A 45,597-nucleotide genomic window follows, 5' to 3' on the forward strand; every position below is an offset into this window, starting at 1 on the left:
CGGCGGTCCGATTCGCGCCCATGGCACGCGAAGTCACGCACGAAGAGCGGGGGCCGACGATACTGGACGACGACGACAAGGGGGACGACGGCCTAATCTACGTCTGTCGGTGCGGGCTCTCCGACTCGCAACCGCTCTGTGACGGCTCGCATAGGGCCACGGCCGACGAGGAAGACGGCGTCGTGTACAAGTACGAGGACGACGACGCCGACGGCGAGCGCCGCGAGGTCGACGGGATCGCGTTCGAAGATGCGTAGCGGCGGGCCGCCGAGCGCGACGGCGCCGGCGGTCAGATCACGCCCATCTCCCCGAGCCGCTCGGGGAGGTAGGTGTCGGTGACGAAGTCGAGCCCGCGGCTCGCGAGGGACTGCTGTTCGGACTTCTTGCCGATGTCGAGCTGGAGCTCGATCTGCTCTTCCCAGTAGTCCGTCTGGAACCGCGGGTCCTCCAGCTCGGATTCGAGGGCGTTGATGTCCGAGTCGGATAGCGGGTCGGAGGGGAGGTCGTACTCGACGATGTCCTCGGGCTGGATCCCGATGAACCGCGCCTCGGGCGTCGCGAGGTACTTCGAGAGATGTGCGGACTTGATCGAGCCGTACGCGACGGAGCCGTAGATCCGGTAGGACCACGGGTCGCCGTCGGTAAACACCACGACCGGGAGGTCCAGCTCGTCGCGGAAGCGCTTCGTGAGCCGGCGGGTGGCGCGGGCGGGCTGGCCGCCGAGGTGGACCACGAGGGCGTCGTGGGCCTCGTCGAACCCGTTCTCGACCAACCGGTCACGCATCCCGCCGGTCTCGACGCAGAGGACGAACTCGGCGTCGTTGTCGAGGAACTCGATGGTGTCCGGGTTGTTCGGGATCTGGTAGCCGCCCTGCCCCACGTCGAGCTGACAGTGGATCTCGCGTTCACCGCGGTTGGTCTGCTCGCGGAGGAGCAGCGGCCCCATCACCTTCGCGCCAGACTCCTCCGGGCGCATGTGGAAGTCCTCGCGGGTGACGCCCGTGACGATCTCTAAGTCCTCCACGAGGTCGTTCGACTCGTCCTGGGAGTTGAACTGCGCCTCGTCGTTGTCCCACGACTCCGACAGGTAGTACAGCTCACGCAGCGTCGACGAGCGATCGTCGTCGAGCTGGTTCGCGAGGAACTCGATCGTGTAGGCGGCTTTCAGCAGCTTGCGCGCGCCCCGCACCGAGTTCGCGCTTCGCGTCGAGGTGCGGTCGCCGTAGGTCCAGACGCCGCTCTCCTCGTCGTACTCGATGTTGCTCTTCGTCCGCGTGGGGAGCGTCATCTCCGGAATCGACCCCGCCGCGAACTGGTCGTAGAAGTCGGCGGCCAGGTCGATCAGCTCGTCTCGTGCGTCGCTTTCGGTCGTCATTAGTCGTTCACCGTGAGTTTCTCGGTCTCCACGCCGCCGACGCTGACCTCGAACTCGGGGTCGCCGTCGACCGCGTACGTCAGTTCTCGCTCGTCGCCCGAGGGGACCTCGGGCTTCCACTGGACGAACCACTCGCCGTCCATATCCACCACCGTTCCGTCGGAGAGGTCGGTCGGCTCCGCCGAGACGATGTCGGTGATCTCCAGCTCCTCGTTCACGTCCGAGTGGTTCTCAACGGTGAGCGTCACCGCCTCGCCGTTCACCTCGCGCTCGACGCTGACGTTGTTCATGATCCGCGCCAGGGCCCCGTCGATGTCGGGGCGCGGCCGGCCGGTGACCTCCGAGACCTTGTCGGCCATCTCCGGGAGGATGCGACCGAGCACGTCCTGTTTCTCCCGGCGCTGCTGCATCGAGCGCCGCTTACTGAGGAACGACTTCAGTTCGCGGGCGGCCTCCCGGACCGCGAGCTCGATCTCGTCTTCGATCTCGGGGACGTTCGCGAGCGCGTCCTTTGACTCACTCGTGAACGGGACGTTCGTGGAGGCGACGTGGATGCTGATGACGGCCGGCCCGTTCGGCATCCCCGACCCCCCGGGCTGGTCTAACCCGTAGTTGCGCCACCCGATCTGTTTTATCACGTCCGTCGTCGCGCAGGCGCCCCGCTGGTAGACGAGCGGGACGCGGTTGGCGAACCGGAGCAGCTCGACCGACCCCTCGGCGGGGATCTCGCCGCCGTACGCGATCCCGGCCTCGACGATGAACGGGTCGCCGCCGTGGACCTCGGCGTCGCGGGTCGCCGCCGCGTAGAAGTCGGCGTCGTACTCCTTCCGTAGCCCGGCCTCGACCAGCTCCGCCGTGATCGGTGCGAGACACCCGGTCGGCGGCGCGAGGATGTCCGTCGTCCGCATCGCCTCTAGGAGGTCGGCCGCGGCGTCGCGGTCGCCCGCGATCGACTTCACCTTCGGCGGGTCGTCTGGCACGGTCCGCGCCCGCGACCAGAACGCCTCGACGACGTTCTCGCGCGCGGTCTCGCCGAAGGTCGCGTCGTGCTGCTCGGCGACGAACGACGCCGCGTCCGCGACGAGGCGTTCGAGGTCGTCGCGGGTGGTCCGGAACGCGTCGCCGTCGAGGTTCTCGAACCGGCGCGCGAGCGCCTCGGCCATCGCCTGAACCGCGGCGTCGTCCTTCCGCGTCGACGTGGCCTCGTCGACCAGCGCGTACACGTCGGGGACGAGCGGGGACTCCTCGGGGTCGTCGGCCCCGCCGTCGCCGCTCGACGCCGCGGCCTCCTCGTCCGCGCCGCCGCGGCCGGTGACCGCCCGCCACCCGGCGTCGACCGCGTTCTCGCGGACGGTCCCGCCGAACGTCTTTCCGGTGTCGTCCTCGACCGTCTCCGCGACGTTGTCGACGATGTCGGCGAGCTCGGACCGGGTGATCCGGTCGTTGTTCCCGACCGTCTCGGCGACGCCCGCTGCGAAGGCGGTCGTCGCTTCCGCGCCCTTGTTGGCGACGGCCTCGGAGACCGCGCTCGCGATATCGCGGTCGTCGTGCGCTCGGGGCGGCGACCACGACAGCTCGCGGCCGTAGTACACGTCCCGGAAGTTGTCGATCACGCTGTCGGCGGTCTTCTTGCCGACCCGTGTGAACTCCTCTTGGAGGAACCCGGAGACCGAGTACGACTCGGTCGCCTCCAGCATCTTGATCAGCGTGCCGAGCTCGACGCCGTGGGGGTGCGGACGGATCTCCTCCGTCTCCGCCGGCAGCTCGTCGGTGGCGCGCTCGAACTTCATCGGCTCGTCGAGCCCCGGCTCGCGCAGTTCGAGCCGTGCGTGGGGGTTGACGACCGCGGTGTGTTTCACGTAGTCGTGGAGCTGCTGGCGGGCGCGCATGTTCGCCTCCATCTCCAGCTCGATCCGGGTCCCGTGGGGGCGGTCCCACGTCGTCTCCTCGTCGGCCTGGATCTCCGGCTCGTTCGTGTCCGTATCGATGATGAGCTCGAAGTACTGCGCCCGCGATTGGCCCTTCGGCCGCGAAGTGATCTTCGCCGGCTGGCCCGAGGTCAGCTGCGAGTACAGGACGGCCGCCGAGATCCCGATCCCCTGCTGCCCGCGGGACTGCTCGCGGGCGTGGAACCGGCTGCCGTACAGGAGCTTTCCGAACACCTTCGGAAGCTGTTCTTTCGTGATCCCAGGCCCGTTGTCCTCGATGACGAGCCGGTAGTAGTCGCCCACCTCCTCGATCTCGATGTAGATGTCGGGGAGGACGCCGGCCTCCTCGGTCGCGTCGAGGGCGTTGTCGACCGCCTCCTTGACAGCGGTGACGAGCCCCCGGGCGCCCGAGTCGAACCCGAGCATGTGTTTGTTCTTCTCGAAGAACTCGGCGATGGAGATCTCGCGCTGGCCCTCGGCCAGCTCCTCCGCGATCCCCTCCTCGTCGCCGATCGTCGACTGGAAGGACGTCATTCGGTACTCACTCCTTTCCCCGAGGCACCTAAAAACGCACCGGCGGCGCGGTGAAAGTGTATCCCCGCGGAAGAAGCCGTCTCCGACGGATGCGTGTGCCGCTCTCACGTGACAGTTCTCGGGACGCGTCTGAACTCGCTATCCCGTCATACCGTCGGCCGCCCGGTCATTACATTGAAATAATTTAAATTTATTGATCAATGCGGCACGGTGATGTGTCACAGACCAGCATTCGTGCCGGGAGGGAGCACTGAAATGACAGACGACGCGAGTGGCGAGGCGAACCGAGCGCGAACCACGACCCGACCGCCGGAGCCGGACCGACGGGCGGTACTCCGAGGCGCGGCCGCGACCGGCGCCGCCCTCGTCTGGGGCACGTCGACCGCCGTCGGCGAACCGAGAAGTGGGAACGGCGCCGGCGTCCGCGCTGCGGGCGGGTTCCCACCGAAGGGGATCACGACCTACGGCCGGAGCGTCGACCTCGGAAACGGCTCGGTCAGGACGTTCACCACCGAGACCCCGTCGGGCGAGCCGAAGTACCACGGCGTGGAGTTCGACCGGACGGCGCTGGAGGGCCTCCCGAACGCCGGCGAGCTCGAAGCGGCCAACCACCGGGCCGAGACCGACAAGTACCGCGCGGGCGGGCAGGCGACGCAGGTCCACTTCAAGCAGTCGCTCCAGTTCTTCGTCCCGTTCCCAGCCGCGGAGCGGACGCCGTTCACGTTCCTCGGGCTCAACTGGAATCCGGGCGGCCACTTCGGCGGGGCGGGCGCGTGGCTCAAGCCGCACTTCGATATTCACTTCCACATGCTCGATCCGGCGACCGTCGACGCCGTCGACGGACCTCGACTCCCGCCGTACGACACCGGGAACGGGGAGTACGCGCCCGGCAGTCCGCAGCCGGATCCCGACGGCGAGGTGACGGAGACGCGGTTCGATTACGACCAGCTCCCCGAGGGGTACGCGCGGTCGCCCGAGCCGGTCGCCGACCAGCGGTACATCACCGACATGGGCGAACACACGGCTCCCGCGGACGCGCCGGAACTCCCGGACGGCCCGGGCGAGCCGGGGGACCCGGACGCGTTCGCGAATACGCTCATCCAGGGGTTCATCGCACCCGACGAGAGCGAGCCGCCGCGGTTAGCGTTCGTCGAACCGATGATCACGCGGGACTTCTTCAGGGGCTTCGAGGGGCGGGAGACGTACGCGGTCCCGCAGCCGGACACGTACCCGCACGCCCGACGGCACCCGACCGAGTACGCCGTCCGCGACGTTCCGTCCGCGGACGCGGTGGCCGTCGTGTTGCGCGGGTTCGAGGAGACCTGATTTCGGAGCGTCGCCGCCCCGTCCCGGGGACGCTCTCGGGCGACGGTTCGGCCGCCGACAGGTTTCTCCCCGTGACGCCCCTTCCTCCGTCCATGTCAGGATGGACGGCCGACGAGATGCCGCGGTTGGACGGGAAGACGGTGGTCGTCACCGGGGCGAACAGCGGGCTCGGGTTCGAGGGGACCCGGGAGTTCGCCGCGAGGGGCGCGACCGTCGTGATGGCGTGTCGGAGCGTCGAGCGCGCCGAGGCGGCGGCCGACGAGGCCCGGGCGGACGCCAGGGGCGGCCTCGACGGCGACCTCGACGTCCGCGAGTGCGACCTCGCGTCGCTCGACTCGGTGGAGGCGTTCGTCGAGGGCCTGCGAGACGACTACGACGCCGTCGACGTGCTCTGTAACAACGCCGGCGTGATGGCGATCCCGCGTAGCGAGACCGAGGACGGCTTCGAGACGCAGTTCGGCGTCAACCACCTCGGCCACTTCGCGCTCACCGGACGGCTGTTCGACCTCCTCGACGCCGCCGAGGGGATCGGCGGTGACGCCCGCGTCGTCACGCAGTCCTCGGGGGCCCACGAGCAGGGCGAGATGGACTTCTCGGATCTCAACTGGGAACGGTCGTACGGGAAGTGGCAGGCGTACGGACGCAGCAAGCTCTCGAACCTGCTGTTCGCCTACGAGCTCCAGCGCCGGCTCGACGCCGCGAGCGACGAGGACGGCGACCCGGGGATCCGCAGCGTCGCCTGCCACCCCGGCTACACCGACACGAACCTCCAGATGCGGACCGCCGAGGAGAGCGGGAACCCGCTGATGAAGGTCGGCATGAAGGCCGCGAACGCGGTCCTCGGGCAGGACGCCGATATCGGCGTCGAGCCGATGCTGTACGCGGCCACCGCCGACGTCGACGGCGGGGCGTACGTCGAGCCGGGCGGCCTGATGAACATGCGCGGGCACCCGACCGTCGGGCGGTCGAACGACGCCTCCTACGACCGGGACGACGCCCGGAAGCTCTGGGAGTACTCGACCGAGGCGACCGGCGTCGAGTACCCGGTGTAGGCGGTTTTCGCGCGCCGCTCGCGCGGCCGCGGCTCGCTCGGTCCGTCCCTCAGTGAAGCGTCCCGTCTCGGACGTGGGCGTCGTGCGCGAACAGCGCGTAGCCCACGTCGACCGGCCGGTAGCCCGTCTCGTCGGCGATCGCGCGGATCGGCTCGATCATCGTCACGTAGTCGGCGGCGTCGAACGACTCCTTGCGCCCGTCGAGGTAACCCAGCCGCTCCAGAGACGCCCAGACCCGCGTGTCGACGACGGCGTGCCGATCGCCGTCGAGCGCGGCCACCACGCACGACGCGGTCGCCGCTTTGAACCCGGCGAGGCCGGTGATGAGGTGGATCGACGAGAAGTCGCCGTCGACGGCGCGCGCGTTGCGCGTCACCTCGCGGCAGCGCGCCTCGGGATTCTTCTCGACGTGGTACGCGCTCCGCGTGGACGACTCGTAGGCGATCTCGTACAGCTGGTCCCGCGTCAGGTGCCCCTGCGAGCGGTACCGCTCGCCGAACTCGTCGAGCCGCTCCGGGAGGACGCCCTGCGTCTCGGCGTAGCGGTCGAGGTTCTCGGCGACGAACGCGTCGAGGTCGTCGAGGTGGCTGTTAGGGTCGTCGGCCTCCATGTAGAAAGCTCGTCGCTCGGCGAGTAAAACGGCGACGCCGCCGGCGGGAGGGAGAGACGGCGAGGGCGTCGGCCGACGGACGAACGACGGCGCCGTCGCTCGCGGTGCGTAATATACACGGAACGCGTTTCGAGAGCTGTCCGAGTTCGCCGGTAGCGGATGCCGCCGGACGAGTTACAGCCGAGTGAGGTTCGTCGCGCGCGGACCCTTGTCCGCCTCCTCGATCTCGAACTCTACCTCCTGTCCCTCCTCGAGGTCCGGGCCGCCGACGTCTTCCATGTGGAAGAACACGTCCTCGTCAGCGTCGTCAGTCTCGATGAATCCGTAGCCGCCGGTGTCGTTGAAGAAGTCGACCTTGCCTGTCGCCATCGCGGATCAACTGTCGCCCGACGAGGTGATAAGTGTTGTGTGCCGCGTTCGTGGGGAGGAAATAGGGTCGAGTTCGGGCGAAACCCTCCGGTAGCTTCGGATTCTAAATTTTCTCTCTTGTCAGGCTTTGGTTTCGAATGGGAAAACGCACTAAGGGAGTATCCCGTAGTAGTACCCAAGATGAGTGCCAGAACGACCCACCTCGACATCACGGGGATGAGCTGCGCCAACTGCTCGGCGGCGGTCGGCGACGCCGTCGAGTCGCTGGACGGCGTCTCGCGGGCGGACGCGAACTACGCGACCGACGAGGCGAGCGTCGAGTACGACCCGGAGGCGACGTCGCTCGCGGCGATCTACGACGCGATCGAGGACGCGGGCTACGGGGCGGTCTCGGAGACGGCGACCGTCGCCATCACCGACATGTCGTGCGCGAACTGCGCGGACGCCAACCGCGACGCCCTCGAGTCCGTGCCCGGCGTCGTCGACGCCGACGTGAACTACGCGACGGACGAGGCGCAGGTCCGATACAACCCCGCCGAGACCTCGCGGGCGGCGCTGTACGACGCCGTCGAGGACGCGGGCTACTCGCCGGTCCGCGAGGACGAGGACTCGAACGGCGAGGGGGAGGACGGCGACTCTGGCGAGAGCGCGCGCGACGCGGCTCGGAACGCGGAGATCAGAAAGCAGCTCCGGCTGACGCTGTTCGGCGCCGCGCTGGCCGCGCCGCTGCTGTTCTTCATGGCCGACAAGCTCCTCCTCGGGGGCGCCGTCGTCCCGGAGCGGGTCCTCGGCGTCGAGATCGGCTGGGTCCAGTTCGCGCTCGCGACGCCGGTCCAGCTGGTGCTCGGGCGGCCGTTCTACAGGAACTCGTACAAGGCGCTCGTCACGAACGGCCGCGCCAACATGGACGTGCTGATCGCGCTGGGGTCGTCGACGGCGTACGTTTACTCCGTCGCCGTCCTCCTCGATCTGGTCGCCGGGAGCGTCTACTTCGACACGGCGGCGCTGATCCTCGTCTTCATCACGCTCGGCAACTACCTCGAAGCCCGCTCGAAGGGACAGGCCGGCGACGCGCTGCGGAAGCTCCTGGAGATGGAGGCCGACACCGCGACCCTCGTCGACGAGGACGGGACCGAGCGCGAGGTCCCGATCGACGAGGTCGCGGTCGGCGACCGGATGAAGGTCCGCCCCGGCGAGCAGATCCCGACCGACGGCGTCGTCGTCGAGGGACAGTCCGCGGTCGACGAGTCGATGGTGACCGGGGAGTCCGTCCCGGTCGAGAAGGGCGAGGGCGACGAGGTCGTCGGCTCGACGATAAACGAGAACGGCCTCCTCGTCGTCGAGGCGACGAAGGTCGGCGCGGACACCGCGCTCCAGCAGATCGTTCAGACGGTGAAGGAGGCGCAGTCCCGCCAGCCCGACATCCAGAACCTCGCGGACCGGATCTCCGCGTACTTCGTGCCCGCGGTCATCGCGAACGCGCTGTTCTGGGGCGTCGTCTGGTTCCTCTTCCCCGAGGCGCTCGCGGGCTTCGTCGACTCGCTCCCGCTGTGGGGGCAGGTCGCGGGCGGACCCGGTTCGACCGGCGGGACCATCTCGGTGTTCGAGTTCGCCGTCGTCGTGTTCGCCTCGTCGGTGCTCATCGCGTGTCCCTGCGCGCTCGGGCTCGCGACCCCGGCCGCGACGATGGTCGGGACCACCATCGGGGCGCGGAACGGCGTCCTGTTCAAGGGCGGCGACGTCCTCGAACGCGCGAAAGACGTCGACACGGTCGTGTTCGACAAGACGGGAACGCTCACGGCGGGCGAGATGGAGCTCACCGACGTGGTCGCGACCGGTGAGGTCCCCGACGGCGGCGCGGTCGCCGAGCGCGGCGACGCGGCGGCGACGGACGACGCGACGGCGACGGCCGAAGACGAGATCCTCCGGCTCGCCGCTAGCGCCGAACGCGGCAGCGAACACCCCCTCGCCCGGGCGATCGTCGACGGTGCCGAGGCGCGCGGCCTCGACCTCGGCGAGCCCGAGTCGTTCGAGAACGTCCCGGGGCACGGAGTCAGAGCCACCGTCGACGGCGACGAGGTACTCGTCGGCAACCGGAAGCTGCTGCGCGACGCCGGGATCGACCCCTCGCCCGCGGCGGACGCGATGGAGCGGCTCGAACGCGAGGGGAAGACGGCGATGCTCGTCGCGCGGGTCCCCGCCGGCGCGGACGACGGGGAGCTCCTCGGCGTCGTCGCCGACGCGGACACGGTGAAACCGAGCGCAAAGGACGCGGTGAGCCAGCTCCGCGAGCGCGGGGTCGACGTGATGATGATCACGGGCGACAACGAGCGCACGGCCCGCGCGGTCGCAGAGCAGGTCGACATCGACCCCGAGAACGTCCGCGCCGGCGTCCTCCCCGAGGACAAGTCCGACGCGGTCGAGGCGATCCAGAGCGACGGCCGTCGGGCGATGATGGTCGGCGACGGCGTCAACGACGCCCCCGCGCTGGCGGTCGCGTACGTCGGCACCGCGATCGGCTCCGGGACCGACGTGGCGATCGAGGCCGCCGACGTGACGCTGATGCGCGACGACCCGCTCGACGTGGTGAAGGCGATCCGCGTCTCCGACGCGACGCTCCGGAAGATCAAACAGAACCTCGTGTGGGCGCTCGGCTACAACACCGCGATGATCCCGCTCGCGTCGCTCGGGCTGCTCCAGCCCGCCCTCGCGGCCGGGGCGATGGCGTTCTCGTCGGTGTCGGTGCTGACGAACAGCCTCGCCTTCCGCCGGTACGATCCCGACGGAGACTACGCGCTCCTCGGGTTCCTGCGGCGCTGAACGCCACCGACAGTCCCTCGTCGGTCTCTCTCGGCTCGCCGTCCCGAAGTCCCAAGACGGCGCGGAGCGTACGCCGGCGCATGTCCACCCTCCTCGTCGTCGGCGGCAGCGGGTTCATCGGACGCGGCGTCTGTCGGTTCGCGGTCCGCGACGGCCACGAGGTCCGCAGCGTCTCGCGGGGCGGCCGCCCGGACCTCGCCGCCGACTGGGTCGACGACGTCTCGTGGACGAGCGCCGACCTCTTCCGGCCGAACGCGTGGCGCGATCGCCTCGACGGCGTCGACGCCGTGGTTCACGCCGTCGGGACCCTCACCGAGGCGCCGACCGACGGCGTGACCTTCGAGCGCGTCAACGGCGACGCGGCCCTCCTCGCGGCGCTGGAGGCGGAGCGGGCCGGCGTCGACGCGTTCGTCTTCCTCTCCGCGGCCGGGAAGCCGCCCGGCGTCCGGAACGCCTTCCTGACGGCCAAGCGACGCGCCGAGACCGGGATCGCCGACCTCGACCTCGACGCCGTCACCCTCCGACCGGGACCGGTGTACGGGGAGGGACAGCCGCACGTTCCCGGCGTGGTCGACCGCCTCCTCCGGTTCGTCGCGAGCGCGCGGCCGATCGCGTCCCGGCTCGGCGAGTCGCGGCCGCTCTCCGTGGACACGGTCGCGCGGGCGACGTACCGCGCCGCGCTGGATCCGGACGAGCGGTTACTCGACGTCGGTGATATTCGCGAACTCGCCGGGTGAACGGCGAGAGTAATCGGGCGCGTTAGCGCGCGCTCTGCTCTTTGGCGATCTCCAGCGAGATGAAGAAGCCGAAGTAGGCGGGGATCCCCGCGAGCATGAACATGTACAGCACCCACTGCGGGGCCGCCGAGAAGGCGACGTTGTACAGCGACGACGCGAGCCCGACCCACACGAGCGCGAACAGCAGGTCCTGTAACATTCCGGTGCCGTTCTCGCTGAGTACGTGCCGGGCGCGGTCGGCGACGCTCGGGTCGGTCAGCTCGTCGTCCGGCGTCTCCGCGGCGTCCGAGTCGGGCATATGGTGAGTGGCTGAGGGGGATACGTCGGTGTTGCGGAATCGCGCGGCGTCGACCGCGCGGCGAGTCGATCCGTCCGTCGGCGAGGAACCGAACCTCGGGGTTCAGTCCTCGTCGAGGTAGTCGACGACGAGGACGGGGACGTGCGTCGAGCGCAGGGTACGCTCCGTGACGCTGCCGAGCAGGGCGCGGCGGACGCCCGCGCGGCCGTGGCTCCCCATCACGATGATGTCGATATCGTGATTCTCGGCGTAGTCGGCGATCACCTTGTGGGGTCGCCCGCCCGCGACGTGTTCGATGATGTCGACATCGCGCTCGGCGCCACGGTCGGCGACGACGCCGGTCGCCGCTTCGGCCTGTTCTTTCAGCTCGTCCATCTCGTCGAACCGACCCTGCTTGATTCGGTCCACCTGTTCGGTCCCGAGGCTGATGTTCACGGAGTCGATGTCGACGACGTACAGCGCGTGGACCTCGGCGTCGTACTTCTCCGCGAGGTCGAGGGCGTGGTCGACCGCTGCCTCCGCGACGTCGCTGCCGTCGGTGGGAACGAGGATGCGGTCGTACATTATCGCTCCTCCTCCGTCGTCTCGTCGTCAACTGCGCGACCACCGTCCGTCGCGACGTCTTCACCGCCGTCGGCGACCACGTCCTCGGCGGTCTGCTGTTGCCCCATCGGTTCGGGGCTGTGACACTGGCGCACCATCCGCTTGGTCTCCAATGGCGGTTCCGGCGTCGCCATCGAGACGACAATCGTGACGAGGAACACGAGCGGCGTTCCGATTAAAGCAGCGCCGATCGGCGGGACGTACTGGGCGTAGATCGGGACGATCGCCTGTCCGGAGCCACCGGCGATGTCGGCGAGGAAGCCCAGGTAGGCGGGCAGGACGCTGTTGATGATCGAAGTGATCCACAGCAGGAGACCGACGGACATCCCGGCCAAGGCCCCCTGGCGGTTGGTGTTCTCCCACCAGAGCCCGAGGAAGAACATCGGGAACAGCACGGTGCCGGCGAGCGAGAACGCGTAGGCGACGAGTTCACCGATGAGCGCCGGCGGGTTGAACGCGGTGACGGTGACCAGGGCGCCGATGCCGATGATGGTCGCCCGCCCGATGAGCACCTGCTGGCGCTGGGTCGCGTCGGGGTTGATGAGCTCCGAGTAAATGTCGTGTGCGACGGCCGAAGAGGCCGTGATGAACAGTCCGGCGGTCGTCGCGATGGCCGCGGCCATCCCGCCGGCGGCGACGAGGCCGACAAACCAGCGCGGCAGGCTCGCGAACTGGGCGGCCAGCACGACGATAACGTCCCCTTCCGCGCCGGACATCGCCTGTTGGCCGCTGTAGACGGCGTCCGGGGAGAGGTTGTTGACCGCGGCGAACAGGTCGACGCCGAAGGCGGCCATCGCCGGCGCGGCCCAGTACAGGAGCATGATGAAGAACAGCCCCGAGACCGTCGACCACCGGGCCGTGCGCTCGTTTTTGACCGTGTAGAACCGGACCAAGACGTGCGGGAGTCCGCAGGTCCCGACGATGAGCGAGAACGCCGTCGCGACCCAGAGGTAGTAGCTGTTCCCGCCGATGAACGGTTCGGAGAACTGCCGGCTGAGTTCGCTGAACAGGGTGCCGTACTCGATCTGCGGAAGCACGGTGGAGTAGCCCTGCGAGAAGCCGACGACGTAGACGCCCGCGAGGAACGCGATGATGAGGATAACGTACTGGACGGCCATGTTCTTCGTCGCGCCCAGCATTCCGGAGAGCGCGAGGTACCCGACCGTTATGGTCATCATCACGACGATCATCGGGACGATGTCGAGCCCGAAGACGTACTGGCCGACGAGCCCCATCCCGCGGGCCTGGCCCACGGAGTAGACGTACGCGATGAGCAGCGTGGTGAACGCGGCCAGCGCGCGTGCCATCGGGGAGTTGAACCGGTCCGCGACGAAGTCCGGCGCAGTGTACTTCCCGAACCGGCGCATTTGCGCCGCGAGGAAGATGAGCAGGACGAAGTACCCGGTGGTCCAGCCGACGATGAACGCCAGCCCGTAGAATCCGGACAGCGCGACTAGCCCCGCGAGGCCGAGATACGAGGCGGCCGACATCCAGTTGGCGCCGATCGCCATCCCGTTCTCGATGTTGCCGATACCCCGGCCGGCGACCCACATGCCCTCGGCGTCCGCCACCTTGAACACGAACCCGATGACGAGGAACGAGGCCATCATCAGGAAGACGATGATCGCCGGGAGGAGCTTGAACGAGATGTCGAGCGCCTCGGCTTGAAGCGGGGCCATCATCCCTGCTGCCCCCCGTCGTCGACGCTCCCGGAGTCCGCGGGCTCCGCGGCGGTGTGTTCGATGCCGTACTTATCGTCCAACTTGTCGCGCTGACGGGCGTAGACGGCCGCCAAGACGAGGGCGCTCGTCGGCGCTCCGAAGGCGACGAGGAAGTAGTGGAGGGGGAACCCGAGCACCGGTACCGTCGTCGTCGTCATCGGCCCCGGAGCGAGCATCGTCAGTGTCACCGGGCCGAAGACGGCGAGCGCCCAGACGATGAATCCGGTCCAGACGATCCTGAGATGGTCCCGCATGTACGCGGTGCTCGGTTTCAGCAGGTTCACCTCTTCGCTGAGGTAGTCGGTGTCCCTGTGCGTCTGTGCGGCTCCGGCAGAGGCGACGCCCCCGTCGGTGGCCGCGTCGTCGGATGCGCGCCCCCCGTCGGTGACCGCGTCGTCCCGTTCGCGTGAGGTATTATCTGTCATGTTTTGGCCTGAGTCGTGAGTTTGTTTATCTGAGTTTTTCGTGATAGTTGCCGTCGCGTCGTCCGTCGTGGTCGTGGCTGAGACGGATCGAAAACGGTGCGCCGAGCGCTACTCGGCGTCGGCCTTCTGTTGGATCTCCTCGACGATCTCGGGGTTCCGAAGCGTGCTCGTGTTCCCGAGCTCCTTGCCGTCGGCGATGTTCTCCAGCAGGCGGCGCATGATCTTCCCGGATCGGGTCTTCGGCAGGTCGGGCGTGAACACGACCTGCTCGGGCCGGGCGATCGGGCCGATGGCGTCTTCGACGCCCGCGACGATCGCGTCGCGGAGCTCGTCGTCGCCCTCGTAGCCGTCCTCGGTCGTCACGTAGGCGTACACCGCCTCGCCCTTGATGTCGTGATTGCCGCCGACGACGGCCGCCTCCGCCACCCCTTCGACCCCGACGATGGCGGACTCGATCTCCATCGTCCCCAGCCGGTGGCCGGAGACGTTGAGCACGTCGTCCACGCGGCCGAGGACGGTAATGTAGCCGTCCTCGTCGATCTTCGCCCCGTCCTCCGGGAAGTACACCCAGTCGTCGGGGTCGTCGCTGTCGGTGTCGGAGTACTCCGCCCAGTACTCCTCGATGTAGCGCTCGTCGTTGTTGTACAGCGTCCGGAGCATGCCGGGCCACGGCTTCTGTACCGTGAGGTACCCCGCCTTCCCGGGCTCGACCTCCTCGCCGAGCGTGTCGAGTATCTGAACGTCGAGCCCCGGCAGCGGCGGTCCCGCGGCGCCGGGTTTCATGTCCTTGACGCCGGGCAGCGTGGTCACCATCATCCCGCCGGTCTCGGTCTGCCACCACGTGTCCACGATCGGGCACTCCTCGTCCCCGATGTGCTGGTAGTACCACTTCCACGCGCGCGGGTTGATCGGCTCGCCGACCGTGCCGAGCAGGCGCAGCGAGGAGAGGTCGTGACGGTCGGGGTACTCCGCGCCCCACTTCATGAACGCGCGGATCGCCGTGGGCGCCGTGTACAGCTGGGTCGCCTCGTACTCCTCGACGATCTCCCAGAGCCGGTCCTGCTCGGGGTGATCGGGCGTCCCCTCGTACATCATCGTCGTCGTGCCGAGCGAGAGCGGCCCGTAGACGATGTAGGAGTGACCGGTGATCCACCCGATGTCGGCAGAGCAGAAGTACGTGTCATCCGGCTTGATGTCGAGGACGGACTGCGAGGTCCACGACACCCACGAGAGGTACCCACCGGTCGTGTGTTTCACGCCCTTCGGCTTCCCGGTGGTTCCCGAGGTGTACATCAGGAACAGCATGTCCTCGGCGTCCCGGGTGACGGGCTCGACCTCGGCGCCCTCGTGGGCCGCGACGAGGTCGCCGTAGTCGAGCTGGTCGCCGCCGAGGTCGTGACCGAAGTCGTCGCCGTTCGGCCCGAGCCGGTCGACGACGACGGTCGTGGTGTCGTGGTCGACGCCCGCGAGCCCCTCGTTCGCCTTGTCGAGGTGGTCGAGCGGGTCGCCGCGGCGGTAGTAGCCGTCGCAGGTGACGAGGTACTCCGACTCCGCGGCGTTCATCCGCGTCGCGAGCGCGTCGGCCGAGAACCCGGCGAACACGACGCTGTGGGGCGCGCCGATGCGAGCGCACGCCAGCATCGCGATCGGCAGCTCCGGGATCATCGGCATGTACATCGTGACCACGTCGTCCTCCTCGACGCCCTGCTCCCGAAGGGCGGCGGCGAACTCGTTCACCTCGCGGTGGAGCTCCTCGTAGGTGTACGAGCGGTCGTCCTCGTCGACGGGCTCGCCGACCCACTCGATGGCGACCTCGTCGCCGCGGTCGTCGAGGTGTCGGTCGAGGCAGTTCGCCGACGCGTTCAGCTCGCCCCCGGTGAACCACTCGTAGAACGGCGGGTCGTCGTCGTCGAGCACCCGGTCGTAGTCGGTTTCCCACTCCAGCAGGTCGGCGGCCGTCTCCCAACACTCCGGCCAGTTCTCCTCGAACTCCTCGTATATCTCCGGGTCGGAGACGTTCGCCTGCTCGACGAACGACTCCGACGGCTCGAACACCTCTTGCTCCGCTAATCTCGCTTCCAGTTGGCCGTCTCCCTCTGTCATGGTACGGTCGTATCCAACCAATATCACCATATAAACGCTGACGCTAAATACGAAAAATCGTGATGGATACCCCGGCGAGGCGCCCTGCTCGACGGCCCCTACTCGTCGGCGCCGACGATCCTCCCGTCCTCGCGGGAGGCCCGATCTCCGTCCTCCTCGAAGACGCCGTCGAGCAGGGCGCGCTGGGCCTTTCGGAGGTGGTTGTGGAACGTCGGGGAGGAGACGTCCATCGCGTCGGCGACCTCCTCGGCCGTGCTGCCGCGCGGCCAGTCGAAGTACCCGCCGTGGTACGCCGCCGACAGCGCGGCCCACTGGCGGTCGGTGAACCGGTCGGCGATCCCGTCCCGCAGCGCCGACTCCGTGCGCGGCGAGCGCGCGACCGACTCCTTGCTCGCCAGCCTGACGCCCGCGAACCGGTCGCGGAGCCCGTCGGCGACGGGCCTGACGTTCGTTCCCTCCGGGAAGTCGGCGACGACGCGGACCCGCCCGTCTGCGGCCGACGCGTCGCGCACCGTCGCCCCGTGGTCGATGAGCGCCCTGACGAGCGACCCGCCCGCGAGGCGCACCGACGCCGAACACCCGTCCTCCCGGGTCTCGATCACGCGGAAGTCGGAGACGCCCCTGACTTCCTCGACGACGGTCGCGAACTCCTGCGGACCGGCCCCGTCGACGGAGAGGTACGCCCGGGAGACCTCGTCGTCGACGTCGACGGTCGAGGCCAGTTCGATCCGGCAGTCCAGCCGCTCGCTCGCCCGGGCGAGGAACGCGCCGTCGTCGGTCGCGCGGAACTCGACCTCGGTGACCGCGTCGGAGTGGAGCAGCTCCCGCCACCGGTCCGCGGTGATCAGCCGACCGAGGCAGCGTCCGAGGACCGCGAGCGAACGCGTCTCCGCGCCGTCGACCGGGTCTGCGGCGGCGACGACGCAGAGCGCGCCGTGGACCGCGCCCTCGTAGGCCGCCGGCACCGCGACCGCGGGCCGGCCGCCGGTCTCCTGTCGGCCGTCGGTCGAGACCGGCGCCTCGTCGGCTATCGCGTCCTGCCACGGGCCCCGCGCGGACACGTCGCGCTCCGCGAGCGTCGCCCGGTCGACGCCCGCGGTCGCGGCGATCTCGACCCGCTCGCCCCCGACCGCCCGACGGGCGAACCACGCCTCTGTCCAGCGGTCCGCCTCGGTCAGCCCGGCGGCGACGGCGGCGACGGGGTCTGACGGCCCGGACTCGGTGAGCGCCTCGAACCCCGGGAGGACGGTCGTCCCGGTCCGCCCGACGGTGGCGTCGGCGTCGGCGCCGGCGTCGACGGCGAGGGCGGCCGCCAGCGCCTCCCCGTCGAGCGGGTCGAGGTACGGGTCGAGCGTGCCGAGCGACTCCCAGCCGCCGGCGTCGCGGACGGCGCGCGGGTCGACATCTCGGTCGACGAGGTGCCGTCTGGCGAACGTCTTCCGGAGGGCGCTCGGCGTGACCCGCTCCTCGGGGGCGGCGTCGGTGCGATTCGCCGCTCGCGCCGCCGTCTCGCGCACGATCATCTGGACCCGGCGGGGCGAGACGTCGACGTACGGGTCGTCCGCGCCGAGCCCCTCGCTCGTCGCGTACCGGTCGAGGTCGGCGGCCAACGAGGCCGGAACGACGGTCTCGCGGTCGATCCGCTCGTCGATGTCGGCCGGCGGCGCCCCGTCTCCGTCCTCACGCTCGCCGTCCTCGGCCGCCGGTACCGCGAGGAGCCGCGCGCCGGCGCCCGACTCCGCCTCGTGGAGGTGTCGCGGGGCGACGCGGGTTACCTCCTCCGTCCGGAGGCCGGCCTCGCCCGCCAGCCTGACGACGAGCGCCGCTCGATACGTCTCCGCGGCGGTGACGAGCGCGTCGTAGGCGTCCGCGTCGAGTCCGTCGACCATTCGTTTCGGGAACCAACAAGAAGCCGAAACAAAACTGTTCCGGAAACGCGGATCTCGGTCCCCTGAGCTACCGCGCCGTGGCGAGATTCCTCCGTTCGGAAACGATGTTCCGGAGAAGTACTTCGCATCTGCTCGCATTCCCGAAATACTTCCGCCCGCACCCTCGCCAACGCGATCCCGCCCCGACATCCCGACACGCCGACGCGGCAAAAGGGGCTGTACGGTCGGTGGCAGCAGACGGAAGCCGACCGGTGCGGAACGTTCGCCGGCGTCGCGGGCGGGTGGCGGCGACCGAAGCTACGGCCGGCTGTTCTCGTCTCTGACGGTCGACTCGATCTCGCCCACGACCTCCGGGTTCCGGAGCGCGCTCACGTCGCCGAACTCCTCGCCGCGGGCGATGTCCTCCAGCAACCGTCGCATGATCTTCCCGGAGCGCGTCTTCGGAAGTTCCGGGGTGAACACGATCCGGTCCGGGCGGGCCACGTCGCCGACCGCCCCCGCCAGCCGGTCGGCGACGGCGTCGCGGAGCCCCTCGTCGGGCTCGACGCCGCTCTTCGTCGTCACGTACGCCACGATGCGGCCGTCGCCGTCGCCGACGACGGCGGCCTCGGTCACGCCGTCGGCGTCGACGATGGCCGCCTCCAGCTCCCCGGTGTTGAACCGCTGGGCGCGGACGTTGATCACGTCGTCGACGCGACCGAGGATCGTGACGTAGCCGTCCTCGTCGACGGTCGCGCCGTCGCCGGTCCGGTAGCGCCAGCCGTCCTCGCCCCTGAGCCAGTACTCCCGGAGGTAGCGCTCGTCGCCCTCCCGGAGCCCGCGCAACATTCCGGGCCACGGCGACGCGAGCGCGAGGTACCCGGACTCGCCGGGATCGACCGGCTCGCCGTCCTCGTCGACGACGCGGGCGTCGATCCCGGGCAGCGGCGGGCCGACCTTCCCCGGTTTCATGGGGGTTATTCCGGGGAGGGTGGCAAGCGCGATGGCCCCGGTCTCAGTCTGCCACCACGTGTCGACGACCGGCGCGTCGCCGCCGCCGACGTGCTCGCGGTACCAGCGCCACGCCTTCGGCGTGATCGACTCGCCGACCGTCCCGAGCAGGCGGATCGACGAGAGGTCGTGCGACTCGGGGTACTCCGCGCCCCACTTCATGAACGACCGGATCGCGGTCGGTGAGGTGTAGAAGACGCTCACCGCGTTGCGCTCGATCAGGTCCCAGACGCGGTCGCGGTCGGGGTAGTCGGGCGATCCCTCGTACAGCACCGTGGTCGTCCCGGTCGCGAGGGGGCCGTACACCCCGTAGGAGTGCCCGGTGATCCAGCCGATGTCGGCGGCGCACCAGTAGGTGTCGTCCGGGCGCACGTCCAAGACCTTCCGCGTCGTCCACGCGACGTGCGCGAGGTAGCCGCCCGTCGCGTGCTCGACCCCCTTCGGCCGGCCGGTCGTGCCCGAGGTGTACATCACGAACAGCAGATCCGTCGCGTCCCGGGCGACCGGCTCGACGGTCTCGCCGTCGTGCGCGTCGACGAGCGCGCCGTATTCGTGTTCGTCGTCGCCGAGCGAGACGGCCAGCTCGTCGCCGAGGCGATCGACGACGACGGCGGCCGACAGCTCGCTCTCGGCGCGGATCCGGGCGTTGTCCGCCTTCGATTTCTGGTTGAACGCGTCCTCGCGGCGGTAGTAGCCGTCGCAGGTGATCAGGTACTCGGAGTCGGCCGCGTCGATCCGGGTCGCGAGCGCCTCCGCGGACAGCCCCGCGAAGACGACGTTGTGCGGCGCGCCGATGCGAGCGCACGCCAGCATCGCGATCGGTAGCTCCGGGACCATCGGCAGGTACAGCGTGACCACGTCGTCCTCCTCGACGCCGAGGTCGCGGAGCCCGGCCGCGACCGCGTTCACCTCGCGGTGGAGGTCGAGGTAGGTGTACGACCGGCGCTCGCCGCGCTTGCCGAACCACCGGATCGCGAGCTGGTTCCGGCGGTCGTCGAGGTGGCGGTCGACGCAGTTCGCCGCGGCGTTGAGCCGCCCGTCCGGGAACCACTCGTAGAACGGCGGCTCGGAGTCGTCGAGGACCGTCTCGTACTCGCGGTCCCACGTCAGGAGGTCGGCCGCCGCGCGCCACGCGTCAGGCCCCTCCCGCTCGAACCGCTCGTACACACCCGGGTCATCGGCGGCGGCTCGCTCCAAGAAGTCGGCCGGCGGCGGGACGACGTCCTCGTCGCCGTCTGTCAGCCGCCCCCCGCCACCGGAGTCGTCCATACCACGTGATGGCCCGCGGAGGAACGTATACTTTGTCCGACCGCTCGCCGGGCGAAACGGTCCGGGCAGGACGGTCCGGCCGGAGCGGTCTGCGCGGGGCCGGGCGGCGGTCGGACGGTCTTCGGCGAGCGCCCGACCCGCGGCGGTCAGGCCGACTCTTCGGCGGGCGCCGCCGCCATCTCGGCAGCCTTCGCCCGGGCGCGGGCGACTATCGAGGGCTTCGCCTCGAAGTCGACGGTCACCTGGTCGCCCGCGTACGTCTCCTCGGCGACGTACCCGTGGTCGTGGACCCACGAGACGAGGCTCATCGCCTCGTCGGAGACCGGGAGGACGAGCCGCTCGCGCTCCCAGTCGGGAAGTTCGTCCTCGACCCGGTCGCGGAGTTCGGCGACCCCGGCGCCCGTCTTCGCCGAGACGGCGATCGGGTCGGGCGCGACGCCGGAGAGCGCGGCGCGCTTGTCGGCGAGCGCTCCCGGCTCCAGCCGGTCGATCTTGTTGAACACGGTGACGACCGGGGCCTCGTTGCGCTCGTAGAGGGTGTCGTGGCTCGTGACGAGCTTCTCGCGCATGGCCTCGACCGGCTCGCTCGCGTCGACGACGAGGAGGACGAGGTCGGCGCGGTACACCGAGTCGAGCGTCGACTCGAACGACTCCACGAGCCAGTGGGGGAGGTCCGCGATGAACCCCACCGTGTCCGTCAGCAGCACGTCGCGCTTCTCCATCTCGGCCCGGCGCGTCGTGGTCCCGAGCGTCGTGAACAGCATGTCCTGCGACTCCGCGGTGGTGTCGAGGTCGCGGTGACGCTCGGCGTTCTCGTCGACCGCCAGCTCGTCCGCGAGCCGGCGCATCAGCGTCGACTTCCCGGCGTTGGTGTACCCCGCGAGCGCGACGAGGTCGAAGCCGGAGTCGCGGCGCTGCTCGCGGCGCGCCTCCTCCTTCTCCGCGATCGACGCCAGCTCGTCGCGGATCTCGGATATCTGTCGTTTGATGTCGCGCTCGACGCTCTCGTCGTACTCGCCGAGCCCCATGAACCCGGGGCGCTCGTCGCGCTTCGCGAGGCTCGCCTTCGCCTCCGCCCGGGGGAGCTCGTAGCGAAGCTCCGCGAGCTCGACCTGGAGCTGCGCCTTCCGCGTGTTCGCGCGCTGGCCGAATATCTCGAGGATGAGCGTGAATCGGTCGACCACCTCGACGCCTTCGGGGAGCTTCCCGCCGACGTTGAACGTCTGGTACGGCCCCACGTCGTTGTCGATGATCACCGCGTCAGCGTCGGCGCGCCGGACGAGGTCTCGCAGCTCCGCAACCTTCCCCTCGCCGAACATGAACGCGGCGTCCTCGGTCCGGGTCTGGGTGAGTTCGCCGACCACGTCGTAGCCCGCCGCCGCCGCTAACTGACGGATCTCGGAGAGGTCGGCCGCACCGGAGTCGACGCGTTTGGCGACGACCGCTCGGCGTCCGTCGGTTCCTGAGTCGGCGTCGGCCGCCCCCGCTCCGGCGCCGTCGCTCATCGGAGGAGGTCCCGGACCGCGTACGCGGCGTGGTGTGCTGCCTGCACTGTCTCGCGCTCGCCTATGCTCTCGACGTATTTAAACTCGGGCTGGAAGCTGAGTCCGACGCGGTCGGCCGGCTCCTCGTAGAACTCGCCGCCCTCGGCGACGATCGGACCGTCGGGCGGCGCGGGGAGGTCGCCCACCGCGTCGGCGGCGAGCGCGACGGTCGCCTCCAGCGTCGGCCCCTCGCGCGCGGCGGCGAACCCCATCCCTTCCACGGAGCGGATCCGGGAGGAGTCGATCCGCGCGTGGACCGCGGCCGCGACCATCAGGTACTCGCCGTCCTCCTCGTGACGGCCGCTGATGTCCACGCCGACGACCTCAGGGGCGGGAACCGTCCACCACCGTTCGACCGGCGCGCGCGTTCGCGTCGACTGCTCGTGCGTCCATGCGAGGCCGTACGTGGGCCGTCGAATTGAACGTTTTCGTGGGTCGCCGCGCAGAGCGGCCCGGCGGCCCGAACGGCACGGTCAGTTCCGGAGGCTGTCGACGACGTCCGCGACGCGGTCGACCGCCTCGTCGACGTCGCCCTCGTCGACGTCGAGGTGAGTCGTGAACCGCGTCGTGTAGTCGTCGAACTCGACGCAGCCGACGCCGGCGTCCTTACAGGCCGCGTAGAGCGACTCGGCCGGGATGCCGGCCGCTTCGGTGTCCGCAACGACGATATTCGTGTCCGGCGCGGGCGCGTCGACGCCGTCGAGCGCGTCGAGGCCGGCCGCGAGCCGCTCCGCGTTTGCGTGGTCCTCCGCGAGGCGGTCGACGTTCTCCAGCGCGCGGAGCGCCGGCGCGGCGATCATCCCGGCCTGGCGCATCCCGCCGCCGAACAGCTTGCGGACCCGGCGGGCGTCCTCGATAAACGCCTCGTCGCCGGCGAGGATCGAGCCGACCGGGGCGCCGAGCCCCTTCGAGAGACAGAACGTGACGCTGTCGGCGTGGGCGACGATCTCGCTCGCGTCGACGCCGAGCGCGACCGCGGCGTTGAAGACACGCGCGCCGTCGAGGTGGACCGGCACGTCGGCCTCGCGGGCGGCCTCGGCCGCGGCCGCGATCCGGTCGACCGGGACCGCGATCCCGCCGCGGTAGTTGTGGGTGTTCTCCACGGTGAGGAGACCGGTCCCGGGGCGGTGGAGGTCCTCGTCGACGAGCCCCTCGCGGACCGCCTCGGGGGTCGGGACGCACCGCTCGCCGGCGTCTATCGTCCGCGTCTGGACGCCGGAGAGCTTCGCCGCCCCCGCCAGCTCCCAGCGGTAGATGTGCGACTCGCGCTCCAAGAGGAGCTCTTGGCCCGGCTCCGTGTGCGCGTGGACCGCGATCTGGTTGGCCATCGTCCCAGAGGGGACGTACAGCGCGGCCTCGGTGCCGACCGCGTCGGCGGCTTGGCGCTCTAACTCGTTGACCGTCGGGTCGTCGCGGTACACGTCGTCGCCGACCTCGGCGGTCGCGGCCGCGTCGCGCATCTCCTCGGAGGGCGTCGTGACGGTGTCGGACCGCAGGTCGATGAACTCGTCGTCGGACATCTGTTGTAGGCCCTACCGCGGCGCCGGGCATATATCCCGCGCTCGGCGAGCGAGCGGCGCAGCGAACGCGGGACGGGAGATCCGCGCTCGGCGCGGTCGGTTCCGCGTTCGGTCCCTTCTTATTGACTGGGATCGATCCGTGACGTATGGCAACGGAAGCCGCGACAGACGACGCAGCCGACGCACCGGACGCCTACGGCGCGCTCCTCGACCGCGTCCAGCGGTGGAACGCGGTCGGGAGCGCCTCCGGCGTCCTCGGCTGGGACCAGCAGGTGATGATGCCCGAGGGCGGCACGCCCGCGCGGTCGAAGCAGCTCTCGGCGCTCTCCTCGGTCCACCACGACATGGTCACCGCCGACGAGACGGGCGAACTGCTCGACGAACTCGACGACGCCGACCTCACGGACGAGCAGGCCGCGGTCGTCCGGGAGGTCCGCCGCGAGTACGAGCGCGCCGACGCCGTCCCGGTCGAACTCGTCGAGGAGATCTCCGAGACGGGCTCCGAGGCGCTTCAGGCGTGGGAGGAGGCGAAGGCCGAGAACGACTTCGAGACCTTCGCGCCGTACCTGGAGAAACACGTCGAGCTGAAGCGGGAGTACGCGGAGCACATCGACCCCGACCGAGACCCCTACGAGGTCCTCTTCGAGGAGTTCGAGCCGTGCCTCTCGATGGAGCGCGCGGAGTCGATCCTCACCGAGCTCCGCGAGGCGCTCGTCCCGATGATCGAGGAGATCCGCGCGTCCGATGTCGACCTCGCCGTCGACACCTTCGAGGGGACCTTCCCCGAGGACGAGCAGGAGTCGCTCTCGCGAGAGGCGCTCGAGCTCGTCGGCTACGACTTCGACCGCGGCCGTCTCGACGTCTCCTCGCACCCGTTCACGTCCGGGAACCAGTTCGACTGCCGGGTGACGACCCGGTTCGACGAGACCGACCCGCTCGGCGCGGTCGGCTCGACGATCCACGAGTTCGGCCACGCGCAGTACAACCTCGGGCTCCCGCAGGAGCACTTCGGCACGCCGCTGGGCACGTCGCGCGACCTCTCGGTCCACGAGTCGCAGTCGCGACTCTGGGAGAACCACGTCGGCCGGAGCGAGGCGTTCTGGCAGGAGTTCCTTCCCGTCTTTCAGGAGCACTTCCCGCAGACCGAGGACGCGACGGTCCGCGACGCCTACGAGGCGTTCAACCAGGTGTACGAGGACAATCTCATCCGCGTCGAGGCCGACGAGCTCACCTACCACCTCCACATCGTCGTCCGGTTCGAGATCGAGCGCGACCTGATCCGCGGCGACCTCGACGTCGAGGACGTGCCCGAGGTCTGGAACGACAAGTACGAGGAGTACCTCGGTATCCGTCCCGAGAACGACGCGGAGGGGTGTCTCCAGGACATCCACTGGAGCCACGGCAACTTCGGCTACTTCCCGACCTACTCGCTCGGTTCCGTGATGGCCGCGCAGCTGTTCGAGGCCGCCGAGGCCGAGATCGACGACCTCGACGCGAAGATCGCCGAGGGCGAGTTCGGCGACCTCCGCGACTGGCTCGGCGAGAACGTCCACCGGCACGGCGCCCGCTACGAGACGAACGAACTGGTGGTGCGCGCGACCGGCGAGGACTTCTCCGCCGACGCCTTCCTCGACTACGTCGACGAGAAGTACGGCGAGCTGTACGGGATCTGAGGCGCCGTCGAGCGCTCCGAACCCGCTTTTCTACCACCGTCGACGGTCCTCGGCGGGACGCGCTCGTGCGTCAGAACGACCGGTCCGTCGCGGCGGCGTCCGCGTCGAACGCGCCGACGGTCTCCACTGCGGCCGCCCCCGCGGCGTTGCCGACCGTCGCCAGCCGGCGGAGGTCCGACGCGCCGCCGTGCCGCGCGGCGAGGACCGCGCCCGCGAACGCGTCGCCGGCGCCGGCCGGTGTGGCAACCGTCGCCGAGGGGGGAGCGACGGTCAGGCGCTCCGTGACGGCCCCGTCGTCGATCCGCATCGCCCGCGTCGCGTCGCCGCCGTCGGTGACGAACGCCGTCGCGGAGTGGTCCGCCGGGAGCAGTTCGAGCAGGCCCGCCGGCGTCGGCTCGACGCCGGCCACCGCGAGGTCGTCCGTCCCGGCGAACAGCAGGTCGCAGCGCGGGAGGACCTCTCGCAGCGCGTCTCGGTACTCTTCCGGGCCCGACCACTGGTTCGGACGCCCGTTGAGGTCGAACGCGACGCGGGTGCCGCGCTCCGCGGCCGCCGCGGCGAGGCGGCGGACCGTCGCCCCGTTCACCGCGGCCGGCAGCGTGACTCCCTCCAGCAGGATCCACTCGTACGAGGCCGCGAACGACGCCGGATCCTCTGGTGGTGTGAACCCGTAACAGCTTCCGGCCACCCACGCGTTCCATTCCTCGTCGCCCGCCGCCCCGGTGTACAGCGTCAGCGGTGACGGCGCGTCGACCCGCGCGAGGCGTTCCGTGCCGACCGGGCCGTTCGCGAGGTCCCCGGCGGCGGCCGCCCCGAGCACGTCGGTCCCGACGTTCGTGACGAGGTCGACCTCGCAGCCGGCCGCAGCGGCCCATCGGGCGGCGTTCGTCGCCGTGCCGCCGACGTGCCACTCGAAGCCGCTCCCGGGCGCGATCGGTCCGCCGTCCGTGGGGTAGAGGTCGACCGTCGTGTCGCCGACGACCGCCACTCCTCGGTCGCTGTCACTCACTGTCGCACCGTGTTCGCTACGCTGTAGCGGTACCCGCATGAATCTATCCACTCGATTCCCCCTCAGCCGCGCCCGCGATCCGGCCACCCGTGGCCGAGACCGAGCGTGCGTCCGGCTGTGGGATATTTCCGGCCGGAGGGCGTCCCCGATCCATATGTCGCAGCCGCAGCCCGAGATCGACCTCAAGCCGGACCTGACCGACGACGTCGCCCTCGTCACGGGCGCGAACCGCGGTATCGGAGCCGAGATCGCCGCGGGTCTCGCGGAACTGGGAGCGACCGTGTACGCCGGGGCCAGAGACCCGAACGACGTCACCGCGGCGGACCAGCGCGCCGTCGAACTGGACGTGACCGACGACGGGCAGATCCGGGCGGCGGTCGACCGGATCGAACGAGAGCGGGGGTCGTTGGACGTTCTGGTGAACAACGCCGGGATCTTCTCCCGGTCGGGACCGCTTCACGAGATGGACGAGGCCGACTTCGACCGGACGATGGCCGTGAACCTCCGCGGCCCGGTCCTGCTGACGAAGCGGGCGCTGCCGCTGCTTCTGGACGGCCCCGGCGGGCGCGTGGTCTCCATGTCGTCGGGCCTCGGACGCTTCACGGAGGGACGAATGGAGGGCGAGTATCCGCCGTACCGGCTGTCGAAGGTCGGTCTCGGAGGGTTGACGGCCTACCTCGACGGGGAGTACGGCGATCGGGGACTCATCGCCAACGCCGCCTCCCCCGGGTGGGTTCGGACTGACATGGGCGGGGACGGTGCGCCCCGCTCGCCGTCGAAAGGGGCCGAGACCCCGGTGTGGCTCGCCAGGTTCGCACCGGGGGCCCGGGGGGACTGCTCTGGAAGGACCGCGAGCGGGTCCCTTGGTGAGGGCGACGCGGACGCCCCGAGGGGCCGTCCCCGCACTCGCTCCGCGCTTATCCCAGCCGGAACCCGGTCATCAGGACGATGAGCACGAGCATCATCGCCCCCTCGAACAGTCCGACGACGAGGTTCTTCTTCTCGATCGATTCGAGCCGCGAGGCGTCCGGATCCGGCGACAGCGTCTCGTAGTAGGCGCTGAGCTGGAGCCGGTGCGGCACGGCGATCCCGAACGCGAACAGCCCCCAGCCGAGCGCGAGCGCGGCCCCCGACCACGCGCCGCCGAAGCCGTAGCCGAGGCCGAGGTCGGGCGTCAACAGCACCGTTCCGGACAGCACCGTCGTCAGCGAGAAGCCGACGAGGAAGAAGACCGCCTTCGGCACCAGCGTCGTCGTGACCGCGGCCGACGCCTCCTCGCCGAGACCACCGAGCGTCGGACCGATGATCGCCGGGAAGATCAGCGCGAACCCGAACCAGACCGCCCCGGCCGCGACGTGCGTGTAGAAGAGCAGTTCGGTGCTCCCGAGCGCGAGGCTCGCCCCGAGGAACGCCAGCGGGACGAGGAGGCTCCCGGCCGCGAACGCCGGATTCGCGGCCCGGGCGAGGTGTTGGACTCGATCGACGAACCCCTGTTCGACGATGCGGCGATCGGTCTCGTTAGCGACTGCCATGCCGTCTGATAACAATCAACTCTAAAATGCGTTCTGGTCGACACGAACGCGGCCGGTTTCCGCCGCGGCGGTCACTTCTCGATGATGCTCTCCTCGACGGCCTCGCCGAAGTGGCGCGCGACGTCCTCGTAGTAGACGAGCGCCTCGTCGCCCGGCTCGACCTCGGTGACGGCCTTGCGGCCCTCGCCCGTCGCGATCTTCACGGTCTCGGCGTTCTGGATGAGCGTCTCGATCCGGTCGGTCCCGTCCTCCGTCTCGATCTCCGCTTGGATCCGGAACATCGGGCGCTTCTCGATCTTTACCCGGCCCACGACCGCCTCGCGGGTGTGGCCGTCCGTGTCGACGACCTGGACCTCGTCGCCGCTCGACAGTTCGGCGAGGTAGTTGGTGCCGCCCTCCGAGTTGCGGACGTAGGCGTGGACCGCCCCCGCGTTCACGCGGAACGGCCGCGAGGCGACGTACGGCGACTCCGCCGTCTCGGCGTGGACGAAGAAGAGCCCGCGAGACATCGAGCCGACGAGCATCCCCTCGCTGTCGTCCATCAGCGACCCCGTGTCGATACAGACCCGGTCGGCCCTCCCGGTCTGTTCGATCTCGGTCACCTCGGCGTAGCGGAGATCGAGCGTCTCGCGGTCCGCGGCGTCGCGGGCCTGGACCGCGCCGCGGATCTCGTCGGGTGAGTCGGCGTCGAGGAGGACGCCGTCGGCGCCGATCTCCAGCGTCTCGAAGGCGGTCCGGGCCTCCGCGGCCGTCGTCGCGCCGGCGACGAGGTGGGTCTCCTCGCCGACGCGGGCGATCAGGTTCTCCAGCGGGATGATCGACCAGTCCTCGCCCACGATCACGGTGAACTCGGCGTCGTCGGCGGCGGCCTCGGCGAACGCCTCGTACCCTGTGCCGAGGATGCGGACGTATGCGCCCTGCGCGCGGTCGTCGCGGCGGCGCAGCGTGGTCAGGTCGGCCGACCCGGAGAGGTCCTCCGGCATGTCGATCGTCCCGTCGCCCTCCCCGCCCTTCCCGACGAAGTACGCGTCGGCCTCGGCGTCGCTCTCGGCGTCGTCGATCACGTCCGCGTCCGATCGGAAGGCGGCCACGTTCACGTCGCCCAGCTCCCGGACCCGGCCGACGTCCCCCTCGTCGACGAGCACCCAGTCCGCGCCGGCCTCGATGGCGGCGGTGACCCGTCGCTTGCGCGCCTCCCAGTCGCCGACGGTGCCGTCGGCTTTGACCCAGACCGTGCGTGTCATTGTCGGAACCTCACGGCGCGGCGGCTTGAAAACTGCGAAAGGAACAGGGAGTCCGACCGGATCTCGCACGGTCGACCGCGGGCGCTCGGCCCGCCCTCAGGCCTCGACGAACCCGCCCGCCCGCAGCGCCTCGTCGACGCCGGCGTCGTCGTGGACGACCGCCGACACCGCTCTCGCGATCCCCTCCGGGTCGTCGTGCTGGAAGATCGACCGCCCCATCGACACCCCGGCGGCGGCGCCGTCCATCGCGCCGCGTACCATCTCGACCGTCTCCCGGTCGGTGCCCTTCGAGCCGCCGGCGATGACGACGGGGAGCCGCGTCGACTCCGTCACGCGGGCGAACGAGTCGCCGTCGCCCGAATACCCGGTCTTCACCACGTCGGCGCCGAGCTCCTCGGCGAGCCTGACGGCGTGTCCGAGGGCCTCCGGGTCGGACTCGTCGACGCCCGGGCCCCGGGCGTACGCCATCGCGAGGACGGGGAGCCCCAGCCGCTCCGCGTCGGCGGTCAGCTCCGCGAGGTCCTCGATCTGGTTCGGCTCGTACTCCGAGCCGACGTTGATGTGGAAGGAGACGGCGTCGGCGCCGGCCCGGACCGCGTCCGCCGCCGTGCCGGTGACGCGCTTGTCGCTCTCGTCGGGGCCGATCGTCGTCGAGCCGTTGAGGTGGACGATGTACCCCGCGTCGTTCTTGTTCGGGTGGACGCGCTCCGCGATCCCGCGCTGGGTGAGCACCGCGTCCGCCCCGCCGCTGGTGACGCCGTCGATCGTCGACTCGATGTCGACGAGCCCCTCGACGGCGCCCATCGTGATCCCGTGGTCCATCGGGACGATCAGGTAGCGGTCGTTCGTGGAGATGCGGTCGAGTCGTGCCGAGAGTCCTGCTGTCATAGTGGGGTGGGTCGTTGTGTGAGAGTGTGGCAATCGTAGGTAAGTGGGTTTCGTTCGGGGACGTATTGGCTCCGAGGCGCCGGGATCAGACCGACTCTGTCGCCTCGGCCCGCGAGCGGCGGCCGCGCTCCGCGCCCTCGGTCAGTTCGCGGGAGAGCGCCTCCAGCCGGTCGGCGACCGCCGCGGTCGGGAGGTCCTCCGCGACGCCCTCGGCGACGATGTCGACCAGCGCGGAGCCGACGATGATCCCGTCGGCGCCGCCAGCGACGATCCGCTCGGCGTGCTCGCCGGACGAGATGCCGAACCCGACCGCCTTCGGCACGTCGTACTCGCGGAGCCGGTCGAGGCTCGCCGTGGTCTGGTCTGAGACGTCGTCTCGGGCGCCGGTCGTCCCGAGCCGGGCCTGGACGTACACGTAGCCCGAGACGCGCTCCATGAGCCGGTCGAGGCGGTCCGCGCGCGTCGTCGGCGCGACGATGAAGACGAGGTCGAGCCCGAACTCGTCGCAGGCCTCGCGCAACGGGTCCGCCTCCTCGGCCGGCAGGTCGGGGACGACGAGGCCCTGAATCCCGGCCGCGGCGGCGCGCTCGACGAAGGGCCGCGGTCCCTCGCCCTCACCGTACTGGTAAATGAGATTGTAGTACGTCATACAGACTAACGCGGCGTCCACGTCGAGGTCCTCCGCGAACGCGAAGAACCGCTCCGGCGTCATCCCCGCGTCGAGCGAGCGGACGAGCGCCTCCTGTATCGTCGACCCCTCCGCGATCGGCTCGGAGAAGGGGAGGCCGAGCTCGATCACGTCCGCGCCGCCGCGGTCGAGCGCCTCGACGTACGCCTTCGACGACTCGTAGTCCGGATCGCCGACGACGAGGTACGGGACGTAGGCCGGGCCGTCCGCGAACGCCGCGGCGATCGCCGAGGAGTTGGCGGGCTCCCCCATTCAGATTCCCTCCGTGAACATCGACATGTCCGGCGCGTTCGGCACGTCCCGCTGGTCGGTCTCCTCGATGGCGGCGTCGAGGTCCTTGTCGCCGCGCCCCGAGACGTTCACGATCACGCGCTCGCCGAGGTCCTCGTGGTGCTCCTCGAGGTAGCCGAACGCGTGCGCCGTCTCCAGCGCCGGGATGATCCCCTCCGTGTTCGAGAGCCGGTGGAACCCCTCCAAGGCGGCGTCGTCGTCGACCGCGACCGGGTCGACGCGGCCCTCGTCGACGAGGTACGCGAGCTCCGGACCGACGCCGGCGTAGTCGAGCCCGGAGGAGACGGAGTGGCTCTCCATGATCTGCCCGTCCGAGTCCTGGAGCAGCTTCGTCCGCGCCCCGTGGAGGACGCCCTCGTCGCCCGCGTACAGCGACGCGGAGTTCGGCGCGACGCCCTCCTCCTCGTCGACTTCGAGGGTGGAGCCGCCCGCCTCGACCGCGTGGAGGGCGACGGACTCGTCGTCGACGAAGTCGGCGAACGTGCCCATCGTGTTCGACCCGCCGCCCGCGCAGGCGACCACGTCGGTCGGGAGCCCGCCCGTCTTTTCGATCGCTTGCTCGCGCGCCTCCTCGGAGATGACCGCCTGGAAGTCGCGGACCATGACCGGGAACGGGTGCGGGCCGACGATCGACCCGATCACGTAGTGGGTGTCCTCGACGGTCTCCGCCCAGTCGCGCATCGTCTCGGAGATGGCCTCCTTGAGGGTGCCGCGCCCGGTGGTGACGGGCTTGACCTCCGACCCGTTGAGCTTCATCCGGAACACGTTGGGGCGCTGGCGGTTGATGTCGCGCTCGCCCATGTAGATCGTACAGGGCATGTCCAGGTGCGCGGCCGCCATGGCCGTCGCGGTGCCGTGCTGGCCGGCGCCCGTCTCCGCGATGATGCGCTCTTTGCCCATGTACTTCGCCAAGAGGACCTGCCCGAGCGCGTTGTTCAGCTTGTGGGCGCCGCCGTGGAGGAGGTCCTCGCGCTTGAGGAACACCTCCGTGTCGTAGCGCTCCGAGAGCCGGTCGGCGCGCTGGAGCGGCGTCGGCCGCCCGCCGAACGCCGCGAGCCGCTCGCGGAACTCGTCCATGAACCCGTCCTCGTTGTTCAGGACGTAGCGCTCGTACGCGTCGGCCAGCTCCTCGATGGCGGGCATCAGCGCCTCCGGGACGTACTGGCCGCCGTACCGGCCGAACTTCCCGTCGTCGCGCCCGCGCTCGCGGCCCGGTCGCCGCGAGGGCACCGCGCCGTCCGTTGCTTCCGTCGTCCGCGTGTCGGTCTCGCTCATGTGGGTGTCTCCGTTGTCTCCGTCGCGTCGTCGTCCGCGGCCGCCGCGTCATCGCCGTCCGCGGTCGCCTCGTCGCCGCCGGCCTCCGTCCGCACCAGTTCGCGGGTGTTCGCCGCCACGTCGCCGTCCATGATCGCGCTCCCGACGAGCAGCGCGTCGGCGCCCGCGGCCCGCATCCGGCGGACGTCGGCGGGCGATCCGATGCCGCTCTCGGCGATCAGCGTGACCTCGTCCGGGACGTGGGGCGCCACGGACTCGAAGGTTCCGAGGTCGACGACTAGCTCCGCGAGGTCGCGGTTGTTCACGCCGATCGTCGTCGCGCCCGCGTCGAGCGCGCGCTCCAGCTCCTCCCGGTCGTGGACCTCGACGAGGACCTGGAATCCCCGGTCTCGGGCGGCCTCGAGCAGTGTCGGGAGGTCGTCGCCGACGAAGCGGGCGATGAGCAGGACCACGTCGCTCTCGACGGCGTCGAGCTGCGCCTCCTCGACGACGAAGTCCTTCCGGAGGACCGGTACGTCTACCGCGTCGCGCACGCGTTCGAGGGTGTCGACGCTCCCGCCGAAGTGCCCCGGCTCGGTGAGCACGCTCAGCGCGGCCGCCCCGCCGGCGACCATCCCCTCCGCGAGCGCGACGGGGTCGTCCTCGCGGCTTCCCTCGGTCGTCGGGCTCGTGGGCTTCACCTCGGCGATAAGCGGGACGCGGTCCTCGGCGTCGGCCCGTTCGAACGCGGCCGAGAGGTCGCGCGGCGAGACCGAGATGTCCCCGTCGGCTCCCCGGGCCGCGCTCGCCCGCTCCCGGGCGCCGGACAGGATCGACCTGACCGCCGGCGCCAGCTCGTCTGGATCGTCCATTACTATACACTAATGTACGTATCTGTTCATAAGGCTTGCGGGGGCGGCCGGGACGCCGTAGCTTCTCACAGAGAAGCCGAACACGTTCCCGTGCCGATGACTTAAGTGATTCACCCTTCCAACGAAGGGTATGAGCCTGTCCGGTACGTCCGGCGTCTTCGCCCGGCAGTTCGACGAGATCGGTCGGACCGTCCAGATCGGGTTCGCCGGCGGTCGCGTCATCTCGGTGTCGTTCCCCGCCGAGCACCCCGGCGACGCCGACGGCGACCACGACCTGTTAGACAGGATCGACGCGTACCTCGGCGGCGAGCGCGACGAGTTCGCCGAGGTCGCGCTCGGCCTCACGGTCCCGACGGACCGGCGCGAGGCGCTGGAGGCGCTCCGGAGCGTCCCGTACGGCGAGGAGGTCTCCGTGAGCCGACTCGCGCGGCTCGGCGGGTTCGACCCCGACGACCCGGACGACCTGGAGGTCGTGACGGGAGCGCTCGCCGACAACCCGATCCCGGTCCTGCTGCCGGACCACCGGGTGAGCGGCGGGCCGTACGCGACGCCGAGCGACGTGCGGAGCGAGCTCCGGCGCGTCGAGGGAGTCTCTCGGTAACGGCACCCCGGCGTCAGCGCGCGCGACCGGCGTATCGCGTATAAGAATTCTTTGTTATCGTTCATTATAGATACACGACCGAGTCAGCTCTAATACCGCCGCGCCCGGGCCGTTACAACTGTCGTTGGTGATTCGATATGAACGGTGAGAAGCGAATGGGAGCGGAGACGGACGGACCGATGACTGCGATGTCGCGTCGGGGGGCGCTCGGCTTCCTCGGAGTTGCCGGGTTCGCCGGGTTGTCGAGCACGACCGCGAGCGCGAAGCAGAGGAAGGGTAACGGAAACGGCGGGAACGGAAACGGCGGGGGCGGCAACGGTGCCAGCGCGGAGATCAACGTCTTACCGAACCCGAACTTCATCACGAACGCAGCCGGGGAGGTCCCGCCGTTCGACCCGGACGTTGAACTGTTCGATCCGGCGCCGGTCTCGATCCCGCTCGACGAGATCATCGAGGGAAGCGAGGAGTACGACTCGACGCTCGGTCGCTCGCTGAACGACGGGAAGCATCAGGTCGTCCGACCGCCGGCGGGATACGACCGCGAGGAAGGGTACGACGGCTCGTGGGTCCCGGTGACGTGGGGCGAATACGGCGCGGTCGGCGGAACGGCGACCGTCGGCGGCGTGAAGCCGGACAACGGGAACGGCGGGAACGGCAATGGGAACGGCGGCGCGACCGGAACGCGCGTCAACATCAACGTCGAGAACGCGCTGCCGAACGGTCAGTACACGATCTGGGTCGTCAAGTTCGCCGCGCTCGCGGACGACGGCGACCTCGGCCCGAGCGACCCGTTCGTGACGCCCGCCGGGAACGGGCTGGTCGGCTTCCACAACCTCGGCCAGAAGTTCGGCGGCGACGGCGACTCGGAGAACGACTTCACGGTCGACGAGAACGGCGACGGCGGGATTCGCGTCTTCAACGAGGGCGGCGACCTGACCGGGATCCCCGGGTTCAACGAGCCGGGATACCCGTTCGTCGGCGAGGCCGACGACTACGGGCAGAGCGCGGACCGACTCAGCGAGATCGCGAACGACCTGCGAGAGGAGGACGAGATCCACTTCGTCGGCGCGTTCCACTACGACGACCAGGTGTGGGGCGTCTACCCAGGCCCCTGGCACGTGAACCAGTTCAGCGCGGTCTTCCAGTTCTGACCGCGACGGCAGCCCGGCCGACCGGCCGGCTCAGATCTCGAAGTCGGGCGTGTCGAACGCGCCCTCGTCGGCGTCGACGTCGTAGCGCTCGATCCCGGTGAGCGCGACGTCGAGCGTCGCCTCGGCGTCCCACCGCCCCGTGTTGATCGCGAGGTCGTAGATAGAGCGGTCGGACAGATCGATCCCGTAGTAGGACTTGTACCGCTGCTCCTCGATTACCTCTCGGACCTGCATCTCCGAGGTCATCTCCTCACGGTCGGCCGTGCGGTCCGCGCGGACCTCGTCGGGCGCGTCGAGCCAGATCCGGATGTCGGCGCGGTTGCCGGCGAGCCAGCCCGCCAGCCGCGACTCCAGCACGAACGCCTTGTTCGCGGTTCCCCACTTCTCGGCGATGCGACGGAGCCGCTGGTCGAGCGCCCGGTCGATCTCCTCGGACTCGCCGGTCTCGGCGATGAGCTGCGAGAGGCTCATGTCCCGCTCGGCCGCGATTTCGCGGAACAGCTCGCCCCCGGAGACGTAGCCGCAGTCGAGCGCGTCGGCGATCCCCTCGACGAGCGTCGTCGCCCCGCAGCCCGGCGGGCCGGAGACGGTGACGAACAGGTTCCGGTCGATCCGTCTGTCGGGCTCCGGCGAGGTGCCGCTCATGCGTGTTGCGCCACGGAAGGCCGTCGGATAAACGGGTCGGTTGCGGGAACGCCCGCCGGACCGGCCGGGCGGGCCGTCTCGCCGCCGGGCGGGCGACGCGGTTCGACGCAACCGATTTCCCGTCCGGAGCCCTCGTGATCGCCGTGAGCGAAACCACGGACCGCGGCGACGAGGCCGCCGCGCGGGCGCTCCTCCGCGACGCGGTCGAGCGCGGCGCGATCGCCGACCCCGACTTCGACCCGGAGTCGGTCCCGATCGCGGACGCCGACGTGCTCGCCCGGCTCTCGCCGCCGGTCCGCCGCTGGTGGGTCGAACGCTTCGGCGGGTACGTCGGCGAGAACGGCGGCTTCTTCACGCCGCCGCAGCGCGAGGCGATCCCCCACGTCGACGACGGCCGGAACTGCCTCGTCGCCGCCCCGACCGGCAGCGGGAAGACGCTCGCCTCCTTCCTCGCGGTCCTCGACGACCTCTTCGCCCGCGACCGCGACGGCGAACTCGAGAACTCCGTCTACTGCCTCTACGTCTCGCCGCTGAAGTCGCTCGCGAACGACATCGAGCGCAACCTCGAAACCCCGCTGGCGGGGATCGGCGAGGCGGTCGCCGCCGCGGAGGCGGAGAGCGCGACCCGCGACGGCGACGACGGGGCGGCCTCGGACGGCGCCTACGACCCCGGCGTCAGGCAGGCGATCCGCCACGGCGACACCTCGAAGGCGGACCGACAGGCGATGCTCTCGGAGACGCCGCACGTCCTCAACACCACGCCGGAGACGCTGGCGATCCTGCTCAACTCGCCGAAGTTCAAGGAGAAGCTCCGGACCGTCGAGTACGTGATCGTCGACGAGATCCACTCGCTGGCGGCGAACAAGCGCGGTACCCACCTCGCGGTGTCGCTGGAGCGACTGACGGAACTGGCGCGCAACGAGGGTTCGGACGCAGGGGAATCGGCCGGCGGCCCGGCGCCGCACGCGCCCGGCGACATCACCCGGATCGGCTGCTCGGCGACGGTCGAGCCGCTCGACGGGATCGCCTCGTTCCTCGTGGGGCGCGAGCGCGCCGCGGGCGCTGTCGGCGAGTTCGAGGGGTTCGAGACGCGCCCCTGCGAGGTGGTCGACGCGCGGTTCGCCCGCGAGTTCGACCTCGAACTCCGGACGCCGGCGGCCGACCTCATCCACACGCCGCGGTCGGCGGTGACCGACCGCTTCTACGAGTCGCTTCACGACCTCGTCGAGGCCCACAAGAACACGCTCGTGTTCACGAACTCACGGTCTGGCGCCGAGCGAACCCTTCAGGAGCTCCGCCAGCGGTTCGACTACGACGAGTCGGACTCGGGCGTCCACCACGGGAGCCTCGGCGAGACGCAGCGAACGCGGGTCGAGGAGGGGCTGAAGTCGGGCGATCTCGACGTGGTCACCACCTCGACGAGCCTCGAGCTCGGCATCGACATGCCGCACCTCGACCTCGTGGTTCAGGTCGGCTCGCCGAAGTCGGTCGCGGCGCTGCTCCAGCGCGTCGGCCGGGCGGGCCACAGCCCGGGCGAGACCGTCGAGGGACGGGTGTTCGCCCTCGACCGGGACGAGCTGATCGAGTGCGCGACGCTGCTCGCGCGCGCTGAGGAGGGGTTCGTGGACCGGGTGTTCCCGCCCGAGGGCGCCTACGACGTTGCCGCCCAGCACGTGTACGGGATGGCCATCAACCGGATCCGCCCCGACCGCGAGGTCCGGGAGGTGCTGCGCCGCGCGCACCCGTACCGCGGCTTCGACGACGAGGCGTACGATCGGCTGTTCCGGTACCTCACCGGCGACTACGACGGACTGGAGGAGAAGAACGTCTACCCGAAGGTGTGGCGCGACGGCAACGACCCGCCCGACGGCGAGCACCACTACCCCGAGTACCCGGTCGGCGAGACGCTCGTCGGGAAGCGCGGGCGGCTCGCGCGGGTCATCTACATGACGAACGTAGGGACGATCCCCGACTCGTTCACCTGCGACGTGTTCACGCGCGACGACGAGTGGGTCGGCACGCTCGACGAGTCGTATCTCGACACGCTGGAGTCCGGCGACGTGTTCGCGCTTGGCGGCGAGCGGTTCGCGTTCCGCTACCGCCGCGGCTCGAAGGTGTACGCCGACCGGACGAGCGAGCGCCCGACCGTCCCCTCGTGGTTCGCCGAGCGACTTCCCCTCTCGGCGGACCTCGCCCGCGAGGTGTTGGCGTTCCAGGCCGAACTCCTCGACCGGCTGGCCGGCGATGACCCGAGCGCCGGCCCCGCCGCGGTCCGAGCGTGGCTCCGCGAGTTCCCCCTCGACGGGAACGCCGTCCGCGCGCTCGCCCGGATGTACGACGAGCAGGTCCGGTACGCCGGCGCCGAGGCCGTCTCGACGCCCGACCGCCTCGTCGTCGAGGAGGAGCTCGACCGGAGCGAGTACAAGCGCCGCTTCTACGTCCACTCGACGTGCGGGCGCCGGTTCAACGACGGCCTCTCGCGGCTCGTCGCGGCGGCGGTGGCGAACCGGACCGACGCCAACGTCGCGGTCGCGGTCGCGGATCGCGGGTTCAGCCTCGCGCTCCCGCTCAACCGCAAGGTCGACGTGGCGGGTATCCTCGCCGACCTCGACCCGGAGACGGTCCGGGAGGACCTCCGCGAGGCCGTTCAGGGGACCGACCTGCTCCAGCGCTACTTCCGGATCAACGCCGGGCGCGCGCTGCTCATCCTGAAGCGGTACAAGGGGTACGAGAAGTCGGCGGCCGAACAGCAGGTCTCCGCCGAAATGTTGCTGTCGTTCGCGGCCGATCTGGAGGAGTTCGCCGTGTTGGAGGAGACGTACCGCGAACTGCTGGAGGACCGCCTCGACGTGGGGGGGATCCGTGAGGCCGTCGGCCGGATCGCGGGCGGCAACCTCGCGGTCGAACACCGCGTCGTCGACTCGCCGAGCCCGCTCGCGTTCGGGCTGGCGACGCTCGTCGACTCCGACACGGTCATCGCTGACGACGAGTCCGCGGTCCTGCGGGAGTTCCACGCCCGCGTCATGGAGGAAATCGGCGACGGGCCGCGGAGCGCCGACCGCGACGCCGAACCGCCCGGGGACCGGGAGGGCGACTGAGATGGCGGAGCCCGCGCCGTCGACGGCGTCGCCGCGCTCCCGGCTCCGGCTCCGGTTCGCCGGCGCGGTGACGCTCGGCGCGCTCGGGCTCGCCGCGCTGTGGCGCACGTTCGGGACCGCGTGGGTCCTCGCCGCGGCCGGACCGGGCGCGTACCTGGCGGCGTACGCGTGGACCCACCTCGGTGCGAACCACCGACCCGGCGTCGACGGGCCGCGCCCGCGGCTCGGCCCGGCGAACGCGATCACGCTGTTCCGCGGCTGGCTCGCGTCGGTCCTCGCCGGCGCGCTGGCGGCCGCCCCGCCGCACCCGTGGATCCCCGCCGCGCTGTTCGCGGGCGCGGTCAGCCTCGACGCGGTCGACGGGGCGGTCGCCCGCCGGACACGGGAGACGATCCTCGGCGCTCGCCTCGACGGCGCGACCGACGCGCTGGCCGTCCTCGTCGGGGCCGCGGTCGCCGTCGCGCTCGGGGCGCTCCCGGCGTGGTACCTCCTCGCCGGCGGCGTCTGGTACGCCTACGCAGGGTCATTGTGGTGGCGGCGGCGGACCGGCGCGCCGGTGTACGAGCTCCCGCCGAGCCGGGTCCGCCCGTTCGTCGGCACCGCGCAGTTCGCCGCCGTCGCGGTCGCGCTCGTGCCGGGCGTCGGGGGCGCTCGGGCGGCCTCCCCGCTCGCCGCGTTCGCGGGCGTCGCGCTCGCGGCGCTGCTGGCGAGTTTCGCTCGCGATTGGGCGGCCGCGACGGGACGGCTCGGCCGCGACGACCCGCCGACCGCGAACCGCGAGTGACCGAAACGCTCCCGCCGTCTGCGCGCGGAGAGCCTCAGGACTCTCGGGACAACAGGACCGCGAGGACGGCGATCAGCGCGACCTGCGCGACCTTGTCGACGGCGCCGTAGACGCCGACGTCGGCCGGGAACGAGTACGTCCCGAAGACGAAGTTGATGACGTACCACAGGACGATCTGTCCGGCGGTGAACGGGATTCCGAGCGCGTACACCAGCCGGCGGCGGTACCCCGAGACGATCGCCGTCACGCCCGCGCCGAAGCCCAGAGTCGCGAAGAAGAACGAGATCCCCAACGCCCCCCCGACCAGGAAGCCGAGCGCGACGTGGACGATCCCGGACACGGTCGCGGCGAGGATTCCGATCCAGTGGAGGGGGGTCAACGATTCGACGTCGACGCCGGTGTCGGTGCGTGTCATGAATGTGCGACCCACGGACTCGGTCGGCTTATGTCTACTCCCGCCCCCGAATCGACGGCCGACGAGGGGGCGCCGACCGTCGCCGCCGTGGGTTTATGACGGATCGGTCCGTGTGATCGCCAATGCCACATCGTCTCAGTCGTCGACCGCGGACGGGTGAGTCCGCGTGAGCGACGGCGACGCCGGACGGGCCGTAGAGTTCGTCGGTCCGGAGCGCGTCGAGGTCGTCCCGACGGAGGCGCCCGTCCCCGGTCCCAACGAAGTGGTCGTCGACGCCACCGTCTCCGCGGTGAGCGCCGGATCGGAGCTGCTCGCGTACCGCGGCGAACTCGACCCGGAGACGGTCGCGGACGAGGAGCTGCCCGCGCTCGACGGCGACCTCTCGTACCCGCTCCGTTACGGCTACGCGGTCGTCGGGAGCGTGACCGCTGTCGGCGACGCGGTCGACCCCGCGTGGCGCGGTCGCACCGTCTTCGCGTTCAACCCCCACGAGACCCGGTTCGCCGTCGCCCCGGACGCCCTGCGTCCGGTCCCCGACGGGATCGACCCGGAGACGGCGACGCTGTTCGCGAACGCCGAGACCGCGGTCACGCTGACGCTCGACGCCGCTCCCCGGATCGGCGAGCGCGTCGCGGTGTTCGGCGAGGGCGTCGTGGGGCTGCTCACGACAGCGCTGCTCGCGCGGAGCGGCGCCGAGACCGTCGTCGCGGTCGAGCCGAAGGACCGCCGCCGGTCGCTCGCGGCCGAGTTCGGCGCCGACGCCGTCGTCGACCCGAGCCGATACGGCGGGCGGGGGGGCGTCGTCGACGCCGTGCGCGAGCACACGGGCGGCGTCGACCTCGCGGTCGAGGTGTCGGGCCGGCCCGAGACGCTCGAAACGGCCGTCGAGACGACGCGGTTCGACGGCCGGGTCCTCGTCGGATCGTGGTACGGGACCAAGCGCGCCGACCTCGGCTTCGGCGACCACTTCCACCGCGGGCGCGTCACCGTCCGCAGCAGTCAGGTCACCACCATCGCGCCGGAGCTCCGCGGGCGCTGGGACCGCGACCGCCGCCGCGAGACCGCCTGGCGCGAGCTCCGCCGACTCGACGACGACCTCGACGTGACGGACCGCCTCGTCACCGACCGCGTCCCGGTCGGCCGGGCGGCGAGCGCGTACCGCCGGCTCGCCGACGAGACCGAGCCGACCCTCCAACTCCTCTTCACTTACCCATGTACGAACTGACCGTCACCGAGTCGTTCGTCGCACAGCACTACCTCACCGTCCCCAACCCGCCAGCCGACGAGGCGGCGCTTCACTCTCACGTGTTCACCGCGGAGGCGACGTTCCGCGGCCCGGAACTGGGCGAGTACGGCTACCTGCTCGATATCGACCTCGCGCTCGACGCCCTGAGCGACGCCGCGGAGCGCTACCGCGACGAGACGCTCAACGACCACCTAGAGGGCAACCCGAGCGCCGAGCGTCTGGCCCGGGCGCTGTTCGACGCGCTCGCGACCGTCGACGCCCCGGCCGCGACGGAGCTGACGGTGACCGTCCGCGAGGACGACGTGGCGAGCGTCTCGTTCACCGGCGACCTGCGGTGACCGTCCGATGCGCGTCACGCTCGTCCTCGCCGGCGACATCGAGTCCGAGTCCGGCGGGTTCTACTACGACCGGCGGCTCCGCGACCGGCTCCGCGAGCGCGGGCACGCGGTCGAGGTCGTCTCGCTCCCGCGGGGCTCGTACCGGGAGCGACTCGCGCCGAACCTCCGCGCCCGCCGGCTCGCCGACCGGCTCTCGGAGTTCGACGTCGTCGTTGAGGACGGGCTGGCGCACCCCTCCGTGCTGTGCGCCAACCGACGGCTCGACGCGCCGTCGGTCGCGCTCGTCCACATGATCGCGTGGCGTGCGCGGGCGGCTGAAGGGGTGCGATCGAGCGGGACGGGAGCCGGTGAGCGGGTCCGCGCCGGACTCGGTCGGCGCGGGGTCGCGGCGATCGAGCGCCGATTCCTCCGCGGGGTCGACGCCGCGGTGTACAACGCCGAGACGACCCGCCGGGACGCGGCCGGGCTCGGCGGGCCGGCGCGCAGCGTGGTCGCGCCGCCGGCCGGCGACCGCTTCGAACCGGTGGTCTCCGCCTCGGAGATCCGCGAGCGAGCGCGATCCGGCCCGCTGGAGGTGACGTTCCTCGGCAACGTCGTCCCGCGGAAGGGGCTCGATACGCTCGTCGAGGGAGTCGCCAGGCTCGACCGCGCCGCGGTCGACTGGCGGCTGACCGTCGTCGGCGATCGGACGATCGCGCCCGAGCACGTCGAGCGCGTGGAGGGCATGACCGCCGAGGCCGGGATCGGCGACCGGGTCCGGTTCGCCGGCCGACTCGACGACGCGACCGTCGCGGCGCGGCTGCGCGAGAGCCACGTCCTCGCGGTGCCCTCGCAGTACGAGCCGTTCGGAATGGTGTACCTGGAAGCGATGGGGTTCGGCTGCGTTCCGCTGGCGACGACCGCGGGCGGGGCGAGCGAGTTCGTCCGCGACGGCGACTCCGGGGTCCTCGTTCCGCCTGGCGACCCCCGCGCCGTGTCCCGGGCGCTCCGGGACCTCGACGACCGCGACCGGCTGGCGGAGATGGGGATCGCCGCGCGCCGCGACTACGAGGCGCGCCCGGGGTGGCCCGAGACGCTCGACCGCGTCGTCGACTTCCTGGCGGCGACCGGTAGCGAGAGGCCGCGGGGTGACGCCGCGTGACCGACCACGCGACGTACCTCGACGCGAAGCGGGCGCTCGACGACCGCTCTCTGAACCGCGAGGTCCTCGATCGGTTCGCCGCCGAACTCCCGCCGGAGCCGGAGATACTCGAAGTCGGCGCCGGGACGGCGACGATGGTCGAGCGCCTCGTCGACTGGGGCGTGATCGAGGGGGGCCGGTGGGTGGCGGTCGACGCCCACGAGGCCGCGCTCGCCGCGGGCGAGGCCCGGGTCGGGGAGGCGGTGGGCGACGTGGCCGTCGAGTACCGCGTCGCCGACGCCTTCGACGCTGTGAGCAAGGCGGTGGCCGCGGGAGACCGGTTCGACGCCGTCGTCGGCTGCGCGTTCTTCGACGTGGTCGACGCGGCGCCCGCGGTCGCCGCCCTCGCGGACGTGGCCCCCGTCGCGTACGCGCCGATAACCTACGACGGCGAGACGCGCTTCGCGCCAGCGGACCCCGACGACGACGCCGTCCTCGACCGCTACCACCGACACATGCGGGAGTTCAGGGCCGGGGGCCCGGACGGCGCGGCGGCCTTGGCTCGGGAGGCGACCGTGATCGCGGAGGGGCCGTCTCCGTGGCGGATCGAGCCCCCCTACGAGTCCGGCGAGCGGACGGTCCTCGCGCACCTGCTCGATACGGTCGAAGAGGCGGTCGGAGAGACCGGATACGACGCGAGCGACTGGGCGGAGCGGCGGCGAGCGGCGCTCAAGGACGGGCGGCTCCGCTACGAGGCCGCGAACCGGGACCTGCTGGTCCGCCTCGACTGACGCCCTCGATCGACGGAGGAGTCCGGCCCGGTCTATCCTTGTCAGGGGACGAACTATGGGCCGATCGGCTCGGTCGGAATCGGCTCCGGGAGCCCCTCGAGCACGAGCGTCGTGTAGTGGAGGAACACGGCCAGCGCCGCGATCGACAGCAGCAGCAGGAAAAGCAGAATCATGCGCTCGTCGCTGCGGACGACCCCGGCGGTGTCCGCGAGAAACGCCGTCAGCGCGCGACACTCGGGCATTGGACTCAGTTGCGCACGCGCTTAGTTAAAACTGCCCTGCGGACCGTTCGGACGGCGCCGATCGGGCCGACCCGCCGGTCCGGCTCGGTCGCGGTCGCTCAGTCGTCAGACGGTGACGGCGGCGATCGGCCGAGCGGTTCGCCGTCGACCGGCTCGTCCGGGTTCGCGTTCACCGCGGCGTCGCTCAGCCCGAGTTGGGCGTCGACATCGACGTCTTCGCGGACGTGGACGGTGCCGCGGTGAACCGCGATGGCGTCCGCGAGGTGGAGCCGGACAGCGTCGAGCAGGACCTCGGCCTCGAGTGGCTGCCCGCGCCGCTTGATCTCGTCGACCTCGGCCCCCGGCGGCACGTCGAAGGCGCGCTGGGCGATCACCGGGCCCTGATCGAGGTCCGTCGTGACGTAGTGGGCGGTGACGCCAGCGATTCGGACGCCCGCGTCCTTCGCCTGTCGGTACGCCTCGGCACCGGGGAACGCCGGGAGCAGCGAGGGGTGGACGTTGATAATCCGGCCCTCGTACCGGAAGACGACCTCCGGCGAGAGGATGCGCATGTAGCGCGCCAGCGCGATGAGGTCCACGTCGTACTCGGCGAGCAGGTCGAGGAGCCGGCCCTCGTCGGTGTTGCCGTTGCCGTCGCCCACGTCGTAGAACGGCTTGTCGTAGCGCTCCGCGAGCGACCGCAGGTCGCCGCGGTTGCCGATGACCACCGGGATCTCAGCCTCGCCGTCGTCCGCGAGTTCGCCGCGCTCCTCCGCCTCTAACAGAGCCTCGGGGGCGTGCGTCTCCTTCGTGACGAGCAGCGCGACGCGGCGCGCGTCGCGGTCGCTCGGGAACCGGACTTGGATGTCGACGTCGAGCTCGCGGCCGAGCTCGGCGAGCGCGCGCCGGAGCTCGCCGCGCGAGGTCTCCATCTCGGCGGTGTCGACGCGAGTCGTCATCCGGAAGACGCCCTCGCGGACCGCCTGGTCGAGGTCCTCGATGTTGATTCCCCGCTCGAACAGCAGGGAGGTGACCCGCGCGATGAGTCCGGTCTTGTCTCCTCCGACGACCGTGATCTCGGTCAGTTCGCGGGTCATGCGACGATCACCTCCGCGGGTTCGAGCGGCTGCATACACCCTGTGGAGAAGGCGGAGGGGTTTGCCCCTTTCGTTCCGCGCCGTTTCTGCTTCCCGCACGAAAGACCGGCATGTATCCACAAATGTGCGTATAAACGGCGTTCCAAAACGGTTTTTACACACGACTCCGCACCAACGACCATGACAGCATACACGGCGACGGTGACGGTCCGGCTGAAGCGGGGCGTCCTCGACCCGGAGGCCGAGACGACCCAGCAGGCGCTCGAACGGCTCGGGTTCGAGCTGTCGGACCTCCGCTCGGCCGACCGGTTCGAGGTCGACCTTGACGCCGCCGACGCCGACGAGGCCGCCGACCGCGCCGACGAGATGGCCGAGCGGCTGCTCGCGAACCCCACGATCCACGACTACGACGTGGCGGTCGCGGAGCGATGACGGTCGCCGTCGTCGAGACGACGCCGATCGTCACCGGCGCGACCCGCGCCGACCCGACGGTCACGGCCGCCCAGGCGAGGTGGGCGGCGTGACGGTCGCCGTCGTCCAGTTCGGCGGCTCCAACTGTGACCGCGACGCGGTCCGCGCGCTGGACCACCTCGGCGTCGACGCCGAGCGCGTCTGGCACGCGGACGGCCTCCCCGACGACCCCGACGGGATCGTCCTCCCCGGCGGGTTCTCCTACGGCGACTACCTCCGCGCCGGCGCGATGGCGGCGCGCGATCCGATCATGGCGGAGGTCCGCGAGGCGGCCGACGAGGGCGTCCCCGTGATCGGGGTCTGTAACGGCGCGCAGATCGGCTCGGAGTCCGGGTTGACGCCCGGCGCGTTCACCACAAACGCCTCCGCGCGCTTCCAGTGTGAGCCGGTCCACCTGCGCGTCGAGCGCGCTGACACGCCGTGGACCGCCGCCTACGACGAGGGCGACGTGATCGAGGTCCCGATCGCCCACGGCGAGGGGCGCTTCGAGATAAGCGCGGACGCCCACGCCGACCTCGTCGGCGACGACCGCGTCCTCTTCCGGTACTGCGACGCCGACGGGAACGTCACCGACGCCGCGAACCCGAACGGCTCGACCGACAACGTCGCCGGGGTCCTCGGCGAGCGCGAGACCGTCGCCGTGCTGATGCCGCACCCGGAACGCGCCACGCTCCCGGACCTCGGCCGCAGCACGGACGGCGCGGGGATCCTCGAAGCGTTCACCTGACCGCGCCCCGACACTACCGCGCCCGCTTCGCTTCCCGCGCCGGGTCCGGTTCGCCGACCGGCCCCGCCCCGGCTTCGGTCGTCCCGTCGCTCCCCAGTTCGCGCTCCAGCGCCCGCTCGAACTCCGCCTCCGTGAGTTCGCCCTCCGCGTACCGTCGCTGGAGGCGTTCGACCGCAGTTTCGTCCGCTCCGTCCGACTTCGATTCTCCGTCGGCGTCACGAGCCAACGCCCGGACGCCGACGACGCTCGCCCCGAGCAGCGCCGCGACCGCGAGGACGGCGACGAGCGAAACGAGCCCCGTCGCGCCGCCCATACCGCCCATCCCCCC

At 70.7% G+C, this 45,597-nt stretch carries 42 protein-coding genes and 1 pseudogene; 17 read left to right on the forward strand and 26 right to left on the reverse strand.

Annotated elements, in window-relative coordinates:
• Positions 1-20: 20 nt before the first annotated feature.
• Positions 21-257, forward strand: coding sequence for a CDGSH iron-sulfur domain-containing protein (locus tag EXE52_RS09590; RefSeq protein ID WP_089307667.1), 237 nt, complete (start codon positions 21-23; stop codon positions 255-257).
• A 32-nt stretch (positions 258-289) separates the two neighbouring features.
• Here the strand turns inward: EXE52_RS09590 and EXE52_RS09595 are convergent, their stop codons facing one another.
• Both EXE52_RS09595 and EXE52_RS09600 read right to left on the reverse strand, forming a co-directional pair.
• Positions 290-1,375, reverse strand: a complete 1,086-nt coding sequence (locus EXE52_RS09595; protein WP_049929589.1) for a DNA topoisomerase IV subunit A — start codon at positions 1,373-1,375, stop codon at positions 290-292.
• A complete protein-coding gene (locus EXE52_RS09600; RefSeq protein ID WP_086215802.1) occupies positions 1,375-3,837 on the reverse strand; it encodes a DNA topoisomerase VI subunit B in 2,463 nt (820 codons plus the stop codon). Before EXE52_RS09600 ends, EXE52_RS09595 begins: the two co-directional genes overlap by 1 nt.
• A 255-nt stretch (positions 3,838-4,092) precedes the next feature.
• On the opposite strand from EXE52_RS09600, the gene EXE52_RS09605 reads away from it, so the two are divergent.
• Both EXE52_RS09605 and EXE52_RS09610 read left to right on the forward strand, forming a co-directional pair.
• Entirely contained in the window at positions 4,093-5,163 is a 1,071-nt protein-coding gene (locus EXE52_RS09605; protein WP_089307666.1) for a hypothetical protein, read from the forward strand.
• Positions 5,164-5,255: 92 nt separating this feature from the next.
• Positions 5,256-6,215, forward strand: a complete 960-nt coding sequence (locus EXE52_RS09610) for an oxidoreductase (RefSeq protein ID WP_089307665.1) — start codon at positions 5,256-5,258, stop codon at positions 6,213-6,215.
• A gap of 49 nt (positions 6,216-6,264) precedes the next feature.
• On the opposite strand, the gene EXE52_RS09615 is transcribed toward EXE52_RS09610, so the two are convergent.
• Together EXE52_RS09615 and EXE52_RS09620 are read right to left on the reverse strand one after the other, a co-directional pair.
• On the reverse strand, positions 6,265-6,825 hold the full coding sequence (locus tag EXE52_RS09615) for a hypothetical protein (protein WP_049929586.1): 561 nt from the start codon (positions 6,823-6,825) through the stop codon (positions 6,265-6,267).
• A 174-nt stretch (positions 6,826-6,999) separates the two neighbouring features.
• Positions 7,000-7,194, reverse strand: coding sequence for a cold-shock protein (locus EXE52_RS09620; RefSeq protein WP_004045866.1), 195 nt, complete (start codon positions 7,192-7,194; stop codon positions 7,000-7,002).
• A gap of 180 nt (positions 7,195-7,374) precedes the next feature.
• On the opposite strand from EXE52_RS09620, the gene EXE52_RS09625 reads away from it, so the two are divergent.
• Positions 7,375-10,014 (forward strand): heavy metal translocating P-type ATPase, encoded by a 2,640-nt coding sequence (locus tag EXE52_RS09625; protein WP_089307664.1) that lies wholly within the window; start codon positions 7,375-7,377, stop codon positions 10,012-10,014.
• 80 nt (positions 10,015-10,094) lie between these two features.
• On the forward strand, positions 10,095-10,751 hold the full coding sequence (locus EXE52_RS09630) for an NAD(P)-dependent oxidoreductase (protein ID WP_089307663.1): 657 nt from the start codon (positions 10,095-10,097) through the stop codon (positions 10,749-10,751).
• A gap of 22 nt (positions 10,752-10,773) precedes the next feature.
• On the opposite strand, the gene EXE52_RS09635 is transcribed toward EXE52_RS09630, so the two are convergent.
• The 10 genes from EXE52_RS09635 to EXE52_RS09680 form a co-directional block, all read right to left on the reverse strand.
• Positions 10,774-11,049 carry a hypothetical protein gene (locus EXE52_RS09635; RefSeq protein ID WP_089307662.1) on the reverse strand — a complete coding sequence of 92 codons (276 nt, stop codon included), beginning with the start codon at positions 11,047-11,049 and terminating at the stop codon, positions 10,774-10,776.
• 102 nt (positions 11,050-11,151) lie between these two features.
• On the reverse strand, positions 11,152-11,613 hold the full coding sequence (locus EXE52_RS09640) for a universal stress protein (RefSeq protein ID WP_089307661.1): 462 nt from the start codon (positions 11,611-11,613) through the stop codon (positions 11,152-11,154).
• Complete coding sequence (locus EXE52_RS09645; protein ID WP_049929581.1) at positions 11,613-13,334, reverse strand: cation acetate symporter; 1,722 nt, start codon at positions 13,332-13,334, stop codon at positions 11,613-11,615. Before EXE52_RS09645 ends, EXE52_RS09640 begins: the two co-directional genes overlap by 1 nt.
• Positions 13,331-13,798, reverse strand: coding sequence for a DUF4212 domain-containing protein (locus EXE52_RS09650; RefSeq protein ID WP_089307660.1), 468 nt, complete (start codon positions 13,796-13,798; stop codon positions 13,331-13,333). Before EXE52_RS09650 ends, EXE52_RS09645 begins: the two co-directional genes overlap by 4 nt.
• A 108-nt stretch (positions 13,799-13,906) precedes the next feature.
• Positions 13,907-15,901 (reverse strand): acetate--CoA ligase, encoded by a 1,995-nt coding sequence (acs, locus tag EXE52_RS09655; protein ID WP_089307659.1) that lies wholly within the window; start codon positions 15,899-15,901, stop codon positions 13,907-13,909.
• A gap of 98 nt (positions 15,902-15,999) precedes the next feature.
• Positions 16,000-17,790, reverse strand: coding sequence for a bacterio-opsin activator domain-containing protein (locus EXE52_RS09660; protein ID WP_089307658.1), 1,791 nt, complete (start codon positions 17,788-17,790; stop codon positions 16,000-16,002).
• A gap of 297 nt (positions 17,791-18,087) precedes the next feature.
• Positions 18,088-20,049: an acetate--CoA ligase gene (acs, locus tag EXE52_RS09665; RefSeq protein ID WP_089307657.1), complete on the reverse strand. Its 1,962-nt coding sequence runs from the start codon at positions 20,047-20,049 to the stop codon at positions 18,088-18,090.
• A gap of 146 nt (positions 20,050-20,195) precedes the next feature.
• Positions 20,196-21,554: a GTPase HflX gene (gene hflX / locus EXE52_RS09670; protein WP_089307656.1), complete on the reverse strand. Its 1,359-nt coding sequence runs from the start codon at positions 21,552-21,554 to the stop codon at positions 20,196-20,198.
• Positions 21,551-21,907, reverse strand: a complete 357-nt coding sequence (locus tag EXE52_RS09675; RefSeq protein ID WP_086215790.1) for a DUF2209 family protein — start codon at positions 21,905-21,907, stop codon at positions 21,551-21,553. The genes hflX and EXE52_RS09675 overlap by 4 nt, the downstream gene beginning before the upstream one ends.
• A 159-nt stretch (positions 21,908-22,066) precedes the next feature.
• Positions 22,067-23,113: a low specificity L-threonine aldolase gene (locus EXE52_RS09680; RefSeq protein ID WP_089307655.1), complete on the reverse strand. Its 1,047-nt coding sequence runs from the start codon at positions 23,111-23,113 to the stop codon at positions 22,067-22,069.
• Between the two features lie 146 nt (positions 23,114-23,259).
• On the opposite strand from EXE52_RS09680, the gene EXE52_RS09685 reads away from it, so the two are divergent.
• A complete protein-coding gene (locus tag EXE52_RS09685) occupies positions 23,260-24,786 on the forward strand; it encodes a carboxypeptidase M32 (RefSeq protein ID WP_086215788.1) in 1,527 nt (508 codons plus the stop codon).
• Positions 24,787-24,856: 70 nt separating this feature from the next.
• On the opposite strand, the gene EXE52_RS09690 is transcribed toward EXE52_RS09685, so the two are convergent.
• Complete coding sequence (locus EXE52_RS09690) at positions 24,857-25,795, reverse strand: carbohydrate kinase family protein (protein WP_089307654.1); 939 nt, start codon at positions 25,793-25,795, stop codon at positions 24,857-24,859.
• Positions 25,796-25,949: 154 nt separating this feature from the next.
• Between EXE52_RS09690 and EXE52_RS09695 the strand changes: the two are divergent.
• A pseudogene (locus tag EXE52_RS09695) lies at positions 25,950-26,665 on the forward strand (SDR family NAD(P)-dependent oxidoreductase).
• Between the two features lie 47 nt (positions 26,666-26,712).
• Here EXE52_RS09695 and EXE52_RS09700 read toward each other — a convergent pair.
• The 6 genes from EXE52_RS09700 to trpC all read right to left on the reverse strand — a co-directional run bounded on the left by EXE52_RS09700 (position 26,713) and on the right by trpC (position 32,564).
• Positions 26,713-27,327: a hypothetical protein gene (locus EXE52_RS09700; RefSeq protein WP_049929571.1), complete on the reverse strand. Its 615-nt coding sequence runs from the start codon at positions 27,325-27,327 to the stop codon at positions 26,713-26,715.
• A 71-nt stretch (positions 27,328-27,398) separates the two neighbouring features.
• Positions 27,399-28,571, reverse strand: a complete 1,173-nt coding sequence (locus tag EXE52_RS09705; protein ID WP_089307653.1) for a 3-dehydroquinate synthase II — start codon at positions 28,569-28,571, stop codon at positions 27,399-27,401.
• 96 nt (positions 28,572-28,667) lie between these two features.
• A complete protein-coding gene (locus tag EXE52_RS09710) occupies positions 28,668-29,459 on the reverse strand; it encodes a 2-amino-3,7-dideoxy-D-threo-hept-6-ulosonate synthase (RefSeq protein ID WP_049929569.1) in 792 nt (263 codons plus the stop codon).
• 85 nt (positions 29,460-29,544) lie between these two features.
• Positions 29,545-30,399 carry a tryptophan synthase subunit alpha gene (gene trpA, locus EXE52_RS09715; RefSeq protein WP_086216587.1) on the reverse strand — a complete coding sequence of 285 codons (855 nt, stop codon included), beginning with the start codon at positions 30,397-30,399 and terminating at the stop codon, positions 29,545-29,547.
• On the reverse strand, positions 30,400-31,713 hold the full coding sequence (gene trpB / locus EXE52_RS09720; RefSeq protein ID WP_049929566.1) for a tryptophan synthase subunit beta: 1,314 nt from the start codon (positions 31,711-31,713) through the stop codon (positions 30,400-30,402). It abuts the gene before it with no gap.
• Entirely contained in the window at positions 31,710-32,564 is an 855-nt protein-coding gene (trpC, locus tag EXE52_RS09725; protein WP_089307652.1) for an indole-3-glycerol phosphate synthase, read from the reverse strand. The genes trpB and trpC overlap by 4 nt, the downstream gene beginning before the upstream one ends.
• Before the next feature lie 130 nt (positions 32,565-32,694).
• Here trpC and EXE52_RS09730 point away from each other — a divergent pair, with 130 nt between their 5' ends.
• Complete coding sequence (locus EXE52_RS09730) at positions 32,695-33,165, forward strand: MGMT family protein (protein WP_089307651.1); 471 nt, start codon at positions 32,695-32,697, stop codon at positions 33,163-33,165.
• Between the two features lie 137 nt (positions 33,166-33,302).
• Positions 33,303-34,316 (forward strand): hypothetical protein, encoded by a 1,014-nt coding sequence (locus EXE52_RS09735; RefSeq protein ID WP_137703714.1) that lies wholly within the window; start codon positions 33,303-33,305, stop codon positions 34,314-34,316.
• A 30-nt stretch (positions 34,317-34,346) separates the two neighbouring features.
• Here the strand turns inward: EXE52_RS09735 and cmk are convergent, their stop codons facing one another.
• Positions 34,347-34,961: a (d)CMP kinase gene (gene cmk / locus EXE52_RS09740; protein ID WP_049929561.1), complete on the reverse strand. Its 615-nt coding sequence runs from the start codon at positions 34,959-34,961 to the stop codon at positions 34,347-34,349.
• 134 nt (positions 34,962-35,095) lie between these two features.
• Between cmk and EXE52_RS09745 the strand changes: the two genes are divergently transcribed.
• The gene (locus EXE52_RS09745; RefSeq protein WP_089307649.1) at positions 35,096-38,059 is read left to right on the forward strand and encodes an ATP-dependent helicase; all 2,964 of its coding nucleotides are present in this window, start codon (positions 35,096-35,098) and stop codon (positions 38,057-38,059) included.
• Position 38,060: 1 nt separating this feature from the next.
• Positions 38,061-38,843 (forward strand): CDP-alcohol phosphatidyltransferase family protein, encoded by a 783-nt coding sequence (locus tag EXE52_RS09750; protein WP_089307648.1) that lies wholly within the window; start codon positions 38,061-38,063, stop codon positions 38,841-38,843.
• Positions 38,844-38,877: 34 nt separating this feature from the next.
• Here EXE52_RS09750 and EXE52_RS09755 read toward each other — a convergent pair whose 3' ends face one another.
• Complete coding sequence (locus EXE52_RS09755) at positions 38,878-39,258, reverse strand: hypothetical protein (RefSeq protein ID WP_086216580.1); 381 nt, start codon at positions 39,256-39,258, stop codon at positions 38,878-38,880.
• A gap of 166 nt (positions 39,259-39,424) precedes the next feature.
• On the opposite strand from EXE52_RS09755, the gene EXE52_RS09760 reads away from it, so the two are divergent.
• The 4 genes from EXE52_RS09760 to EXE52_RS09775 are packed head-to-tail and all read left to right on the forward strand — an operon-like array spanning position 39,425 to position 42,753.
• Positions 39,425-40,483, forward strand: coding sequence for a zinc-binding alcohol dehydrogenase (locus tag EXE52_RS09760; protein WP_089307647.1), 1,059 nt, complete (start codon positions 39,425-39,427; stop codon positions 40,481-40,483).
• Complete coding sequence (locus EXE52_RS09765; RefSeq protein ID WP_049929556.1) at positions 40,471-40,842, forward strand: 6-carboxytetrahydropterin synthase; 372 nt, start codon at positions 40,471-40,473, stop codon at positions 40,840-40,842. Before EXE52_RS09760 ends, EXE52_RS09765 begins: the two co-directional genes overlap by 13 nt.
• Positions 40,843-40,849: 7 nt before the next feature.
• Positions 40,850-41,983, forward strand: a complete 1,134-nt coding sequence (locus EXE52_RS09770; RefSeq protein ID WP_089307646.1) for a glycosyltransferase family 4 protein — start codon at positions 40,850-40,852, stop codon at positions 41,981-41,983.
• The gene (locus tag EXE52_RS09775) at positions 41,980-42,753 is read left to right on the forward strand and encodes a class I SAM-dependent methyltransferase (protein ID WP_089307645.1); all 774 of its coding nucleotides are present in this window, start codon (positions 41,980-41,982) and stop codon (positions 42,751-42,753) included. The genes EXE52_RS09770 and EXE52_RS09775 overlap by 4 nt, the downstream gene beginning before the upstream one ends.
• A gap of 53 nt (positions 42,754-42,806) precedes the next feature.
• Here EXE52_RS09775 and EXE52_RS09780 read toward each other — a convergent pair whose 3' ends face one another.
• Positions 42,807-42,995: a hypothetical protein gene (locus EXE52_RS09780; protein ID WP_049929553.1), complete on the reverse strand. Its 189-nt coding sequence runs from the start codon at positions 42,993-42,995 to the stop codon at positions 42,807-42,809.
• A 98-nt stretch (positions 42,996-43,093) separates the two neighbouring features.
• Complete coding sequence (locus EXE52_RS09785; RefSeq protein WP_049929552.1) at positions 43,094-44,071, reverse strand: formyltransferase family protein; 978 nt, start codon at positions 44,069-44,071, stop codon at positions 43,094-43,096.
• Positions 44,072-44,251: 180 nt separating this feature from the next.
• On the opposite strand from EXE52_RS09785, the gene purS reads away from it, so the two are divergent.
• Both purS and purQ read left to right on the forward strand, forming a co-directional pair.
• Positions 44,252-44,503: a phosphoribosylformylglycinamidine synthase subunit PurS gene (purS, locus tag EXE52_RS09790; protein ID WP_004595793.1), complete on the forward strand. Its 252-nt coding sequence runs from the start codon at positions 44,252-44,254 to the stop codon at positions 44,501-44,503.
• Positions 44,504-44,591: 88 nt separating this feature from the next.
• Positions 44,592-45,269, forward strand: coding sequence for a phosphoribosylformylglycinamidine synthase I (gene purQ, locus EXE52_RS09795; RefSeq protein WP_089307644.1), 678 nt, complete (start codon positions 44,592-44,594; stop codon positions 45,267-45,269).
• A 13-nt stretch (positions 45,270-45,282) separates the two neighbouring features.
• On the opposite strand, the gene EXE52_RS09800 is transcribed toward purQ, so the two are convergent.
• A partial coding sequence (locus EXE52_RS09800) for an SHOCT domain-containing protein (protein WP_137703715.1) occupies positions 45,283-45,597 on the reverse strand: 315 nt, incomplete at its 5' end.

This window comes from Halorubrum sp. CGM4_25_10-8A, from assembly GCF_005435025.1.
GTDB lineage: Archaea > Halobacteriota > Halobacteria > Halobacteriales > Haloferacaceae > Halorubrum > Halorubrum ezzemoulense.

Excerpts from the sequence above, each read along its gene's own strand:
- EXE52_RS09635 (WP_089307662.1), bottom strand. The coding sequence starts at position 11,049 with ATGCCCGACTCGGACGCCGCGGAGACGCCGGACGACGAGCTGACCGAC.
- EXE52_RS09605 (WP_089307666.1), top strand. The coding sequence starts at position 4,093 with ATGACAGACGACGCGAGTGGCGAGGCGAACCGAGCGCGAACCACGACC.
- acs (WP_089307657.1), bottom strand. The coding sequence starts at position 20,049 with ATGGACGACTCCGGTGGCGGGGGGCGGCTGACAGACGGCGACGAGGAC.
- hflX (WP_089307656.1), bottom strand. The coding sequence starts at position 21,554 with ATGAGCGACGGCGCCGGAGCGGGGGCGGCCGACGCCGACTCAGGAACC.
- EXE52_RS09710 (WP_049929569.1), bottom strand. The coding sequence starts at position 29,459 with ATGACAGCAGGACTCTCGGCACGACTCGACCGCATCTCCACGAACGAC.
- EXE52_RS09765 (WP_049929556.1), top strand. The coding sequence starts at position 40,471 with ATGTACGAACTGACCGTCACCGAGTCGTTCGTCGCACAGCACTACCTC.
- trpC (WP_089307652.1), bottom strand. The coding sequence starts at position 32,564 with ATGGACGATCCAGACGAGCTGGCGCCGGCGGTCAGGTCGATCCTGTCC.
- acs (WP_089307659.1), bottom strand. The coding sequence starts at position 15,901 with ATGACAGAGGGAGACGGCCAACTGGAAGCGAGATTAGCGGAGCAAGAG.
- EXE52_RS09620 (WP_004045866.1), bottom strand. The coding sequence starts at position 7,194 with ATGGCGACAGGCAAGGTCGACTTCTTCAACGACACCGGCGGCTACGGA.
- EXE52_RS09785 (WP_049929552.1), bottom strand. The coding sequence starts at position 44,071 with ATGACCCGCGAACTGACCGAGATCACGGTCGTCGGAGGAGACAAGACC.
- EXE52_RS09640 (WP_089307661.1), bottom strand. The coding sequence starts at position 11,613 with ATGTACGACCGCATCCTCGTTCCCACCGACGGCAGCGACGTCGCGGAG.
- EXE52_RS09600 (WP_086215802.1), bottom strand. The coding sequence starts at position 3,837 with ATGACGTCCTTCCAGTCGACGATCGGCGACGAGGAGGGGATCGCGGAG.
- EXE52_RS09610 (WP_089307665.1), top strand. The coding sequence starts at position 5,256 with ATGTCAGGATGGACGGCCGACGAGATGCCGCGGTTGGACGGGAAGACG.
- EXE52_RS09680 (WP_089307655.1), bottom strand. The coding sequence starts at position 23,113 with ATGTCCGACGACGAGTTCATCGACCTGCGGTCCGACACCGTCACGACG.
- EXE52_RS09650 (WP_089307660.1), bottom strand. The coding sequence starts at position 13,798 with ATGACAGATAATACCTCACGCGAACGGGACGACGCGGTCACCGACGGG.
- trpA (WP_086216587.1), bottom strand. The coding sequence starts at position 30,399 with ATGGGGGAGCCCGCCAACTCCTCGGCGATCGCCGCGGCGTTCGCGGAC.
- EXE52_RS09595 (WP_049929589.1), bottom strand. The coding sequence starts at position 1,375 with ATGACGACCGAAAGCGACGCACGAGACGAGCTGATCGACCTGGCCGCC.
- EXE52_RS09735 (WP_137703714.1), top strand. The coding sequence starts at position 33,303 with ATGAACGGTGAGAAGCGAATGGGAGCGGAGACGGACGGACCGATGACT.
- EXE52_RS09750 (WP_089307648.1), top strand. The coding sequence starts at position 38,061 with ATGGCGGAGCCCGCGCCGTCGACGGCGTCGCCGCGCTCCCGGCTCCGG.
- EXE52_RS09755 (WP_086216580.1), bottom strand. The coding sequence starts at position 39,258 with ATGACACGCACCGACACCGGCGTCGACGTCGAATCGTTGACCCCCCTC.
- EXE52_RS09625 (WP_089307664.1), top strand. The coding sequence starts at position 7,375 with ATGAGTGCCAGAACGACCCACCTCGACATCACGGGGATGAGCTGCGCC.
- EXE52_RS09685 (WP_086215788.1), top strand. The coding sequence starts at position 23,260 with ATGGCAACGGAAGCCGCGACAGACGACGCAGCCGACGCACCGGACGCC.
- cmk (WP_049929561.1), bottom strand. The coding sequence starts at position 34,961 with ATGAGCGGCACCTCGCCGGAGCCCGACAGACGGATCGACCGGAACCTG.
- EXE52_RS09615 (WP_049929586.1), bottom strand. The coding sequence starts at position 6,825 with ATGGAGGCCGACGACCCTAACAGCCACCTCGACGACCTCGACGCGTTC.
- EXE52_RS09645 (WP_049929581.1), bottom strand. The coding sequence starts at position 13,334 with ATGATGGCCCCGCTTCAAGCCGAGGCGCTCGACATCTCGTTCAAGCTC.
- EXE52_RS09590 (WP_089307667.1), top strand. The coding sequence starts at position 21 with ATGGCACGCGAAGTCACGCACGAAGAGCGGGGGCCGACGATACTGGAC.
- EXE52_RS09700 (WP_049929571.1), bottom strand. The coding sequence starts at position 27,327 with ATGGCAGTCGCTAACGAGACCGATCGCCGCATCGTCGAACAGGGGTTC.
- EXE52_RS09705 (WP_089307653.1), bottom strand. The coding sequence starts at position 28,571 with ATGACACGCACGGTCTGGGTCAAAGCCGACGGCACCGTCGGCGACTGG.
- EXE52_RS09780 (WP_049929553.1), bottom strand. The coding sequence starts at position 42,995 with ATGCCCGAGTGTCGCGCGCTGACGGCGTTTCTCGCGGACACCGCCGGG.
- purS (WP_004595793.1), top strand. The coding sequence starts at position 44,252 with ATGACAGCATACACGGCGACGGTGACGGTCCGGCTGAAGCGGGGCGTC.
- EXE52_RS09730 (WP_089307651.1), top strand. The coding sequence starts at position 32,695 with ATGAGCCTGTCCGGTACGTCCGGCGTCTTCGCCCGGCAGTTCGACGAG.
- EXE52_RS09770 (WP_089307646.1), top strand. The coding sequence starts at position 40,850 with ATGCGCGTCACGCTCGTCCTCGCCGGCGACATCGAGTCCGAGTCCGGC.
- EXE52_RS09660 (WP_089307658.1), bottom strand. The coding sequence starts at position 17,790 with ATGGTCGACGGACTCGACGCGGACGCCTACGACGCGCTCGTCACCGCC.
- EXE52_RS09630 (WP_089307663.1), top strand. The coding sequence starts at position 10,095 with ATGTCCACCCTCCTCGTCGTCGGCGGCAGCGGGTTCATCGGACGCGGC.
- trpB (WP_049929566.1), bottom strand. The coding sequence starts at position 31,713 with ATGAGCGAGACCGACACGCGGACGACGGAAGCAACGGACGGCGCGGTG.